The sequence below is a fragment of the Peribacillus simplex genome (genome assembly GCF_030123325.1).
Lineage (GTDB): Bacteria > Bacillota > Bacilli > Bacillales > DSM-1321 > Peribacillus > Peribacillus simplex_D.
In genome coordinates, this window is sequence record NZ_CP126106.1 from 3,485,577 (window position 1) to 3,543,247 (window position 57,671).

51 protein-coding genes and 6 pseudogenes (1 of these 57 only partly in view) are annotated in these 57,671 nt (G+C 38.4%); 18 read left to right on the forward strand and 39 right to left on the reverse strand.

Features of this window, described 5'->3' with window-relative positions:
• Window positions 1-476 precede the first annotated feature (476 nt).
• The 7 genes and pseudogenes from QNH43_RS16410 to QNH43_RS16440 form a co-directional block, all read right to left on the reverse strand.
• Window positions 477-1,679 (reverse strand): IS110 family RNA-guided transposase, encoded by a 1,203-nt coding sequence (locus QNH43_RS16410; RefSeq protein ID WP_283914941.1) that lies wholly within the window; start codon window positions 1,677-1,679, stop codon window positions 477-479.
• A 345-nt stretch (window positions 1,680-2,024) separates the two neighbouring features.
• Window positions 2,025-2,796, reverse strand: a pseudogene (locus QNH43_RS16415) (SDR family oxidoreductase).
• Between the two features lie 138 nt (window positions 2,797-2,934).
• On the reverse strand, window positions 2,935-3,324 hold the full coding sequence (locus tag QNH43_RS16420) for a GNAT family N-acetyltransferase (RefSeq protein WP_283914949.1): 390 nt from the start codon (window positions 3,322-3,324) through the stop codon (window positions 2,935-2,937).
• A gap of 151 nt (window positions 3,325-3,475) precedes the next feature.
• Window positions 3,476-4,824, reverse strand: a protein-coding gene (locus QNH43_RS16425; RefSeq protein WP_283914783.1) for an IS3 family transposase whose coding sequence is annotated in 2 segments (ribosomal slippage) — window positions 3,476-4,380 and window positions 4,380-4,824 — 1,350 coding nt in all. Because the reading frame shifts where the segments join, the coding sequence is not laid out codon by codon here.
• Between the two features lie 111 nt (window positions 4,825-4,935).
• On the reverse strand, window positions 4,936-5,553 hold the full coding sequence (locus QNH43_RS16430; RefSeq protein ID WP_283914950.1) for an NUDIX hydrolase: 618 nt from the start codon (window positions 5,551-5,553) through the stop codon (window positions 4,936-4,938).
• A 201-nt stretch (window positions 5,554-5,754) separates the two neighbouring features.
• Window positions 5,755-6,162 carry a GNAT family N-acetyltransferase gene (locus QNH43_RS16435; RefSeq protein WP_283914951.1) on the reverse strand — a complete coding sequence of 136 codons (408 nt, stop codon included), beginning with the start codon at window positions 6,160-6,162 and terminating at the stop codon, window positions 5,755-5,757.
• Between the two features lie 172 nt (window positions 6,163-6,334).
• Complete coding sequence (locus tag QNH43_RS16440) at window positions 6,335-7,123, reverse strand: class I SAM-dependent methyltransferase (RefSeq protein WP_283914952.1); 789 nt, start codon at window positions 7,121-7,123, stop codon at window positions 6,335-6,337.
• A gap of 330 nt (window positions 7,124-7,453) precedes the next feature.
• Here QNH43_RS16440 and QNH43_RS27830 point away from each other — a divergent pair.
• Window positions 7,454-7,989: pseudogene (locus QNH43_RS27830) on the forward strand (IS110 family transposase).
• Between the two features lie 32 nt (window positions 7,990-8,021).
• A complete protein-coding gene (locus tag QNH43_RS27835) occupies window positions 8,022-8,687 on the forward strand; it encodes an IS110 family RNA-guided transposase (RefSeq protein ID WP_434060124.1) in 666 nt (221 codons plus the stop codon).
• A 238-nt stretch (window positions 8,688-8,925) separates the two neighbouring features.
• Here the strand turns inward: QNH43_RS27835 and QNH43_RS16450 are convergent, their stop codons facing one another.
• Window positions 8,926-9,231 (reverse strand): NIPSNAP family protein, encoded by a 306-nt coding sequence (locus QNH43_RS16450; RefSeq protein ID WP_096341034.1) that lies wholly within the window; start codon window positions 9,229-9,231, stop codon window positions 8,926-8,928.
• A gap of 487 nt (window positions 9,232-9,718) precedes the next feature.
• On the reverse strand, window positions 9,719-10,570 hold the full coding sequence (locus QNH43_RS16455) for an SDR family NAD(P)-dependent oxidoreductase (RefSeq protein ID WP_283914953.1): 852 nt from the start codon (window positions 10,568-10,570) through the stop codon (window positions 9,719-9,721).
• Window positions 10,571-10,861: 291 nt separating this feature from the next.
• Between QNH43_RS16455 and QNH43_RS16460 the strand changes: the two genes are divergently transcribed.
• Together QNH43_RS16460 and QNH43_RS16465 are read left to right on the forward strand one after the other, a co-directional pair.
• Window positions 10,862-11,512, forward strand: a complete 651-nt coding sequence (locus QNH43_RS16460) for a TetR/AcrR family transcriptional regulator (RefSeq protein ID WP_283914954.1) — start codon at window positions 10,862-10,864, stop codon at window positions 11,510-11,512.
• Window positions 11,513-11,969: 457 nt separating this feature from the next.
• Window positions 11,970-13,172 (forward strand): alpha/beta hydrolase, encoded by a 1,203-nt coding sequence (locus QNH43_RS16465; RefSeq protein ID WP_283914955.1) that lies wholly within the window; start codon window positions 11,970-11,972, stop codon window positions 13,170-13,172.
• A 345-nt stretch (window positions 13,173-13,517) separates the two neighbouring features.
• Here the strand turns inward: QNH43_RS16465 and QNH43_RS16470 are convergent, their stop codons facing one another.
• A complete protein-coding gene (locus QNH43_RS16470; RefSeq protein WP_283914956.1) occupies window positions 13,518-14,009 on the reverse strand; it encodes a DinB family protein in 492 nt (163 codons plus the stop codon).
• Between the two features lie 293 nt (window positions 14,010-14,302).
• On the opposite strand from QNH43_RS16470, the gene QNH43_RS16475 reads away from it, so the two are divergent.
• On the forward strand, window positions 14,303-15,430 hold the full coding sequence (locus tag QNH43_RS16475) for an IS110 family RNA-guided transposase (protein ID WP_283914957.1): 1,128 nt from the start codon (window positions 14,303-14,305) through the stop codon (window positions 15,428-15,430).
• 569 nt (window positions 15,431-15,999) lie between these two features.
• Here QNH43_RS16475 and QNH43_RS16480 read toward each other — a convergent pair.
• On the reverse strand, window positions 16,000-16,197 hold the full coding sequence (locus tag QNH43_RS16480) for a hypothetical protein (RefSeq protein ID WP_283914958.1): 198 nt from the start codon (window positions 16,195-16,197) through the stop codon (window positions 16,000-16,002).
• 217 nt (window positions 16,198-16,414) lie between these two features.
• Window positions 16,415-17,254, reverse strand: a complete 840-nt coding sequence (locus QNH43_RS16485; RefSeq protein ID WP_283914959.1) for a tyrosine-type recombinase/integrase — start codon at window positions 17,252-17,254, stop codon at window positions 16,415-16,417.
• A gap of 1,056 nt (window positions 17,255-18,310) precedes the next feature.
• Between QNH43_RS16485 and QNH43_RS16490 the strand changes: the two genes are divergently transcribed.
• Window positions 18,311-18,928, forward strand: coding sequence for a cell wall hydrolase (locus QNH43_RS16490; RefSeq protein ID WP_283914960.1), 618 nt, complete (start codon window positions 18,311-18,313; stop codon window positions 18,926-18,928).
• A gap of 503 nt (window positions 18,929-19,431) precedes the next feature.
• On the opposite strand, the gene QNH43_RS16495 is transcribed toward QNH43_RS16490, so the two are convergent.
• Window positions 19,432-19,695, reverse strand: coding sequence for a polysaccharide deacetylase family protein (locus tag QNH43_RS16495; protein WP_283914961.1), 264 nt, complete (start codon window positions 19,693-19,695; stop codon window positions 19,432-19,434).
• Window positions 19,696-19,898: 203 nt separating this feature from the next.
• On the opposite strand from QNH43_RS16495, the gene QNH43_RS16500 reads away from it, so the two are divergent.
• A complete protein-coding gene (locus QNH43_RS16500; RefSeq protein ID WP_283914962.1) occupies window positions 19,899-21,284 on the forward strand; it encodes a cytochrome P450 in 1,386 nt (461 codons plus the stop codon).
• A gap of 95 nt (window positions 21,285-21,379) precedes the next feature.
• Window positions 21,380-21,610: pseudogene (locus QNH43_RS16505) on the forward strand (3-hydroxyisobutyrate dehydrogenase); the annotation flags it as partial.
• Between the two features lie 498 nt (window positions 21,611-22,108).
• Here the strand turns inward: QNH43_RS16505 and QNH43_RS16510 are convergent.
• Entirely contained in the window at window positions 22,109-22,954 is an 846-nt protein-coding gene (locus QNH43_RS16510; RefSeq protein ID WP_283914963.1) for a helix-turn-helix transcriptional regulator, read from the reverse strand.
• A 120-nt stretch (window positions 22,955-23,074) separates the two neighbouring features.
• Between QNH43_RS16510 and fabF the strand changes: the two genes are divergently transcribed.
• Window positions 23,075-24,310 carry a beta-ketoacyl-ACP synthase II gene (fabF, locus tag QNH43_RS16515; protein WP_283914964.1) on the forward strand — a complete coding sequence of 412 codons (1,236 nt, stop codon included), beginning with the start codon at window positions 23,075-23,077 and terminating at the stop codon, window positions 24,308-24,310.
• 134 nt (window positions 24,311-24,444) lie between these two features.
• On the opposite strand, the gene QNH43_RS27840 is transcribed toward fabF, so the two are convergent.
• The 7 genes from QNH43_RS27840 to QNH43_RS16545 form a co-directional block, all read right to left on the reverse strand.
• On the reverse strand, window positions 24,445-24,525 hold the full coding sequence (locus tag QNH43_RS27840) for a GNAT family protein (RefSeq protein ID WP_434060203.1): 81 nt from the start codon (window positions 24,523-24,525) through the stop codon (window positions 24,445-24,447).
• A 135-nt stretch (window positions 24,526-24,660) separates the two neighbouring features.
• Entirely contained in the window at window positions 24,661-24,888 is a 228-nt protein-coding gene (locus QNH43_RS16520; RefSeq protein WP_283914965.1) for a hypothetical protein, read from the reverse strand.
• Between the two features lie 600 nt (window positions 24,889-25,488).
• Window positions 25,489-26,427 carry a sporulation protein gene (locus tag QNH43_RS16525; RefSeq protein WP_283914966.1) on the reverse strand — a complete coding sequence of 313 codons (939 nt, stop codon included), beginning with the start codon at window positions 26,425-26,427 and terminating at the stop codon, window positions 25,489-25,491.
• 406 nt (window positions 26,428-26,833) lie between these two features.
• On the reverse strand, window positions 26,834-27,262 hold the full coding sequence (locus QNH43_RS16530) for a MarR family winged helix-turn-helix transcriptional regulator (protein WP_076365940.1): 429 nt from the start codon (window positions 27,260-27,262) through the stop codon (window positions 26,834-26,836).
• A 248-nt stretch (window positions 27,263-27,510) separates the two neighbouring features.
• The gene (locus tag QNH43_RS16535) at window positions 27,511-28,140 is read right to left on the reverse strand and encodes a fumarylacetoacetate hydrolase family protein (protein ID WP_283918384.1); all 630 of its coding nucleotides are present in this window, start codon (window positions 28,138-28,140) and stop codon (window positions 27,511-27,513) included.
• Between the two features lie 415 nt (window positions 28,141-28,555).
• On the reverse strand, window positions 28,556-29,785 hold the full coding sequence (locus QNH43_RS16540) for an NAD(P)/FAD-dependent oxidoreductase (protein WP_283914967.1): 1,230 nt from the start codon (window positions 29,783-29,785) through the stop codon (window positions 28,556-28,558).
• 577 nt (window positions 29,786-30,362) lie between these two features.
• Entirely contained in the window at window positions 30,363-30,998 is a 636-nt protein-coding gene (locus QNH43_RS16545; protein WP_283914968.1) for an FMN-dependent NADH-azoreductase, read from the reverse strand.
• Between the two features lie 674 nt (window positions 30,999-31,672).
• Between QNH43_RS16545 and QNH43_RS16550 the strand changes: the two genes are divergently transcribed.
• Window positions 31,673-32,287 (forward strand): DUF3267 domain-containing protein, encoded by a 615-nt coding sequence (locus QNH43_RS16550; protein ID WP_283914969.1) that lies wholly within the window; start codon window positions 31,673-31,675, stop codon window positions 32,285-32,287.
• Window positions 32,288-32,422: 135 nt separating this feature from the next.
• On the opposite strand, the gene QNH43_RS16555 is transcribed toward QNH43_RS16550, so the two are convergent.
• Complete coding sequence (locus QNH43_RS16555; protein ID WP_053346497.1) at window positions 32,423-33,271, reverse strand: pyridoxamine kinase; 849 nt, start codon at window positions 33,269-33,271, stop codon at window positions 32,423-32,425.
• A gap of 209 nt (window positions 33,272-33,480) precedes the next feature.
• On the opposite strand from QNH43_RS16555, the gene QNH43_RS16560 reads away from it, so the two are divergent.
• On the forward strand, window positions 33,481-34,020 hold the full coding sequence (locus tag QNH43_RS16560) for an ECF transporter S component (RefSeq protein WP_096340597.1): 540 nt from the start codon (window positions 33,481-33,483) through the stop codon (window positions 34,018-34,020).
• A 62-nt stretch (window positions 34,021-34,082) separates the two neighbouring features.
• Here the strand turns inward: QNH43_RS16560 and tnpC are convergent.
• Window positions 34,083-34,892, reverse strand: a pseudogene (gene tnpC, locus QNH43_RS16565) (IS66 family transposase); the annotation flags it as partial.
• 254 nt (window positions 34,893-35,146) lie between these two features.
• On the opposite strand from tnpC, the gene QNH43_RS16570 reads away from it, so the two are divergent.
• On the forward strand, window positions 35,147-35,965 hold the full coding sequence (locus tag QNH43_RS16570) for a histidinol-phosphatase (protein WP_283914970.1): 819 nt from the start codon (window positions 35,147-35,149) through the stop codon (window positions 35,963-35,965).
• Between the two features lie 381 nt (window positions 35,966-36,346).
• Here the strand turns inward: QNH43_RS16570 and QNH43_RS16575 are convergent.
• Both QNH43_RS16575 and QNH43_RS16580 read right to left on the reverse strand, forming a co-directional pair.
• Window positions 36,347-36,955: pseudogene (locus tag QNH43_RS16575) on the reverse strand (MBL fold metallo-hydrolase); the annotation flags it as partial.
• A 48-nt stretch (window positions 36,956-37,003) separates the two neighbouring features.
• Entirely contained in the window at window positions 37,004-37,336 is a 333-nt protein-coding gene (locus QNH43_RS16580; RefSeq protein ID WP_283914971.1) for an MBL fold metallo-hydrolase, read from the reverse strand.
• A gap of 258 nt (window positions 37,337-37,594) precedes the next feature.
• Between QNH43_RS16580 and QNH43_RS16585 the strand changes: the two genes are divergently transcribed.
• Together QNH43_RS16585 and QNH43_RS16590 are read left to right on the forward strand one after the other, a co-directional pair.
• Window positions 37,595-37,771: a hypothetical protein gene (locus QNH43_RS16585; protein WP_283914972.1), complete on the forward strand. Its 177-nt coding sequence runs from the start codon at window positions 37,595-37,597 to the stop codon at window positions 37,769-37,771.
• A gap of 246 nt (window positions 37,772-38,017) precedes the next feature.
• Window positions 38,018-38,638 carry an NAD(P)-dependent oxidoreductase gene (locus QNH43_RS16590; protein WP_283914973.1) on the forward strand — a complete coding sequence of 207 codons (621 nt, stop codon included), beginning with the start codon at window positions 38,018-38,020 and terminating at the stop codon, window positions 38,636-38,638.
• Between the two features lie 186 nt (window positions 38,639-38,824).
• Here the strand turns inward: QNH43_RS16590 and QNH43_RS16595 are convergent, their stop codons facing one another.
• Window positions 38,825-39,565: a YybI family spore inner coat protein gene (locus tag QNH43_RS16595; protein WP_283918385.1), complete on the reverse strand. Its 741-nt coding sequence runs from the start codon at window positions 39,563-39,565 to the stop codon at window positions 38,825-38,827.
• A gap of 424 nt (window positions 39,566-39,989) precedes the next feature.
• Here QNH43_RS16595 and QNH43_RS16600 point away from each other — a divergent pair, with 424 nt between their 5' ends.
• Window positions 39,990-40,571, forward strand: coding sequence for a TetR/AcrR family transcriptional regulator (locus tag QNH43_RS16600; RefSeq protein ID WP_283914974.1), 582 nt, complete (start codon window positions 39,990-39,992; stop codon window positions 40,569-40,571).
• Window positions 40,572-40,596: 25 nt separating this feature from the next.
• Window positions 40,597-41,802, forward strand: coding sequence for an MFS transporter (locus QNH43_RS16605; protein ID WP_283914975.1), 1,206 nt, complete (start codon window positions 40,597-40,599; stop codon window positions 41,800-41,802).
• A gap of 175 nt (window positions 41,803-41,977) precedes the next feature.
• Here the strand turns inward: QNH43_RS16605 and QNH43_RS27845 are convergent.
• The 11 genes and pseudogenes from QNH43_RS27845 to QNH43_RS16655 all read right to left on the reverse strand — a co-directional run.
• Window positions 41,978-42,136, reverse strand: a pseudogene (locus QNH43_RS27845) (UTRA domain-containing protein); the annotation flags it as partial.
• 154 nt (window positions 42,137-42,290) lie between these two features.
• Entirely contained in the window at window positions 42,291-43,730 is a 1,440-nt protein-coding gene (locus tag QNH43_RS16610; RefSeq protein ID WP_283914976.1) for an NAD-dependent succinate-semialdehyde dehydrogenase, read from the reverse strand.
• Entirely contained in the window at window positions 43,727-45,115 is a 1,389-nt protein-coding gene (locus QNH43_RS16615) for a solute carrier family 23 protein (protein ID WP_076365900.1), read from the reverse strand. The genes QNH43_RS16610 and QNH43_RS16615 overlap by 4 nt, the downstream gene beginning before the upstream one ends.
• Window positions 45,116-45,129: 14 nt before the next feature.
• Complete coding sequence (locus tag QNH43_RS16620) at window positions 45,130-46,281, reverse strand: iron-containing alcohol dehydrogenase (protein ID WP_283914977.1); 1,152 nt, start codon at window positions 46,279-46,281, stop codon at window positions 45,130-45,132.
• A gap of 131 nt (window positions 46,282-46,412) precedes the next feature.
• A complete protein-coding gene (locus QNH43_RS16625) occupies window positions 46,413-48,017 on the reverse strand; it encodes a sigma-54 interaction domain-containing protein (protein WP_283914978.1) in 1,605 nt (534 codons plus the stop codon).
• A 471-nt stretch (window positions 48,018-48,488) separates the two neighbouring features.
• On the reverse strand, window positions 48,489-49,982 hold the full coding sequence (locus tag QNH43_RS16630; protein WP_283914979.1) for an aldehyde dehydrogenase family protein: 1,494 nt from the start codon (window positions 49,980-49,982) through the stop codon (window positions 48,489-48,491).
• Between the two features lie 50 nt (window positions 49,983-50,032).
• The gene (locus QNH43_RS16635; RefSeq protein ID WP_283914980.1) at window positions 50,033-50,998 is read right to left on the reverse strand and encodes a PDR/VanB family oxidoreductase; all 966 of its coding nucleotides are present in this window, start codon (window positions 50,996-50,998) and stop codon (window positions 50,033-50,035) included.
• Between the two features lie 5 nt (window positions 50,999-51,003).
• On the reverse strand, window positions 51,004-51,522 hold the full coding sequence (locus tag QNH43_RS16640; protein ID WP_283914981.1) for a hypothetical protein: 519 nt from the start codon (window positions 51,520-51,522) through the stop codon (window positions 51,004-51,006).
• A gap of 12 nt (window positions 51,523-51,534) precedes the next feature.
• Window positions 51,535-52,524, reverse strand: a complete 990-nt coding sequence (locus QNH43_RS16645; RefSeq protein WP_283914982.1) for a heme-dependent oxidative N-demethylase family protein — start codon at window positions 52,522-52,524, stop codon at window positions 51,535-51,537.
• Between the two features lie 46 nt (window positions 52,525-52,570).
• Window positions 52,571-53,983 (reverse strand): purine-cytosine permease family protein, encoded by a 1,413-nt coding sequence (locus QNH43_RS16650; RefSeq protein WP_283914983.1) that lies wholly within the window; start codon window positions 53,981-53,983, stop codon window positions 52,571-52,573.
• A gap of 84 nt (window positions 53,984-54,067) precedes the next feature.
• Window positions 54,068-54,271, reverse strand: coding sequence for a hypothetical protein (locus QNH43_RS16655; RefSeq protein WP_283896938.1), 204 nt, complete (start codon window positions 54,269-54,271; stop codon window positions 54,068-54,070).
• Between the two features lie 195 nt (window positions 54,272-54,466).
• Between QNH43_RS16655 and QNH43_RS16660 the strand changes: the two genes are divergently transcribed.
• Both QNH43_RS16660 and QNH43_RS16665 read left to right on the forward strand, forming a co-directional pair.
• Window positions 54,467-56,299 (forward strand): sigma 54-interacting transcriptional regulator, encoded by a 1,833-nt coding sequence (locus tag QNH43_RS16660; protein WP_283914984.1) that lies wholly within the window; start codon window positions 54,467-54,469, stop codon window positions 56,297-56,299.
• A gap of 15 nt (window positions 56,300-56,314) precedes the next feature.
• Window positions 56,315-56,455 (forward strand): hypothetical protein, encoded by a 141-nt coding sequence (locus QNH43_RS16665; protein ID WP_283914985.1) that lies wholly within the window; start codon window positions 56,315-56,317, stop codon window positions 56,453-56,455.
• 123 nt (window positions 56,456-56,578) lie between these two features.
• Here QNH43_RS16665 and QNH43_RS16670 read toward each other — a convergent pair whose 3' ends face one another.
• Together QNH43_RS16670 and QNH43_RS16675 are read right to left on the reverse strand one after the other, a co-directional pair.
• Window positions 56,579-56,917 (reverse strand): VOC family protein, encoded by a 339-nt coding sequence (locus tag QNH43_RS16670; RefSeq protein ID WP_283914986.1) that lies wholly within the window; start codon window positions 56,915-56,917, stop codon window positions 56,579-56,581.
• A 204-nt stretch (window positions 56,918-57,121) separates the two neighbouring features.
• On the reverse strand, window positions 57,122-57,671 hold the end of the coding sequence (locus tag QNH43_RS16675; RefSeq protein WP_076365872.1) for an amino acid permease. The gene runs 866 nt beyond the window's last position; 550 of the gene's 1,416 nt are visible here — the last part of the coding sequence; the start codon falls outside the window, past its right edge; it ends in the stop codon at window positions 57,122-57,124.

The following is a 57,671-nucleotide window of genomic DNA, read 5'->3' on the forward strand; positions in this document are numbered from 1 at the left end:
GTAAATTTTACAATTAAATTTCAATTTTGATATTTTGTATTCAACTCTGAAATAATTTTAAGATGGGGGATAGGGATTTTATGCCAAATAACTTCCATCTGTTATTACTTTTTAATCATTAATGCATAATTTATTCATAACTTCATAGGAACGTGGAATTGTTGGGCAGAACCCTAGCTTTTTAGTAAGTAGTTCAGATAACGTGGAGAAAAAGCCAAATAACAAAGTAAATAACATACGAATTGGCAAGTTAAATAGCAGATTAAATAACAATATAATTAGCATAAAAAACACTTGAGTACCCAAGTGTTTTTGGTCTTTAATGTGTAATTCTTGTTCAACTAAACCAGCTAATAGGATGTCAATATCTTTCTCTAATATTTTCATTTCCCTTATGATATACTATTTTTGGCCATGCCAAATAGCCCTCCAAAACCCTTTTGGAAGGATTTTTCTCTGTTTCACAAAACCGTTAATTAGGCTAAATCTAGGAACGTTTCTTTTCTGCTTAATATAGCATAAATCCAATGAAGTAACTTATTTATACAGGCAACGATTGACACTTTGGCAGGTTTTCCTTCTGATTTTTTCTTATCATAGAAGGCTTTAAGCTTTTTGTTCCTTGAACTTCTTATGCCGCATAGTACGGCAAGATACAGAGAGTGACGTAGTCTGCTCGAACCCCTTTTGGTAATACGATTAATGGTTGCCGTAAACTTACCCGATGAGTGAACACTTGGATCCACTCCAGCGAAGGCAACCAGTTTTTTCGGATGATTAAACCGATCGATTTCACCAATTTCTGAGATAATCGTGGCTGCGATTTTTTCTCCGATACCGGGAATCGATTGGATGATCTTATATTCTTCCATTTCATTTGCCAGGGCCACTATACGATCTTCCAAATCAGAAAGGTGTCCCTGGTAATGAAAAAGCAACTCAATATACATACGAAGATTGATTACGTGACTTTCATACACGTTTTTTTGAAATGGATTTCGAGATGCGGAATTCATTATTTTTTTTGCTTTTTCCCACGCCCATTCACCCGATCTGCTAGGACAGAACTCTATTACACTCTCTGCTAGTCTACTTTCTCCGGCCGTTAATACCGCCTCTGAAGTAGGATATTCCTTTAACATCAATAAAGAAACCTTCGAATATAGATCCCCAAAAACCTTCCGGTATTCAGGAAACACTTGATCTAAAATGGTGTGAAACTGAAGTTTAGCCTCCACATACATATTCGTTACGATTTCCTGTTGTCTGGACAAATTACGAAGGTCTAAAAGCTGAATTCCTCTAATTTTATGAGGTTCAAAATCCTCCTTGTAATACAGCACACACAACTGGTACGCATCGATAGCGTCTGTTTTTACCTTCCGTAAACTGGACTTCTTTGCCTGATAAGAAATAATCGGATTTAGTAAGATATATAGAATCCCTTGTTCCTCCAAGTATTGAATAACGGGAGAATGGTAATGCCCTGTAGATTCTAAAATGACCATAGGCATCTGCCCTGCCACCTCTTCAACTTCTTTTAGAAAGTCTAAAAATTGATCCAATTCCTCCTTGGTATGCTTCATTGAAAAGCTCTTCCCATACGGTTTAGATTGGTCTAAAAATGCCTGTACTTGGCTCTCTCCTTTTGCCACATCCAGACCAACAACTGGATTCATTGTTTTTTCCTCCTCTACTTACTAACCAGTACCCCTAGTCCTCCATGCAGTGTCATAGCTTCGCTTGTTATACGAGATCTACGTCCCAACCAGCCTCAAACATGTTTCTACAAGTAGGGGGCCGGACAGTTTAGTTCACGGGATCAAGTCCCACGCACCCGTACGTCCTACCCTGGCTACTGATATAATAGATTCTATTTAAAAAAGGTCAACCAGTAAAAACTGGCTAACCTTATAATACGAACGCACCCGTTAGTTTAAGTACAATCCTTCACAAATTGATATCTATCCTTGGAATTTAATACAACAAAAAGGTTCTAGAACCAAAGTCTTTTTTAGTTTAATTTACCTTTTAAATCCACCTTCTGAATGATATCTGACCTGTAATCCAATCTGCTTCATCGCTTACTAGAAATTTAATAGTTTTTGCAACATCTCTCGGTTTTCCTATTCTACCGAAAGGAAACATCGGTTTTAATTCATTTTTTATTTCCTCTGTCATCCACCCTGTATCAGTTGGACCTGGATTTAATGCATTAACCGTTATTCCTAAAGGGGCTAGTTCAGCCGACAATGTAATGGTTAGAGCATCAACTGCTCCTTTTGTTGTTGCATATGCTAATTCGCCAGGCATTGGTCCTTGAAACTGACCTGAAGTAATATTGACTATTCTTCCACCTGATTTCTTATCAAACCTTTGAGCAAATTTACTACTTAATAGTGTCGTTGCACGAACATTTACCATGTAATGTTTATCTAATTCTTCAGCAGTTAAATTAGAAAAATCGTTGTTAGTTGAGTATGCTGCGTTATTAATCAAGATATCAGGATAACCAAGTTGTTCAGAAACATTATTTATAAGTTGTTCAGGTGCATCATATTGAGTTAAATCCAACTCCATACATGATACCTTAACACCTTTTTTTATTAATTCTTCTTTTAATTTCATGGGTTCATCTAATTCAATGCTCCAAGGCATTTTTTTATCATATTCCGTCCAATAAGTAAAAAATATATGATAACCCGTTTCAGCTAACTCCTTACAAATAGCAGCTCCAATCCCTTTCAGACGGCTTACACCCGTAATAATTGCAATTTTCCCTTTTAATTGGTCCATTATAATATTCCTCCATTACGAAAGTAAATTTAAGTCTTGATACTTCATTAACCAGCCCCTTTACTAAGAAAAAGAGCTGCTGATCAGCTCCTGACAATGATGTAAAGCACCCTTTAGTTCAATAAAAATCCTTTAATTTTATGAATGCCAAACTCCTCCTGAACCAGGTGTAAAGCCACATGTTTTATAAAAGTTTATATTTGCTTCCTCATATGTTACAGTTACAATTCCTAATCCAAAACGTTCAGATTCTTGTAATAATTCTTTTACCAATTTAACTCCAATTCCCTGTTTTTGATATTCAGGATGAACAATAATATCTTCCATATATCCATGTTCTAAGCCCATTCCACAAACATAACCAAATGCTATTAGTTTATTATTTTCGTCTCTAACCCCAGCCCAGAAATTGCAACGCTCAAACAATGTAGGGTAATCTTTATCGCGTCTTCCCCACCCAACAAGCTCTCTTAATTCAGGTACTTCATGATTAGATATTGGCATGTTTATTATGACTCTATAGTTCATTTAATTCCCCTTTTCCTCATCTACAATAGAATTCTGTATTAATTTCTATATGATAAAGTCTAATTCCTTGTTTAACTAATCAGCCCCGTTTGTTGTATAAGAAAAAGAGCTGATCGTGAAGTGAACCCAAAAAGTTAGACACTTTATTTAATTAGGCAGCCTTGAGGGCATGAACCCGGTAATCTACCGGGCTCATGCCTTTTAATTTTACCTTGATTCGCTGATGATTGTAGTAATGGATATATTCTTCTAGTTCTTGTTTGAAATGCTCCATGCTTTCAAATTCTTGAAGATAGAGTAATTCGGATTTTAATAAGCCAAAGAAGTTTTCAATGACCGCATTATCGAGACAATTTCCTTTGCGGGACATGCTTTGTGTAATGTTATGTCTTTTCAAATCATGCGAGTATTGTTTCATCTGATAATGCCAGCCCTGATCTGAATGGAGAATGGGTGAATCTTTCGATTCCAAGCGATCAAAGGCTTTATCCAGCATTTTGGAAACGAGCGGATAAACAGGCCGAGATTCGATATTATAGGCGATGATTTCACCATTAAACAAATCAAGAATGGCCGATAAGTATAGTTTCTCCCCAGCTAGATGGAATTCGGTGACGTCTGTCACCCATTTTTCATTGGACTTTGCCGCCTTGAAATCACGTGCTAGAATGTTGGGCGCAATCTTGCCGATGTTCCCTTTGTACGAACGATATTTCTTCATGCGAACCAATGACTTCAATCCTAGTTCATTCATCAATCGGAGAACTGTTTTATGATTGATGCGAGCACCTCGGTTACGTAATTCTAGGGTGATACGCCGATACCCATAACGCCCTTTATGCGTATGGAAAATCTCTTTGATAAGTGATTTAATTTCTGTGTATTTATCCTCACGCCCGAAGGCGTTTACCCAATAATAGTACGTACTCCGTGCCATTTTAGAAATGGATAGAAGCAGATTTAAATCAAATTGTTTCCTTAGTTCATGGACTACTTTCGCTTTTTCTTTCTTTGTAAGGCTTCCTTTTCTTGAACTAAGGCATTCAACTTTTTTAGATAGGCATTCTCTGCACGTAAGTATTCTAATTCGGCAAGAAGTGCTTCTTGAGAGCCATTAGCTGGCGATGTTTTCTTGGTTTCTTTTTTCATGGATAGACGCCCCTTTTTCTTTGGTTTAAGGGCGTCTATACCGCCTTCCTTAAACTGATTTGCCCAATTCAAAAGTGTAGAATCGGAAGGAAGGTTATAGTGTACAGCGGTCTCGTTGATCGATGCCCCATATTCGTTCATATATTTAAGTACCTCTAGTTTAAAGGGCAGAGTGTAATTTGTATAGGATGAAGCAAGTCCTTCCATCCCATGTTTTAGATAGCGAGCGACCCATCTTTTCAGAGGGGATAAACCTACATTTCTTTCTTGTGCAATGGATTTATAGGATTTTTTTCCTTCTAAGTACTCTAAAACTGCATGTAATTTTTCGTCTATCGTATATTTAGTCAAAAAAACTGCACCTCCAATTGTTAGATGTTGTCTAACAATTGGGGTGCAGTTCATCGCACAGCTCTTTGCACCTGTTAGTTGAACAACTGGGTGGAACTCTATTAAAAAAGATTAATCAAAATAGACGGGTTCTTCGGGATTATTTAAATTCTTAAATGCCATCTCAATTTGTGTTTTTGTATTCCGAGCTATTGATAATGCTGGTAGTTCATTTTCAGCAAAAAAATCAACTGCACTTGTTTCTTTGCCTTTCATTGGTTGTCCGCCAATTATTTCACATTGAATAAATATTTTATAAACGTGATAAAGAGAAGGAGGATGCGGGTGACACTTCTTATCAAGTACACCCAACAACTTGATTGCTTTTACGTCAAACCCTGATTCTTCTTTTACTTCTTTAACTGCGACTTCACTTGGAGTTAATCCGATATCAGCCCAACCACCTGGTAACGCCCAGTCACCATCAGTGTTTTCTTTGACCATTAATATTTTATTATTCCTAAAGACCACAGCCCTAATATCTACTTTAGGAGTTGCATAACCAGTTTCATTTGCAATTAAATCCTTTATTACGGTCATATCCATATCCGTTTGATGTGACAGTATTTCAACGCTTATATTTCTTATTAATTCAAATCTCTCCAAATCATAAACATCTTTTGAATAAGTTAATCCCGCCTGTGCAATGGATTGAAGTTGTTTCGCCCAATCAAGCCATTTTGGTTCCATTTATATCACCGCCAATTTAATAATACCTAATATTACCATACGGGCCTAAATGTTGATAACTTCTTCAATCCTGCCTCTATTAAAGTAAAGCCACCTATTCTTGTTACACTAACCTGCCCCGATAGTTCCATAAAAAAAAGGCTGCCGCAGCAACCTCCCTTATTGAAGTAAAGCACCCTTTAATTAGACAACAAATTAAACTTATCGATTTATATTCTTTGCCATACCAATGGTAAACTTCTCAAATCCAAAAGTGTCATAATATGATTCCAAACTTTCTACACACATAAGTTGAGGAATTACTCGATTTTGCTCACAATGTTCAATTATTCGATTCAACATCTCTTTGCCGATTCCTTTGGACTGGTAGCTCGGTAGTACACACACTCCACATACAACTCCAGTAATCACACCATCTGAAATAACACGTCCCATACCCACTAACTGTTGTTCATCAAAAGCATAAATTGCATACCAACTTTGAGTGCACATTTGTTTCAAATCATTAACTGTTAATTTAAGTGAATTCCATCCTAAAGATTCATATAAGGTTAGTAATTGCTTAAAATTTCCAGGGGGTTCTATTGTATAATGTATAGGTTTTTCCATATGAGCACCTCCCTGGATTTTTGTATCTTACAGCTTAATCTCAACACATAATTTGTATGATTTTCACATATTTCCTTCCGCAAACCTGCCCCTTTAGCTCCATAAGAAAAAGAAATGCTGAGGCAACTCTCTTATGGAAGTAAAGCACCTGACCTCCAAATTAAAGAGACATTTATAAATGATTCAATATAGTTATAAAGCATCCATGTTGGATATTATGTTGAATGTCTCCATATTCTTTTACTAAATGAGTAAAGATTTCATCAAGTATTTCATTTCGTTGATTTTCTGTAAATCCTGAAAGCCAAGATAGAGAACCAACTCTTCCACACCAGTCTTCATTTGTAAAAGATACTGTGTAATTGAACTTATATGTTTCTTTTAAGTTAAATTTATGTTCCTGCCATTCTTTAAACCACTCAACTGGAAATCCATTGATAAACTGTTTTGATTCAGCCTTAGCCCCAGCAGGTTTTAACTCTCCAGTTGGCATATGTGCTTTAATAATTTGAAGTGTATCATCTATAACTTTACTTTTTGATATAAACCCTGAATCCATTACAATCAATTTACCCTTTTTCGCCAGAATTCTTTTAATTTCATCTAGGGTTTTTTCCCGATTAAACCAGTGCCATGCTCTTAAAACAGTTACATAATCAAACAAATCATTGTCTAACGTTGTAGATTCAGCGTATGTATTTATATACTCAATAATATTACCTTCACTCTTATCAATTGCTTTCGCTTGTTCTATTAATTCTGCTGAAGGTTCTACTCCCACAACAGCTGCACCCTCATTATGTAAAACTCGACTTAATACTCCCGTCCCAGAACCTAAATCCACCACTTTTTTATTGTTAAAATCTATTCCTCTAAGTTTTAAACTTTCCAATAACTCAACAGGTAAGTCATTTCTATATTGAGCGTAATTTTTTGCCACGTTACCAAAATTCACTTCCATCCATATCCCTCCAAGGAATATTTACCAAACTATTAAAATTATAACATATTATGCATGCTCCCTTAACGAACTAACCTGCCCCTTCGTATTATAAGGTCAGCCAGTTATTTCTGGTTGAACATTTTTTATATCGATATATGATAACGGTAGCCGGGGTAGAACGTACCTGCCCGTGGGGCTTAAGATCCCGTCAACTAAACAGTTCGCCCCCTACTTGCTTAAACATGATTTGGCTGGTTGGGACCAAGATCTCGTATAACAAGCGAAGCTATGATACTGCAAGAAGGATTAGGGGTTACCGGCAATATTATGTTTTTGGAGGAGATAAAAATGAATCCAGTAGTTGGTCTGGATGTAGCTAAAGGTGAAAGTCAGGTTCAAGCATTCTTGGATAAGAAGAAGCCTTATAAAAGAAGTTTTAAAGTAGCACATACCGTTGAAGGGCTAGAGAGCTTACACCGATATCTTAGAGAGATAGAAAACTTAACAGGAATTCGACCTCCGGTCGTTTTAGAGTCTACTGGGCATTATCATACTCCAGTTGTTCAGTATTTCGAGGAAAGAGGTTATTTACTAATTATCATTAACCCACTTGTCTCCTATCGAGCAAAGAGCTCATCTCTACGAAAAGTAAGACAGATGTGATTGATGCTTACCATCTCTGCGAGCTGTATTATAAAGAAGATCTGGAACCAAATAAAAAACGAGGAATTCAACTCTTAAACCTTCGTAATCTTACAAGACAACACGAAAATGTAACGGGTATATATGTACAAGCGAAACTCCAATTTCAAGCAGTACTTGATCAGGTTTTCCCTGAGTATCATGGGGTTTTTGGGGATTTATATTCAGTTGTCTCTTACTAACCTTATTAGAATATCCTACATCTGGAGATGTTTTGGTAGTCGATGAAGAAGCTTTAGGTAATAAAATCGATGAATTTTGTACAAGTCGTTCAAGAAAGTGGGCAAATACAAAGGCAAAGAAACTTATAGCTGCAGCAGCTAAAAATCCCTTTCAGACAACACTGTATCAAAGTCATATAATGAGCTTAGAAATGTATATCAAAATGCTTATAGAATACCAAAAGCACCTATCAAAGTTGGAAGAAGAGATAGGTGCTTTGGCTAAAGAAATTGAAGAATATAAGATAATCCAATCAATCCCTGGTATCGGTGAAAAAATCGCGGCAACGATTATTTCTGAAATTGGTGAGATTGATCGGTTTAATCACCCTAAAAAACTCGTAGCATTTGCAGGAATTGATCCTAGTATCTTTGAATCTGGTAGATTCAAGGGATCCGTAAACAAAATAACCAAAAGAGGTTCGAGTAGATTACGGCATGCCTTATATATGGCTGTTCGATGTGCCATTCGTGATTGTCGCAAAAAGAAAACGACTGATGAAGTTATCCCTCGTAACAAGAGATTACGTGAGTTCTATGATAAGAAACGGAAAGAAGGAAAGCCCTATAAAGTAGTTGTTATAGCATGTGCTAATAAGCTTCTACAATGGATATATGCACTATTACAAAACAACTCGACTTTCCAAGACCTGGCCTAGTTTAAAAGTATAACTAAATATCACAAAACTTTCCAAAGGCAGTTCGTTGGAAGGTAATTTGGCATGCATATTTTTAGTATAGCATGAAATATTTTTAGTTTTTATTGATAAATGTTGACAAACTATTAGCTGGTTTAGTTCCGTAAAAAAAGGTTGCCGCAGCAACCTACCTTATTGAGTAAAGCACCTGTTAGCTTAACAAGGTATGTATAGATTATTTTTCAACTTTAATGTATGTTCATTCGAATATAGGACGCATAAAGCTTCTCTTATAACTTAAAATACATTTAGTCTCTTCTGCAAATTTATATGCTTCTTGACATTCTGCATCCAATGCCATTTTTACTCGGTACTCTTCATATGCTGCTAAACTTGGGAAAGTGAATAATGCATAAGCAATATTATTAGCACCCTCATGTGGAAGGAAATAGCCCTGATGTGTACCGCCTAATTTATTAACTAATCGAATCCACATCTTACCGTATTCCTCGAACTCATTTAATTTATATGGGTCAATAACATATTTCAAATAGCATGTAACCATTTTAACCCTCCCAAAAATATCTATTTTTTCCCATCATAACATAAATTCGACTAACCTGCCCCGTTAGTACAATTGGTTACTCCATGTACTTCCACCTCTTTATCCTACTAGTAATTCAATCAAACTCCACCCTCTTTCGAGGTGTAGCTTTTAAATAAAGTTTAATCAAAAATATCTCGCAAACCCACATTTTACGATAAATAAAAAGAATCTATTTTGAAAAAAGATTGATCAAAATAGATTCCAATCCAGAATATTTCAGTTTGATTTTTATAAAAAACTTTAATCAATTTCAGTGTATCTAAAGTTTATTCTGCCTTCTCGAATTGAATGTGCCAGCTTTCCATGACTTTCCCGGCCGGGCTGATCTCTGACAAGCCTGTGCTTCACCGGCGTGCTGGCCGTCCATATGATCGGTCAGTACCTGTTCGGTCCCGGATGGGTTGATGGACAGAAGCATTAGCTGAAATATTTGCCGAATTAGCCATCAGTGCGCCTCCTGGATCATCCATCCTGCAAGATCGGACGGACCGGCCGGCTTCTTATTGTTGGCGGAGCCATCGCGTGGACGAAGCATGCCGCCAACGAGACGAAGTCCCTGTTTCCTCGTCATGAATCGTCCGATCTGCGTACCTATATAATTCTGTGTACCCGGAACGACATACAGCTTCCCGTCTTTCAATGCCCGAAGCGCAACTTCCACTACTCGCTCCGGTGTGTCTTTCTTACCGACGGCGGCTTCTTCCGTGCCTACGACGTTGAAGAAGCCGGTGTCCGTCGCTCCGGGACAAAGCGTGAGAAATTGGACGCTACTGTTGCGGTTTTCCCACCACAAGGCTTGGGTAAACGACAAGACGAAGGCTTTCGTTGCTCCGTATACGGCCATATAGGGAAGGGGCTGAAATCCGGCGGTCGATGCGACATTGATAACGGCTCCGGAGTTTCTACACAACATATCCGGCAAGAACAAGTGCGTCATATCTACAACAGCGGCAACATTGAGCATGACTTCCTCATGCTGGCGCACGCCTGACACTTGTTCAAACAAACCGTGCGTGGCAAAGCCTGCGTTGTTGACCAGCAGTTCGATCTCTAAATTCAGAAGTTGACATTGCCGATATAACTCGCCTGGCGCGCCCTCTTTGCCAAGATCGGTAGGAATCACCTCGACCTTGACGCCATGCTTCTTTCTAAGCTCCGATGCCAGGTTCTCCAGCTTGTTTTTCGATCGGGCTACGAGTACAAGGTTGCCACCCTCTTTGGCCAATTGTCGGGCGAATTGCTCTCCGATGCCGGATGAAGCTCCCGTGACAAGCGCCCAATTTCCTTTTATGTTCATTGTGCAACTCTCCTATCTACTTTTTTATAATTAGGAAACAGTGTTACTTTGTCCTTAAAAATAATTCCTGACTCTCATAAGAGTCAAGAATTGTGTTGCGTTCTGGTAACACTGTTTCTAATTGAAATCATTGTAACTAAGCTTTTTAAGAAAGTCAACATCGTTTTTTGAATCGTTGGTTTTTGGCATCCCTCGCAACATTGACAACGGTCCGACAATTATATTAAAATTCCTGTTAAGAGCTGGAAACATTGTTTCTTATCAAAAATGTATTAATTGAGGGTGATAGCGATGACAGACCAAAATAATTCCTTCGATGCAAATACGCAAAAGTTGGAAACGTATCAGGAGGCTCGCTTGAAAAATATTGAAAATCTTCGAAAGCTCGTCGTCGATGCTGCGGCAACGATTTTGTACGATGATGGTCCTGAAGCTGTGACGGTGCGTAAAGTTGCGCAGAAGATGAATTGCTCTACCAAAATCATATACAACCTGTTTGTCAATAAAGATGGACTGGCTCAGCAGCTTTATCTCGACGGCTGCAAGCTTCTCTCCAAAGAATTCGAGGGAACGCCGGGCGCTGACGATCCGATGCAGCAGCTGTTTAATTTAGGCGAAACCTTCTGGCAATTCGGACAGCGTTACTCCGGTTATTACAAGCTGATGTTCGGAGGAGCCTTCGCGGATTTCAAACCAGACGAGGAAAGCATACACGGCACCGTAACAGCTATGCGGCAATTGTTGACGGTAATTGGTAATGCGCAAGAGCAGGGACTGATTACCGGTCAGTATGACACGGAAACCGTCGTCCGTATCTTCTGGGCGTCGCTCCACGGTGTTATCCATCTTTACATGTGCGGACATTTTGGAGATGTGCAGTCCGCACATGCCGTTTACAAGCAAACGTTGTCTTTGGTTGTCGGTTCGTTATTTTCGAGTTGAGGCTTCTGGAGAGGAAAAAAAGCACCTTATGGTGTCTTTTCTTTATTTTTTTAAAACGTCGCAACGACACGAGGGTATTTTTTTAATACAAGCAACCTTGATAAATGAATAAATAGAAAAGGCATGTTTTGAAAAAGATTAATCAAAACATGCCCTTATACTATTTAATTGGATTATTCGTTTATAAAAAAGTCGTACCGTTTTGAATAAAGTTGTGTCGTTTATAAAAAAATTGCACCGTTTTATCTCTATAAATCTCCATAAGTATCAATCTTGCCTGATGTACTCGAAACCATTCACCAGGTTTTTATCCAAAAATATATTTTCTCTCATAATCCAAAAATCAATATTTAATTGTGTATGAAAGATTGACACAAATCAAGTTGATATAACATAATAAATCAGTTGAAAAATACGTCATAACCAAAGTCTAGATAATATGGAGGTTCTTTTGAATGTGAAACAGACACAAAAAACATTATCTTGGCGCCCTAGAGGTTTTTTTCAATGGCTGCTGACAATCCTTGCTGTGATAGCCCTCCCTATTACCGTCATGATAGCATACTATCTCCTCAATCCAATCAATGTCAGTAATATAATGAGTGGGCTCGCATGGTCTGCGTCACTATTTCCGATGGTTCTATTAACCACAACATTGGTCATGATAGTTCTATTAGTACTAGCTTTCTGGAAAAAGGCCCTAATCGCTCGGACGATTTTGATTCCTATATTGTTACTACTAATCTTTCTAATTGTACAGCCAATCACTAGCATGTTGAGCTATGCTAAAAGCGAGAAAGTATCGGTTTCTCTTAGCTCTCACTTTTCCATAAAGAAAGATATATCATCAAAGCCTATACAGGATGTCGTATATGGAAAAACTACGGATGGTGTTGAGTTAAAGCTTGATGTGTGGCCTGCCAAGGAGGAATCAGCAGACACTCTGAAACCTGCCATTGTGAAAGTGCATGGGGGAGGATGGGTAGGGGGAGATAAAAGTGAGAATCCAGCTTTGAATCAATGGCTGAATGAACTCGGATATACAATTTTTGATGTACAATATCGTATGCCCCCTCATGCAGGCTGGAAAGATGAAGTTGGGGATGTAAAATCAGCACTAGGCTGGGTACTGGATAATGCGGATACCTACAAGATTGATCCCCAAAAAATAAACTTAATGGGGGAGTCAGCAGGAGGAAATCTTGCTATGCTTGCCGCCTACAGCATGGGAAATGCACAGTTACCGCCTTCAACCAATGTTCCTAATGTACCTATTAATTCGGTGATTAATCTATACGGGCCCGCAGATATGACAACGTTTTATAAAAGCAATCCTAGCCCTGACTATGTTCAAGATGTTACGAAGCAGTATATTGGAGGATCTCCTTCCCAATTCTCTGATCGTTATAAAATACTCTCACCTATCAACTATATTCAGGAAAGTACACCACCTACAATTACATTTTTAGGAACTAGCGATCGTATTGTCCCGGAAGAACAAGCTGAAATTTTGAACAAGGCGCTGGCTTTGAATGGTGTAGCTCATGAATTCTACCTTCTTCCAGAGGCTGATCATGGATTCGATACAAACCCTGGTAGTTTGAGTACTCAGTTTGCCCGAGAGCAAGTTAAGGCATTTCTTCAAAAATATAATAAATGAACATAGAAATGAGCAGGCATGTGAAACGCGAGACAAAGAATAGAAAGACCGGGAGCAATTAAAGATGTTTTATCCGGATAATTGTAAAAAGCAAGTCCTTTGTAAGTAAACTATACGATACATCTATGTTTTAAAGGATATTTTTGATCAAACTTTTTTCAAAACACGCTCTTTCTTTTTGTACGTTTATCAAGTTATTAGTATAAATTCTAACAAACTTTATTCTAAAGTAATAACTGTTGTTTTTCAGGTATAAAATACGGGAACGTCCGATTTGGACGTTCCCGTTCTTATTCCATTAAAGCCCCCCTATAATGGAATAACTGTAAAGCTCATGAAGCTTTTTTAAAAGCTGCGTTTCGCTGCCCAAGCACCTTGCATTTTACTAAGGAATACAATTTGCCCAATATGATATGCGTCGTGCATTGCTAAACTCTTCAGTTCAAGCACTAATGAATTATCTCCTGGAATCTGTCTATACAAATCTTCATGTTCTGATTTTGCTAGAATTTTTCCAAGTTCACGATGAACATAATAGTATTCTTGTTTTGTTTCCTTCCAATTTTCTAACGTCTCAGTTGGTAATCGAAATGTAGAGTCATTATTTTCTGCCTGTGGTTCATTCGCTGTTTCACCAAGAAATCGCATCAGATATCTCTTTTCATAGAAAAGTAAATGACAAACTAATTCCCAAATGGAATTCATTGCCCCATCAGCTGGTTTCCAAATTGCCTGTTCAAAAGTGATGTCCTCCAGCACTTTTTCAAGTGGTGGAAACCAGTCTTCTTCATCTAAGCAGCTTGCCCATTGCTGTGATAAAAGTGTTTTTACATCCATTTTCTATTCCCTCCAATTTAATCCTAGATTGAATTTTTTATTGCTTACCTTACAATAGATTCGCATCAGTTAAAGAGTATTCCTCTAAACAGAATTTCTTTTATTACTTGTTCCATTATTTCACCTTCTAAAAGATTAGGTTATCGTATTAATTATTGTTCAACTATTCTGCCCCGATAGTCATAATGAACGAAAACGACTCCCATCGCTTAACGTAGATTACACTTGGTCATAATGTTACTACCAAAAATAAAAAACCAAGTGTAGAGCTACACACGAAAAGGAGCCTTATTATGAAGGATGTTCAAAAATTTGTTGGTTTAGACGTATCTAAAGATTCAATTGCTGTTGCGATTGCTGATTCTGGTCGTGGTGAACCTAGATTTCATGGAACTATTCAAAATAAACCAGAGGATATTCGCAAATTGATGAAAAAGTTAGGGAAGCCTGAAAGCCTATTAGTATGTTATGAAGCAGGATCTTCTGGGTATGGAATTTATCGATTTCTTCTATCTATGGACATTGATTGTATGGTTGTCGCACCCTCACTTATTCCAAAGCGATCGGGCGATCGTGTGAAAACAGATAAAAGAGATTCTATTAGATTAGCTCAGCTACTTCGCGCTGGAGAGCTAACTTCTGTATGGGTTCCAGATGAAGATCATGAAGCATTGAGAGACTTAATTCGTGCTCGTCATGATGCTCGTGAGGATTTACAAAGTTCTCGCCAGAGGCTTGTTCACTTCTTACTTCGCCATGGAATACGTCCTCCGCAAGGAGTTAGAAATTGGTCCGTAAAACATCGTGAATGGTTAAAACGATTAACATTTGAAAGAGCTTCTCAACGTATTGTTTTTCAAGAATATCTTCATGCAATCAATGAAGTTGAAGATCGTATGAAACGAATCGAAGCTCAGATCCATGAAGAAGCCCTTCAAAGTGAACATGCACCCGTAATTCAAGCACTTCAAACTTTGAGAGGTGTCGCAGAAGTCACTGCAGTTACTCTAGTAGCTGAAATTGGACAGTTTTCTCGATTTTCTAACCCAAGACAATTGATGTCCTATGCTGGACTTGTTCTTAAAGAATACTCTAGTGGATCAACTCGTTGGCAAGGTTCAATTACGAAGACAGGAAATTCTCAAGTTCGTCGTTCCATTGTAGAAGTCTGTTGGTCTTATCGGCACCGTCCATCACTTAAAGGTGAATTACTTAAACGTCAAGAAGGTCAAGATCCAGAGGCAAAACGTATTGCTTGGAAGGCACAACACCGTCTTCATATGAAATATCATCGCATCTCTGCTAAAGGAAAAGGTGGAAAAGTGGCTGTGGTTGCTGTTGCTAGAGAGTTACTTGGATTTATTTGGGCTATCGGTTGTGCCATTGAGGATAAGCAAGTAAGTGTATCGAATGTTGCTTAAGTAGATCGAAAGTAAGATTATGTAATAAATGATTTTATCGAATCATAATTTTGTGATTTAGAATTGAAGATTTGGCTCGAAGGCAAACCCCCGGGAAGGAGAACCCTCATGTGCAACTATGCACTAGGTCTAGGGACTGAACGTGCGCCGTTAGTCCGAGGCAGCTCCGTGACGGATGGAGTGAAATGTGGTAACCAACCCACGCATATCAGTTTGTATACCACCGTCAACGTTTTTGCCTTCGTGCCAAGTTTTTAAGGTTATCCTTGTTCAACTTTTAGAATTGTATCCATTTCGATTTAGCTTATCAAGGGAAAGTACGCCCTTGACAAGCTAAATCCGAAAGGATATTTGGTTTATAAGTTGAACAAGGAATAACTCTATTCATAGCTGAATGAAACACCATTTAAAAACATTTGGGTGTGGTGGGTTGACAGTTTCGTTCATATCAGTTGCATAAAGAAAAAACTGCCTTAAAGACAGTCCCGGTTTTCAGCTAACGCACCCGTTAGTTGAAGATGGATTACTAATCATTCAACCCTAAAAAGATATTTGCCTCATTTTTTATTTTAGATTCTCAACTCCTTATATTCATTACAAGCATTAGTTGGTTCGTCACCAAGTACTTTGCCAATTGTGTTCGAAACTCCCTGTGCCTCTAAACACTTTTTATATTTTGCTTCATCAGATAATTCAACTTTATAGTATATACCTACTATACCTACTATAATTACGGATGTTACTACTGCTAATAATATTTTCTTCACATTGATATCTCCTTTATATATAGAAATTACTTCCAAAAAATCATAACAAAGATTTATTAAGCCGTAAATACAGTGATAGTCTTATAAAATATAAGACCTTAGTCGTAGCTCCTCGCTATTATTAGATATGCTCTATCTTCTAACTTCCACACTATACTATTAAACTAACCTGCCCCGATAGTTTATTAATAACAAAATAAAAAGGACCCTCGGGCCCTTAAAAATACTTTCTATACAAGTCTCTCCGCATTGCACCACTTAGATATGCATACATTTTTGTGGTTTCACTTTTTTCATGACCCATTAAATTTTGAATCACTTCCAGAGGCGCTCCATTATTCAATAAATTTGTGGCGTAACTATGTCTAAGCTGATGAGGATGAATGCTCTTTTTAATGTCCGTTCTCTTTGCTATCAGTTTTATAACGTTTCTCGCTTGAGAAATACTCATTCGATGGGGGGCGCGTGTTGTCACAAAGAGTGCTTCCTCATGATCTTTTCGCTCACTTAAATATCGTTTCAACCATATTTCACAACGAGTATTAAAATATACTTCTCGTTCTTTATTTCCTTTTCCTAATACGATTGCTGATTGATTAGAAAAATTAATTGATGTCCTATCTAGCGTTATTGCTTCACCAATTCTACATCCTGCTGAGTACATAAACTCAAATAAAGCATTTTTGAATGTTGTATGACAAGCTTCCCGCAAATGTTCAATTTCCACTTCAGACAAGTATTTTGGAACCCTTAATTCTACTTTTGGTTCCTTTATTTTTGATGCAGGATTTCCATTAATTAAATTTTCATCTTGTGCCCATCTAAATAAAGATTTAATAAATCGAATTCTATGCCCCAGACTGGATGGCTTAAGCTTTTCAGCTGCTTTTCCCAGATAAACTTTAAGAGAATTAGTTGAAAGTTCTTGAATGGATATATTTCCAAAACTCTTCACCGACAAGTTAAATTGAACGTAATATGACTTTAATGTTTGTGGAGAATAACCTTGGATTTGCTTATCTGCTTTATATAAACTCCATACTTCAGTTAAGTTCATACCTTTTTCTCTCCCATCTATACCATAATCTTATTAGACGGTATAGACGAATAAAGAACAATTATACTAGATTAGTAGATTTTTAAAGGCACCCTTGGTTGAAGGAAGTACGTTTGTTATTATTCATCTATATTTAGCCCTTAACCTTCTGGACCTATGGTTATATGTAGAATTTCATTCGATTCAAAGAACTTGCAAATATCATTGTTTTTCTTTTTTGTTTTATACCAATGTTTAGTAACATCTACGTTAGAAAAAACTAATAATTCATTTATGGTAGACCTTAAATAAAATTCATATAAATTGTTTTTGACTGTCTCTTACAAAACCCATATACCCTTTCGTTTCCTTGACTATAGGAAGTTAAAAGTCAATCATCAATATCATAATAATAACCTTATTTATCAATGCTTAAGTAGGTTACCTACATGTTTTTTTCTTTTCTAGACTCTAATTATCCACATATAATGATTAGCTTCATGTTCATCTTCACCTAATCCGTTAAAAAATATCTTCCCCTATCATTATACCTTAATTATCACAATCGGCTAGATATGACTTCGTTTTTACTGAACTGATAGTAGAAAGCATTAAATGATTGCTTTACTGCTGCGAAGATTGGGAATTTCAGGCTGATGATAAAAGCCGTCGAATAGGCAGTTTAATTTGCAAAAAAATAAGCTTCATTAATTGATGGCCAAAATAGTTTTAGGAGGAATTGAACTATATACAAAAACAACAAATACAATGTTAAATGTTCCTTTTCTTGCTTTCCGTTGGTTAGATGAAAGTGAGGAAATAAATTTTTTTGATTGCAACACAGTTAATTATGTATCTTAACAGCCCCTTTTATAATAAAGGAACGTTAATTGGCAAAAGACTAAAGAAAAACATATTACTTTACAAAATGTATATAACTTTCTTTTATTATTCCAAATTCGTCTGAAATCTCTTCAATTTTTGGTTTAAAATAGGGATAATGTAAGATAAATCTATTTTTCTTGTATGATAAAGTAGAATAGTAGAAAAATGAATCGAAGGATGTGGTATTATTTGATGTTAAATGTAAAAAAAATGTCGTTTGTTGTTTTTATTTGTTTCTTGTTTTTTATACCAAATTCAATCTTTGCTCAAGAAATTTTACACAATGGAAGTCAAGGACAAGCAGTTTATGACTTACAAGAAAATTTAAAGAAAATGGGTTACTTTAACAGTCAACCAACGGGGTATTATGGTTCAATTACTGATCATGCAGTTAAACAACTTCAACAAGATTCTGGAATATTACCAGATGGAGTCTTTGGATTCCAAACACAACAAAAATTAAATAGTATTGAAATGATGGCCAGGGTTGTTTATGGAGAAGCTCGAGGAGAAACTTATGAAGGAAAAGTAGCTGTCGCTGCAGTAATTTTGAACCGAATGTCAACGCCAGGTTTTCCTAAAAATACTTACGATGTTATTTTCCAGACAAATGCTTTTACAGCTGTACATGATGGGCAATATTATTTGACCCCAAATAGCCATTCTTATCGAGCTGTTATTGATGCCTTACAAGGTTGGGATCCTACTCATGGTTCTGTTTATTATTATAATCCGTTCTTGGCAACAGATGAATGGATTTTCACAAGGAAAACAGTCATTAGAATAGGCAACCACTTATTTGCAAAGTAAATCTAATCTACATACATATTGAGGAATGATATTTTTATAGTTTCGTATTATAAATATCCCATTAACTATGTCGTGTGGTATAAAAGGTCGGGCAGTATTTGCCCGACCTTTTTGGTGGCACCCCCATAAGAAAAAACTGCCTTAAAGACAGCTCCGATCTTCAGCTAACGCACCCGCTAGTAAAAGAGTGAATGTTAAATTGTACCTTTCATTCTAAATACTTTCACACCTAACTCAGATTTAAGTTCTAGCATTGCTTTTTTTAAAAAAAAGCTATTGCTTGCTTGTTACTTGGTGACACACGAAGGTTGTATTCATCAACTCCATTGTTTTTAAAGAACTTCAATCATAAATCACCCAATTAGTTCAATATCCATCTCCTTAAACTTTTGAATTATATATGATGTTTTCCTTATTTTCCGTACCCTTTTCCTTATTTTCCGTACCCATTTGCTTATAAACAATATTAAGTACTTTTCCCTTGGTTCCAAAAGAAAAAGCGATTACCTGGTATAGGAACCGCCTTCAACTATCTTTGCAAAGTCATCTAGAGTAGTTGAATACTTGATATAAATTCGTGGTAAAAGATAAAGTTCGTCTTTAATGCCCTTCTCAGAAAATAGTTCAGGAGTTGTCGTAAGTCCAAATAAATAATATTTCTTCGTTTCTTCTACGACTTTGTCTTTGAAATTTCTGTATGGATACGCAATAGCATTAACTGGTTTGCCTGTTATTTTTTGAATTTTAAGTAAGTTAGTTCCATACATACCTGCTTTCATTAGTAAAAGAAAGTGTCAACCAGGGATGGGTGCCTTTACAATTTCATAAACACTTTGAATTCAAATTGATTAACTATCTTTAAAAAATATTGTATTTGTTGGTCTTCTTATTAACAACTTGTCCAAACCAATCAATACTTTCCTCATAGAATGAATACAAGTATTTATACCGAAATGGAGGAAACAAACCAGTGAGTGACAGAGATTTTTCAAATGATTCTCCAGGCCCAAAAGGAAAATTAATTACTGGACATTCAAAGGAGTTTATTTCAGATACACTTGGCTTTCTTACCCGTTTAGCAAATGAATATGGAGAAGTTGCTAAAATTCGTTTTGGACCTTTCCATAATGTTTACCTTATTTCAAATTCAGATTTAATTAAGCAGGTACTTGTAACAAAACACAAATCCTTCTTGAAATCAAAGGACTTCTCTGCTTTAAAACCAGTACTCGGAGAAGGCCTAATTACAAGTGAAAAAGAATATCACATGCGCCAAAGAAGGCTTATTCAACCCTCATTCAAAAAGTCTCATATTAGCAATTATGGTCAGGATATGATTGATATAACAATGGACTATATTTCCACTTGGAAAAACAGAGAAGAAAGGATCATTACGGAGGATATGATGAGCCTTACACTGAGTATTATCAGCAAGACCATGTTCAGCATGAGACTCAAAGAAGGATATGGCATGCTCGGGGAACCTATAGAAGCCTTCATGAGAATTGCCGTTAAAAGAATGCGAACACTTCAAATGCCACTATGGGTTCCAACTAAAAACAACCGTGAATATAAAATTGCGAAACAGAGACTTGATAAGGTGATTTATAGCGTTATTGAAAAACGCAGAACAGAGGTAGAGAGACATGAGGATATGCTTGGGATTCTAATGGATGCTCGAGATGATGAGGATGGCTTAGCCATGACAGACAAGCAGTTACGTGATGAGTTAATGACCATTTTCCTTGCCGGTCACGAAACAACAGCAAACGCGCTTTCCTGGACCTTATACTTGCTTTCCCAACACCCTGATGTGGAAACTAAACTTTTCAATGAAATAGATAGTGTAATCGGCAACCGTAATCTAACACCTGGCGATTTTATGAAATTAACATACACACAAAATGTTATCTATGAATCAATGCGCATATACCCACCTGTCTATGTCATACAACGGGAAGTGGCGGAGGATGTGGTAATTGGAGGGTATCTTTTTAAAAAAGGCGATATGATCCTGTTAAGTCAGTATGTGATGCACCACAAGCCTGAGTATTTTGATAATCCAAATTCCTTTAAACCTGAGCGATTTGAAAACAACTTTATGAAAACCCTACCCCCGTTCGCTTACTTTCCATTTGGCGGAGGTCCGAGAGTTTGTATCGGTAATCATTTTGCAGTGATGGAAGCTGTTCTCGTCCTAGCATGCATAGCTCAACGATATCGGATAAGGCTGGCGCCTGACCATCATGAAGTAAAGCCACTTCCGTCTATTACACTCAGACCAAAGCGTGGATTGCGTATGGTAGTCGAAGAGAGAATTATAGGAGATATCCAACCAAAAGCTTCTGAAATTTAAAGGAATTAATGAACAAAATTGTCACTCTACCCCTAGGGAAGATCCCCCTTAGTTCCATAAAAAAGACTGCCGCATCAACCCTAGTTTTTGAAGTAAACCAGCTAGGCTTCGACACAGTAGATAGTGGTCCTTTAAGTGATTCGTGGAGACAACTGCCAGGAACTCCTGCATACTGCACATAACTAACAAAAGCATTGGAAAAAGCAAATAAAGAAAAAGCCCCATTCCTACGGGATAAGGTAATAGAGAAGTTATCAGCTTCTAACCTCAACCCCCTCTCAAGTAAAGATATTGTGAATATGAACAGAGAAATATATAATTCATAAAACAAAAAGGTGCACTCAGTTTAAAGTGTACCTTTTCGCATATCCATATATCCCCATGAAGTTGTGGGAAAATATGTTTGCCTCTTTCCTTTTTGCCGCCAAGCAATCCAGAATATTAATGGTAATTCTGAGAGATTACAAAAGCCCTTCCAGTCCGATCTCAATTTTTTTCAAAACAGAATCTAAGTATGATTGTGTTTTAAACCCCTCTTCTACTAACCTCCCTCTATAAACATTGATGTATCAACGAGGAAAATGAAGCGGAAGATTTAAACATAGTATTGAAATTCCAGTTTTTATTACCAAATTTGAATTATCCCGGAAAAACATGTAATGACTGCTTTACTTCGGCGAAGATTGGGGATTTCAGGCTGGATGATAAAACTTGTCCTAAAGATTAATAGGCAAAAAGGGCTTTACTAATTGTTGGTCAGTTTGGGCTGGGTGTGACCATGATAATCTATCTATAAAAGACAGTGAATATGCTATTTATGAACTTTAAATGGATACCTTCTTCATTAATCGTTTTAATTTATCTTCTGTAGCCGTTCCCTCTACTGGTGTATAGATACTGCACCTTAAGTCCATGTCCCCCTGGACTTGGAGAGACGTTAAATTGAACAGCATCTTTCCTGCTTTAGCATGTCTAAATTCAATCATCATTTCTGGAGCTTTGCTCACTTGACTTTCTTGCCATAAAGATTGAAATTCCGGGTGAGAATCACTCATTTCTTTAATAAATAGGTTATACCACTCATCACCTAAGTAGTGACCATAATAGGCACGAAAAATGGAAAGAAATCCTTTAACAAAATGCTCCCAATTCACAGCTAATGATTTTAATTCTTTTCTTGTAAATACTAGTTGGATCAAATTTCGTTGGTCATCCGGGAGTTGTTCAAAATCTAAAAATACATGAGAGGCAGCATCGTTCCAGCCTACAATATGACAATGTCGATCTGTAATGATAGTAGGGCAATACGTTAACTCAGCTAAAATTCTCTCCAAAGAAGGACTAAGTTTTGGCTGTTCCTTCTTTCGATGAATTATAGATGATTTCACTTCTAAAGCTAAATCATATAGATACTCCCGTTCATCATTATTTAATTGCAGAGCTGTAGATATGCAATCCAATACGCTTGTAGAGACCTTTATATCCCGACCTTGCTCTAGCCATGTATACCAAGTAGTACTAACTCCCGCCAAATGTGCAACTTCTTCTCTTCGTAAGCCAGGTGTTCTCCTCCGTGTACCAGCAGGTATACCTATAGATTCAGGCTTAATTTGGGATCGCTTCGTTTTCAAAAATGAAGACAAAGCTTCAAGTCTGGTTTTATCATTCATTTCTAAATCCTCCATCATAACATTTAACCGGGTAGTTATTATACCAGGATAAACACTCACTTGTAATAGGATAACTCCGAAGTATAATACAAGTATACTATTCATTTGGAGTGATGAAAAATGGAAAGAGTCGTTATTACAGGAATGGGAGTAGTCTCTCCTATTGGAAACAACGTAGAAAAATTTTGGAGGAATCTGACTGAAGGGAAGTCTGGCATTTCCTCTATTGATACATTTGACGTAATCAATCATAAAGCAAAAATTGCAGGAATTATTCGTGATTTTAATGCAGATGATATCTTAGGAAAAAATGAAGCGCGACGTCTAGATCGTTTTACTCAATTTGCTTTGGCTGCTGCTGAACAAGCCTGGACTGATTCTGGTTTAGATATTGATGATATCAACCTGGAAAGACTTGGCGTATATGTTGGTTCGGGAATAGGAGGAATTGAGACATTGATTGATAATGTGGATACTCTTCGAGAAAAAGGTCCAAGAAGAGTCAGTCCAACCCTGGTACCAGCCATGATTTCAAATGCTGCCGCGGCCCAAATTAGTATTAAGTGGAATGCAATGGGACCTACTATGTCACCTGTTTCTGCTTGTGCTATCGGTAATACAGCTATTGGTGAAGCATTCAGACTTATTCGCTTTGGAGAAGCTGATGCCGTTTTTGCAGGAGGTGCAGAGGCAGCTATAACAGATTTATCTTTAGCTAGTTTTGGTAATGCTACAGCATTATCAACGAGAAACGATAATCCAACTAAAGCTAGCCGTCCTTTTGATGTAAATCGAGATGGATTTGTCATGTCAGAAGGAGCAGGAATTTTAATCTTGGAATCTTTGTCCCACGCTTTGCGTAGAGACGCAAAAATTTATGCTGAAGTCATTGGGTATGGTGCAAGTTCTGATGCCTATCATATGGTAGCTACACACCCAGAAGGTAAAGGAGCCTATCTTGCAATGAAAATGGCTTTGAAAAACGCAAAAATTTCTCCTGAAGAGATTGATGTTATTAGCGCTCATGCAACAAGTACAGAAGTTGGAGATCGTTCTGAGACACTGGCAATTAAAAAACTATTTGAATCAAAAGCTTATCGAATCCCAATAACAGCTAATAAATCCATGCTTGGTCACATGTTAGGAGCAGCTGGAGGCGTGGAAGCAATTGCTTTGGCAAAAAGTTTACAGGAAGGAATTATTCCTCCGACCATCAACTTGGAAAAGCCTGACTCATTATGTGATTTAGATTATGTACCGGGAATTGCCCGGAAAGTGGAAATAAATACTGGTCTATCCAATTCATTTGGTTTTGGAGGTCATAATGCAGCAATCGTTTTAAAAAAATATGAGTGAATTAACTTTCGCTTCTTATTTCTAAAATTCAAGATCCTCAAGAGAAATTTTAGTTAGTTACCTTAATGGGTCACTTCGAAAAAGCCCTTTTTTCTTAAGGGCTTTTCTTATGTTCATAAAGCCCTATTTTTCAATTACCTATTAGCTACATCGACTAATTTAGTTAACAAAACAGTTAAGATTCCTTGCCCACGATAGTTTTCCGAAACAAACATATATATGCCTTGTCACTCTTATTGGTATTGAACCACAAGCAATAATTCTTCATTAATCTTTTATCATCATATTAACAAGGTCTAAATTTTTCTTCGATTAAGAACATGACCATAAAAAAGATCTAGTACAAATGACTAGATTCTCTTTTTAATATCTTCCCTTATTGATTCAATGAGAGTACCTGATAAATTTGTTGGAAGAGATGAACCATCCTTAAAAACCCATGTATTAATTATTTCAAGATCTTCTTTTTTAAAAGTGATGCTATAATCTTTATCTTTGTGAGTAAAATCAGCTGTAACCGATTCTTCACCATTAAACTCGTCATCAATAATCATATTTTTGATTTCATATGGCTTCACGATGTAATCTCCTTTTTATCATTCTTGTATATAGAATGGGCTTTATATGATTGTTTATTCATTTTTTTCACGCCAATTCAAAAATCGAAGGGTCATTTTAGGAGATGAAAGCATTATAACTAATCAGAAATCAAAAGGTGCAGGTATAGTTGAGCATTCATATTTTCTCTCCTTCGGTTCTTCATTATTCAGATAATAATAATTCCCCCAAAAGATTATGTATAACCCCCCCTAATGTTTTGATTGACTTTATATAGTAAACTCAATCATTTATTAAGGATGAATTAGGTTACCCACATGTTTTTTCTTTTCTAAACTCTTTTCCTGAATTGTTCCAGTAACGCATGACTATGAAGAATGGAGATTTCAGGCTGATGATAAAACTTGTCTTAAGGGGAAAATCGGAGCATATGCAAAAGGAAGCAAGTTGCACTGTTAAATGTCCTCTTCCTTGTTTTTTCTTATAAACCAAACAACAATAAAAAAAGCGTTACTTACTGAGCAAAGTAAGTAACGCTTGTCTTCCAATCCTTACCCAAGCAATGATTAGTGGGTACTTTTTCACTTCTACGTTAACACAGGAACTATCTAATGGTTTAATTAGGATTCCCCATCATCAAAAAATGAATCAAATCCCCCATCAAAATCCTCTAGTGCTTCTTCAAACACTTCCTCAATATCAAAACCTTCCATCATCTCTGTAAATAGCATCGTCCCTAAAACACCCACTGCTAATCCACCAACCATTCCAGGTATAGCGTTTCCCATTTGGGAAGCGCGACCATGATGCTGGTTTGCGGAATAAGAGAAAGGCTGTGTAAAAGCATAAGGCTGATCAATAGCTTCCGATATATATTTTCCTAGTAGTTTTTCAAGTCCGGCTTCATGCTCAAGAACATTTTGATTTAAATGAAACTCACGTTTTGCTTCAATTTCCTTGTATCCGTTTTTACAGTCAACTTCCATCCAGACCCGGATACCTGATTCTTCATTGGCAAATCGCATTTCAACTTCATTTACTTGTCCCATGAATTGTTGAGTGGGAAAAAAAGCAAATTCCTGTCCATATTGGTCGAGTTTACCCGAGTCGGCTGTCTCGCGAAAACCTAATTGGGCCATTGCATTAAAAATGGCTTGGATAGAATTCTGAGGTTGGATGACTAGCCGGTCTACATCTTTGCGGTCAACCCCACCCTCAATATCAAGATGTGTATCCAGATAGTATGAGACAGTTCCCCTAGAAATAGGTATATTCGTAGGCAGGACGTAATGAAAAGGAATGCCCTTACGTTCATTGGGGTGAATACAATCTCGATTAATTAATGGTATATGGGCAACTTCCTTAGAAACGCTTCCTTGTTTTAATACCACATTCATCATAAGCCGGACAGTCAATTGATTAATTTTCTGTTCCACCTCACCACCTTGAATGACAACCTCCCCTTGAATGCTTTCTCCCGCTTGATAATTACGATTACCACATTGTAAATCTACAGTTGCGGCTCCTTTTCCTAAACTTGCTAAAATCTTTTTGAACATGCTTCCTCTTCCCTTCGAAATTATCTCAAACCGTCTTAAGAATATGTAAATAAAAAGTCGCGTAATAAGAAATGACAAGAAATCTATTCGCATTTCATGAAATTTCTTAATTACTCTTGATAGTAATACGTCGAAAAATGAAAATAGTTTCAAATGAATTTACTGCAGTAGGTGATTTCATATAATAAAGGAGTAGGTCCCCCCTTAAATGCATGCGCTTACATTTATTTTTGCATTGACACTTCTCTTTTTGTCAACAGTTCAGTTCATAATAAAAACGAAAGGCAACACTAAGATTTAAATAATTTCACTTCATTTAAATCTTACTGGGCAAAGGAATATTCCTATCTAAGATATGTAGAAATAACCGACTTCACTTAGTACTTAAAGGAAGTAAGAAACCATATTATAATTTCTTGATTAAGGATTGCAACTCATCTTGAAGGTTTCCTTTTGAAAAAGCAGAGTGAAGAATTTCATGAACAGTATTTAAGGAAATTTGTAGTTTTTCTTCCCCTAATCTAGTTAAACGTGTGTAAATACCTCGTCGGTCATCTTCGCATATTTGCCTTTGTAATACGCCGCAGCTTTTTGCTTCCAGTCTGACTACCAGCCTAGATATAGCACTCTGACTTAATCCTACCATCTCTTGTAATTGTTGCAGCCTCAACTGTTTTTCACTTGTTTTGGATAAAAAGTAAAGAACGTAAAACTCTTTTAACGAAAGGTTATGATTTTTTTGCAAGGCACTTTCCAGCTCATTCGTAATGCTCATTTGAATATTAGTAAGAGATAGCCAATTATCTAAATACTTCTTTTCTTGGTTGTTTTTCATGCACATTCCACCCTGTTCTATCCTTTATAATTAAAATTGATTATCTTCATTCAATTAAATAGTTCTAATTCATTAAAAATTAATTTTCCAAAGCTGATATTTAATGATCTAACTTTTTGACAAAGTACGGGCCATATTGGCAGTCTCCATGTTGTTAAATTGTTCTCTTCATTTTAGACGAGTTTCTTCTTTTTGTCTAAGTTTGAATTATTCCATAAAAAAAACAGTCAAAATGACTGCTCCTTTTTTCATGAATTCAGTGTAACTGAACAGGATCCAATTTCATTTCCACCCCAGTTTAGTGAAAGCTTGTCTTGGTCTGAAAGAGGGCCTACACCACTTGGAGTACCTGTAAAAATAATATCTCCTTTCCCAAGACCAAAATGCTCTTCTGTAAATTCTATAATCGTTTGCAAATCAAAAAGTAAGTCTTTAATATTTCCGACTTGTACACGCTCTCCATTTTTCAACAGGGAAAAATCCATTTGTTCACATGCTTCGACACCTGGAAACGGAATGAAATCACTAACAACAGCTGAATTTTTGAATCCTTTAGCCAAAAGCCAAGGGTGCTGTTTTTGTTTTAACTGTGATTGAACATCTCTAAGCGTTAAATCCAACCCAATGGCCATGCTATCTACTATTTCATCTACTTTCATTCCTGATTCGAACTGTTTTGCGATATGTATGACAAGTTCAGTTTCAAAATGAACGGAACCCTGATTACTCGGCAACGTGATCGACTGACCATTTGCTTCCACAAGTGAATGAGTTGGTTTTGAAAATAAAAAAGGGGAAGTTGGTATTTCATTATTCAACTCTTTTGCATGCAAGGCATAGTTTCGACCTACACAATAGATATTTTTAATGTCTTTCATCATAAAGCTCACTCTTTTCTTTTAAGAAATAAAAATTAATATTAAGAAGTATTTGCAAATTTCCTTAGTCATGATAATTAATACGGAGCCAATCTATCATACTCCGATTTAAGTATATTTTATATTTTTCTGACTTTTTATACAACTGTTAAACCTATAATAATGAAAGGTTAGACTGGATTCGCTTATGCTAAAACGGATTCGAATAAAATAGAAATTTTTCACTTCGTTATGTGGAACATAAACCGGATGTGATGCCTGCTCTTCTTTTTCCTTTATAAAGTGTTTAAACAACTCTCAGAACCAGATTTTTCATTTACACAAATAACAACGCCCCATTCTCTATTACCCTTCAGTTTTGTCGCTTTTTTTTGTCATCGAAAAAAGACGCATAGAACGCTACCCCTTTACCACTTTAGATCGACTGCATAATTCGTGCGAGTTCTTGTTCTAAAACTGCGGGCTCGTTTGCGTAATTGTAAATACCTAAAAACTTCTCTATAGCCTCTGGATGGGAACTGATTAGCTTGTTGACTGCTTCCTGTTGTTCAGATATGCGTTCATTCTTCGAAATTTGGCATCCCATGTGAAACCGAACCATAAACTCATCTTCTATTGCCTTTTGATATTCTTCAGACATTTGATTTGTTTGATCGGATTGTCCCTTATATTTTAATAGAATATTGGATAATATACGTGCTCCACATATAGCATCATGGATCCCCTGCGCCATGCCAGGATCTTTAAAACAAACTGCATCCCCAACCAATGCCCATCCTTTTCCCATTCCTTTATACCAGTAATTATCATATCCCATAATGCCTTTGACAGGTTCTACGATTTCTGCATTTTTCAAGCGTGCTCCAATTGTTGTATTAGGAAAATTATCGGTCAAGAGATTGCGTAGACAGCTTTCCGGATTTAATTTCAACCGTTCTATCCATTCCTTATTTTCTAATGGAAAAATGCCAACAACAACATATAAATCATCATTCGTCGGAAAAAGAATGGCTGTGTTATCTTTTATCTTGTATACTTCAAATTTAGGGACATCATCGTGGCGAAATCCAGAAAAATACCCAAAATAGATGCCGACTGCTGCCGGAATACTTATTTTAAGTTCACTTTTTACCAGCTTGCGAATAATAGAGGATCGGCCGTCTGCCCCGACTACCAGGCGAGCTAAAAATTCTTGTTTCTCGTAGTTGCCGTCTAAACCTTTCACGCCTAATACTGTTTCATCATCACGGATGACATCCGTCACACGAAATCCTTCTAAAACGGTTACATTCATTTGAGATTTGGCTTGTTCAAGTAGGATATGATCGAGGTAAGTTCTTCTAATACAATAACAACTGTCCTCTCCGTAAACCACAGGGATGAGACCTTCTATCACGGTATCCTCAAATTGAAATTTAATATCCCGTACCGGTGGTGCTTTTGTTTCCAGCAATTTGTCCAGGACACCCAATTCTCTAAGAAGAGCGACTGTATTATTGAAAAAGGTATGGGTTGATAATGTGTCCCTTGGAAAAGTCGATCGGTCCACTAACAACACATGGAAACCTGCCTTAGCAAGATAAATTGCCAGTGCAGAACCGGCACATCCAGCACCGGTAATGATGACGTCATACATCTTATTCATCTTATCACTCCATTTTCAAGTACAATTATTAACTTGCTTATCCATTGGCAGAGTTTGATAAAAATTTACTACATATCATAAAAGTATGGAAGTTAAAACAAAAAAAGTACAGAGAATTCCAAGGTCGATCTCATCTATGTTAAGGATCAATTTTTACTTCTTCTTATAGAACTCCCTCAGTTAATTAAGGATTTCATCGGTTAGAGTAATTACAAAGGCACTTCCTCAACCCCACTAGCATATACAAAAAAAGCATTTGGTATATTGTTTGCATCTTTAAAGCACCAAGTTGAAAAAACAGTCCATATTTCCAAATCGGTTTCAAGTAAAGTGTAATAAGTAGTGCTATTCTAGGATTACATAGTATGAAATTACATTATCAGGGAAAATTTTAAAAAGCCAGAATATAAAACCAACAATAATGAATAACCGTACAAAATAAAAAACCATAATCCTTTGTTGGAGATGCCCTTGATTGGTAGGTATAAATTCATTTATTTTGGCAAAAAAACTGCACCTCCAATTGTTAGATGTTGTCTAACAATTGGGGTGCAGTTCAAGTTGTTGGCTCTTTGATTTAAAAAGTAGAAGCTAAATCTTTTGATCGTGCTATGGCATTTTCTTTAATTTCTTGTGCTTTATCAGGCATTGCTGCATGTCCTTCAACGAATATCCCTTCAAAGGAAGGCACTCCGAAGAATTGCATGATGATATTTAGATATCGGTGGCCCATTTCCAGTTCAGCTGCTGGTCCTTCTGAATAAACACCCCCACGAGCTTGAATATGCAAGGCTTTCTTATCAGTTAAAAGACCAACTGGGCCTTGTTCGGTGTATTTAAATGATTTTCCTGCAAAAGCTACGGAATCTATATATGCTTTCAATACTGGCGGGAAAGAAAAATTCCATAAAGGTGTTACAAATATATATTTATCGGCGGCTATAAATTGCTCACATAGCTCCGAGAGTCGACTAACTTTTGCTTTCTCTTCGGTCGAAAGTTCTTCAAAGCCCTTTCCAGATTGAAGTTTCCCCCAACCACTGAAAACATCTACATCAATTTGAGGGATATTTTCTTTATAAAGGTCAATATTCACAATTTCATGGCTAGGATTTACTTCTTTATAAGTGTCAATAAATGCTTTTCCAACGGCCATACTGTAAGATTGTTTATCATCATGAGGATGAGCTGTGATGTACAATACTTTTGTCATTCTGTATCTTTCCTTTCTTTTTACATATTTGAACATTCTAGTTTGTCTTGGAGATTCAACATTTATACAATCACTCGAATACCTTTAATTGATATGTATAAAATTAAATCCGATAAATAGAAATTTGTTTTAGAAAGGTATTACCAAACTTTTTTCATACTCCCCATTGCTAAGATAAATCCGTTACCGCCGAGAGCGTAAAGCACAAAGTATTTCATGTTCCTCGTTTTCAATAATGGCAGCTACTACGTTGATAACTTTTTTCATGGAATCCTCCTATAGTGGTAATTCATTGTTATCATATCATTTTTATTTAAAGGAAATGTAAAAAGGTGTTTACCCATTTCTATTTTTGTATTTGTATAATCAAGTTATACAGTAATCAGAGGTAGCTTGATAAAGAGGCTATATTACGGAGGTGAAATATGAGCAAGTATGATGCTTTCTATAACTATTTGAAAAGCACCTGGTGGGCAAATGGAGGGTATATTCGATGAGGCAGGATGGAAAGTTCAAAGTGTAGTGTTAGGTGAGTATGTTGAATTTATAAGATGAAAATTTACGTAACGCGAACTAAAAAAAATGTAGAAGTGAATGTGGAGGCTGTTAATTAAACTATTAGGGTAAGGTAGGTAAGCAATTTTCTTGAATTAAAGTATGAGTGGTGGATTTTAATGAAAATAGTAAACAAATCACCAAAAAGTAACCAACGTTTACATTTGGACCTAATTAAAAATGGATGGGTTCCGATGAAAGAACCTAAGAATTTAATAAGTGCTATTTTGTTATCTATCCCTTTAATGATTGTCGCTGCCATTATCTCTATTGGGATAATAAATATCTTTTCAAATATTTCTTTAAGCGACTTTGGACTGACATCAAGTTCAATATCAATAACAATTAACCTAGGTATTATTTTTTTGCTAGTCTTCCTTTTAATACTTCACGAATTACTTCATTTGATTTTCATTCCTAATTTTATTAAATCAGAAAAAACATATGTAGGACTTACTCTTTTCGGGGGTTTTGTGATAACGGAAGAAGAGATTTTAAAATCAAGGTATATCTCCATTACAATTGCTCCCTTCATGATTATTTCAATAATTTTCCCATTAATATTAGGTGTATTTGGACTATTAACACCGCCACTGAAATTTTTGATAATTCTAAACTCAATGGCATCATCAGTTGATATACTTAATCTCCTACTTATAATTAAACAGGTACCGAATAATGCAATTCTGAAAAGTAATGGACCATACACTTATTGGAAAAAATCACTTAAATAAGAAAACTGTAAATAGAAAGTTTCCTTATTTTACAATATTCAGCAAAATATAAGTACTATTTGTTTTATACAAAAAGCTCGGTTAGTCAAAAAGCCGAGCTTTTGTTACTCTATTTTTTTCCATTTTTTAAAGCATTCATAATAACATTCGTAAATATTTTTCGAAGTTAACTCCTTCTACTTTAGGAATTTGCTCCAAGGAGGAATCATTGATAGCCTCTGTCAGGAATGCCACTGCGAGCTGTACGGATTTTTCTAGGTTCTCTCCACGCATCATGCTTCCCATAATCACAGATGCAAATAAATCACCAGTACCTGAATAGCTTTCACCGTTATACTGCGTCGCACTATAAAAGGTTCTACTTCCGTCCAAATACATATTTCCGATAAACTGCTTCTCTGAATCTGCTGACGGTGGATTCATTCCAGTGATGATAACCTGAGCTCCCGTTTCTTGCTGCAACATATTCCCGGCTTCTTCTATCGCTTTAATATAGTCCTCTTCGTTTGAATAGCTATGCAGCTTTTCATAAGACAATCCGGTTAATAAACAGCACTCTGTAACATTTGGTGTAATGACATCTGCACGCTTCACCAGTTCTCTCATAAGTACCAGTAATTCATCGGTAAAAAGTTTATAGACTTCTCCTATATCCCCCATTACTGGATCAACAAGTAAAATGGTTTCTTTTGTATAAAATTTATCTAAAAAATGGAAAATATTATTAATTTGCTCTTCACCAGTAACGAAGCCGGTATAGATTCCATCAAAGGTTACATTAAGCTTGCTCCATTCTTCTATGAAGTATTTCATTTTGGATGTAAAATCTTCACAAAAAAAACTTGGATATCCGGTTTGCGCAGTCAATATGGCCGTTGGTAAAGGGCATGCCTGCACGCCCATGACCGAAAGAACCGGAATTGCAGCTGTTAATGAACATTTTCCAAAAGATGATAAATCCTGTAGTACAGCAACTTTTTTCATAATAACCTCCATATGGCCTATCCACTTTAAACTTTATTTATCTTATCATAAATCAGCTAAAAACAGTCATCTCCTCTCTCTTTTCAATACGTATAATATCTGTATTTTTTATCAACTGACCTCATAGTTTTTTAATAAATTGACACTTTTATAGACACCAGTCTTTTGCTAAAATCATAGGAAAATTCTAGTTAGGAAGGTTTACAGATATGCAAAATACACAAAGTTATTCAAGGTCAAGTCAAAAAACTATGGATTTAATTATTACCGCAATGTTGATTGCACTTGTGTTCCTATCTACTTTCTTTTTGAATATTAAACTGCCAATTGCCGCAAATGGAGGGTTAGTTCATCTAGGAACAGCTATGCTTTTTATTGCATCTATTTTATTTGGTCCTAAAAAAGCAGCTCTTGCTGGTGCGATAGGAATGGGGTTATTTGATATAGTTGGAGGGTGGACATTGTGGGCACCTATCACCATTGTGGCGCGTGGTTTGCAAGGATATATAGTTGGTAAAATCGCTTGGTCAAAGGGTCGCAACGGTACTAGCATTGCTTTCAATGTAATAGCAACAATCGTTTCCATTCCATTTATGATAGCTGTTTATTATATTGGTGAAGGGATTCTATACGGTAATTGGATTGCACCTTTAGCTTCGATACCTGGAGATCTCGTTCAAAATATATTAGGAATTATCGTTGCCGTTCCAGTTTGTGTGGCTTTGAAAAAGGTTCCTTATTTTAAGTAAATTCGCTACAAAGGTAAACGTCAAGTAGCCCCCAAATACTACATGGATGGTGTATTTCGGGACTATTTTTTGTTTGCTTCCCTTTTTATCGGTACTCTGCATGCAGAGGGTAAACTAGATGACCACGGCAAGACTTTATCTATTTCTTTTTTATTCGTAAGATCCATATTTGGTAGCATTTCAAACAAATAGCGAAGATAATGATAGGGACTCAAATCGTTCTCTTTTGCTGTTTCAACCACACTATACATGATGGCACTCCCTCTAGCACCTCGCGGTGTATTAGAAAACATCCAATTTTTTCTCCCAATCACAAACGGCTTAATGGAACGTTCACTTCTGTTGTTGTCGATTTCTAAATGTCCGTCCAATAAAAAAGCTTCAAGATGATTCCATTGATTCAAACAATAAGTGATGGCTTTTCCTAGCGCGCTTTTTGGTAGAACGAGATCTTTTTGTTCATAAATCCATGCTGAAAAAAGGTCCAGAATGGGCCTGCTTTTTTCCAGTCGCTGCTCATATCGTTCTGTAGAGTCGACATGTTTTAGCTTTCTTTCGATAGAATAGAGTTGATTACAGAAATACAACCCTTCGCTCGCCTTCACCTTTTTTCCCTGCTGTGAATCAGGTAAAGCCTTTAAGGCTTCATCAAACTTACGTCTGGCATGCGCCCAACATCCCACAAGGGTGACATCCGGTACTTGATTGTAACCACTATATCCATCCACTTGTAAATAACCTTGATAACCCGTTAAAAAACGTTTCGGGTGTTCGCCTGCTCTTGTTGGTTGATAGTCATAGAGAACAATGGGGATATCATCTCGCCCTGTGCGATATAACCACCAAGCAGCTTTGGATAATCCACTTTCTTTAAAATCTTGGATGTGGGCTTCCCATTCCTTCTTTATAAGTTGTTTTGTCATAAAAAAACCTCCACATATAGGATGTAAGGAGATTATCTCATGCCTTATTTACAAATTGTAGGTGGGGAATATTTGACGCTTACTTACCGCCCATAAAACGGCAGATTAAGGAAGGTTTAAATCTTCTTTAAATTTGTAAGAAAGAGTATGAATTTTGGTTATGATATAACAAGACAATCCGGTTATTTAGGAGGCTTAAGAAAATGACGAATTCAATTAAATTTGATCTGCACACTCACCATGAACGATGTGGACATGCTATCGGCACAATTGAGGATTATGTAAAACAAGCCATTGAATACGGCTTGCAATATATTGGGATTTCTGATCATTCTCCATATTTCTATAGTGAGGACGACCATCTCTACCCGACTATTGCAATGGCAAAAAGTGAACTTGTCCCTTATATCGAGGAAGTACTTCGTTTAAAAGAAAAATATGAAGGTAAAATTCACGTGTTATTAGGAATGGAAAGCGATTTCTTCCCTGATCACATTGAAATCTACCGTGATCAATATCTTTTACACCCTTTTGACTACATAATCGGATCTGTTCATTATGTTCAAGACATTAGCATTTTTAAAAGAGGGCGTTGGAATGGTTTAACTTCTAAAGAACAGTCAGGATTAAAGGACAAATATTATGAATTAATACAGAAATCTGCAAAAAGCGGAGTGTTCCAAATCTTAGGTCATATTGATGCAATGAAAGGGTTTTATCCAGCCTTTTCTTCCATTGAGACAGACAGTATTGAAAAAACGTTAAAAATCATTGGTCAAGAAGATATCGCCATTGAGATTAATACCTCGGGAAAAACAAAAGATTGTGGTGGGTGGTATCCAGCTGATGACATTTTAGAACGAGCTCTTTTCTATAATGTGAAGGTAACATTTGGATCGGATTCGCATACACCTGAACGTATCGGCGATGATTTTGAACTAGTTAAGAAAAGACTAAAGGAGATCGGCTTTTCTGAGTGGGCTTACTTTGTTAACAAGCAAAGGATTCTCACTCCACTTTAACCTTCAGTCAATAGGATTAGAATTGGTTCCATTCGTTCAAGGATATGCAGTTTTATGCTAAAAATAAGGCACTTTTCGTAAAGATTGTTGTTTTTAAAACGAAACTATTAAGGTTGATTGGAGCGCAAGTGCGAGACTCCTGCGGGAGCAGCGGGACAGGCGAGCCCCACAGGCGTTTACGCCGAGGAGGCTCACCGCCCGCCCCGCGGAAAGCGAGCATCTGGAGGGGAAATCAACCACACCGCTTTACTTGGTAAATAGTATGCGAAAACAGCCAAAATAAAAAAAGCCGACCAATAAAAGGTCGGCTTCTTCAATTAATCTGTCCTTTTGTTTTAGGAAGAGTTCTCTCTTTCATTAAATAGCTGAAGCTGGTCTGTTTTAATTCCCCGGGGTCGCCTCGTTTACTGGCTGCTGAACTTGTACCTTGTCCCCTATTTCAATGGACAGCAAATCCTCACCTACTATAACTGTTCCTTCATATGCTTTTTTTGTTCTTTCGAGCAAATCAGCTTTTTCTTCAGTTAATCCTCCCAATAATACAATATGTGAGTACACTGCAAGTTTTGGCTGTATTTGGCTAAAGACTTTACCTGCTTCCTCAGGTGTAGTGTGAAGATCAAGGATATTGGCTATTGATTCTGAATCATTATCAGGTCTTGCAGCTGCAACCTCATGAATGACTGCGTCTGCACCTTTAGCAAATTTAATTAAATTTTCATTATAGCGGGTGTCACCCGAGAAGACTACTGAATGTCCTTTGTAATTAACCCGATAACCGAAAGCAGGCTCAATTGATTTATGGTCAACCTTAAAGGCTATTACTTCAATTCCCTTTTTTTTATAGACAATCCCCTCCTTGATATCATTTGCGACGATACTTGCTCCTTCAATGTTTCCATTTCCAGAATCATCTCTTGCATCCAAATCGGCTTTGAATGCTTTATTCATATGTAACATCATTTTCTCGGTTCCCTTAGGTCCCCAAACCTTAAATGCTTGCTCTCGTTTCCCTCCTGTTGGTAAAGAACCTGTAAGCTATACGTCTGGTAGGCCGATTGTATGATCCGAATGCAAATGAGTAAGAAATAACTTGTCAACACTGCCTGGTAGCATATTCATTTTATATAATTGTAAAGCAGTTCCACGTCCAGCATCAAAGAGGAGTTTATCATCACCAACTTCTACAAGTATTGATGGACCGGAGCGGGTTGTACTTAAAAGAGGAGAACCTGTTCCTAAAAGAGTTACTTTAAAGTCCGTTTGCTGTTCAGCTGTTTGGCCAAAAGAAGGAAGAAATAATGATAATGATAGAATTTTTGAAACTCCTAACAAAAAACCAAAAGAAGTATTCCTTATTCTTTTCGTCATAACAAAAACCCCCTGTCAGATTATTCCCCTAAATACATGGAAGAATAAACCACTTGTTTTGTATATAAAATATAGTTTCAGATTTCACTCCCACAAATTGAATATTACAATATTTATAATATTCAGTCAATAATACCCGAAGTAAATCCTGTATACTAATTCACCCTCCATCAAAACAACTCAAGCTGAAATTATTGGATTTCATATAGGGTCAATTGTTCATACTAAAGAGAAAATATCTGTTAAGAAGGAGCTTATATGACAAACAAAAAAAATAATAACCATAATCCAGCGCAACATAAAAGTCAGGTTAGTCGATTAACTAAAGAAGTAATGGAAGTGGATACAGATGTCAATGAAGATCCCAATCGGGAAAAATTATTAGATGAATCCGTTGACTCTTTTCTAAAATCGAAAGAAGGACAAGGGTATTAGACGAGGAATTGTGGTCGAGATTGTCTTGTTTTCAGGAGCGTTTTTTTTATTTTCTTTCTAATTCAAATGGGCCGCTCATGAAGCTTTGAGAGGCCCATTTTGTTTCTTATCACGAACGCTTTTCTTCTTGGGGTACCGCAAGCAAGCGTTGAATTATGATGTCTTAATGCACTAAAGCTCCCATTTGTTGAAAATGACGATATAATGTTAGTGGAATGATTGTATTCGCAAAAGGAGGTCCGTTTCTTGAATATTTTAATTTTGGGTGCAACTGGACGAGTTGGGGGGCAATTAGTTACTTATAGTCTCCAAGACAGACATCATGTTACAGTTTTGGTTCGCACTCCTGGGAAGATTGGAATGAACAATGCCAATTTAACCATTATTCAAGGTAATGTTTTAAATAAAGATGATATCGTACGTGCCATGCATGGGATTGATGTAGTTTTTAGTGCACTGAATACTGATGGGACAACCACTTTATCAGAAAGTATGCCACTAATTATTGAAGCAATGGAAAACGAAGGTATCCAACGAATTATTACCATTGGAACAGCAGGTATCCTGCAAAGTAGAACAACCCCGAATATTCTGCGTTATCAGTCACGTGAATCTAAGCAGAGGTCTACCCGCGCAGCGAAAGAACATCATAAAGTTTACGAAATGCTTAAACAATCAACACTTCAATGGACTATTGTCTGTCCTACATATTTGCCGGATGGAGAAAGTGTAGGTACATATCGTGTGGAAGGTGACTTTTTACCGGAGAATGGGGTTGAAATATCCGTTCCGGATACAGCAGAATTTGCATTTAGCCAAATAAAAACTAGTGATTATTTAAATTCACGAGTAGGTATTGCCTACTAAACATTCCTATTTGCATTACTCACTTGGAATCGTAGATGAAGTGAAGAAACCAGTACGTCCGCTTAGCCGGTTCAATTATCTTCGTAAATGTTCACAATCGCTGAACAATTGCCAAGAATATTTACCGGTTTCTTTTGGGCGAAGATTTCGCCCGTACCTTGTTCATGAACATTCCATTCCAATGTGCTATATTTCCCCTCCAAAAATAGCCACATTCTGCCTGTCAGGAGCAAACGCTAGCCCGTTCCAATTCAATACAGTCTGTACAAATCCCAGTGAGTCGGCATTGTACCTCCCCGCGATCCTCTGATATGCTTCGAGCTCATATATGCCATCCCTATTGTAATCAACCGGATATAAACCAGATAAAGGATTGACCCATCCTTCTATCGGCGCCTTCAATTCACCATCCTTGTTATAAATTTCAGATAAATATTCCTTATCCTTATAAGTAAGGTCAAGAATGTACCTTTCTTTTAGATAATCACTGTTCACCTTTGCTTTGTATTGGTTTTCATAATTAACAGCGTATTTATAGGTTTCATCGAATGCGTCTGAATTAAAAATGGTCATGAGTTGACCGTTAAGATATGAAAAAACATACGCATAAATGGAACCACCGCTTCCTCCTGTATCAATGACCACTAAAATGTCATCCCCTTTGTTACCTGTAAAATCACCAAGAAAAAGGGTCGGATTATATCCTGCGTTATTTTTCATGGGAACTTGTTCATATTGATTAGTCCTCCCATTTTGGATAACCAAAGTTACATTCCTCCAAAAGGGGCTACCAGGGGTTTTGTTTGCGGTAAGAAAAACATTGTCCTTTATCCCGTCCCCATCAATATCACCTTGCTTTGAGGTCACTGTGACTGTTCTGTACAAGTTCATTTCCCTTGCAAGAGCAGATTGAAGGCCCAATTGCATGTCTAGCAGCTCCTGCTTTGAAGGATAAGGATTTGGAAACGCCAAGGCGTTATCAATCGTTTGCATCGCTTCACTTGTTAAACCGGCCCTACTTTGAGTCTCAGCCAAACAGTACCAATAATAGGGGGCATTCGTTTCTTGTATTTTTGAGTAATAGTAATGAATCACTTTTCTGATATCATACGTTTCCAACTACATCCCACCTGTCTCTTTATTATCCATATGAATTATATGCGGGAATTTATTGAATAGCATTGTGTGCATATCTATTGCTGGAAACAACTATATTGTCCTTTTCAAATATATCACTCTAATTATGAATGATTTCGGGCATAATACCTTTTATACAAATTTTCGCTTGCATATATTTATTTAATTTGCTATTATAACTGACGAACGTTCGTTAAATTATGAGGTGATATTATTGAAAAGTAATGAAATTAAGGAAGCCGCTCTAAAATTTTTCACGATTCATGGTTATGAAGGAGCGTCCCTTTCTCTAATAGCTGAAGAAGTTGGCATGAAAAAGCAATCCATTTACGCCCATTTTAAGGGCAAGGATGATCTTTTTCTGCAAGTTTTACGTGATGCGAAAGAGACGGAGCTATCTTCGAAACTCCAATATTTCAGTAAAGTCGATTCAAAAAATCCTGAAAAAGATTTATATGGATTCCTGCAATTGGTCATCGATCTTTTCCAAAAAAATGAGCATATAAAGTTTTGGCTGCGTATGTCCTTTTTTCCGCCAGCACATCTTGAAAAAGAAATCGGGCAGGAAGTCATAGATATAGAGGAAAAGGTACAGGCAATCCTGGAATGTAAATTCCAGGATTGGATCAATGCCAAATTAATCGTCGAAGATGCAGCCATAACGCCAACCTATGCTTTCTTGGGAGTAGTGGATTCCATTTTGCTTGAGCTTGTATACGGCAATGATGAGAAACGGCTGAAGGATAAATTGGCAGCCTCTTGGAAAGTGTTTTGGAGAGGTATTTCAAAAAAATGATTCACAAAGAAAGTGGTGTTAACACATGAATAAACCAATTAAAGAACAAAAGGCGGTATTAATTATTCTTCTAAGCAATATATTCATTGCTTTTCTGGGAATTGGACTCATCATCCCCGTCATGCCGTCATTTATGAATATCATGCATTTATCAGGAAGTACGATGGGCTATCTTGTTGCCGTATTTGCGGTATCACAGCTTGTTATGTCTCCATTCGCAGGTCGTTGGGTTGACCGTTACGGCAGAAAGAAAATCATCATCATCGGCTTATTCCTTTTTGGTGTTTCAGAACTGATCTTCGGTATCGGGACAAACGTATCGGTGTTTTATTTATCAAGGATCCTAGGCGGAATCAGTGCTGCCTTTATCATGCCAGGTGTTACTGCATATGTTGCGGATATTACATCCGTTCAGGAAAGGCCAAAAGCAATGGGCTATATTTCAGCCGCCATTAGCTTGGGCTTTATAATTGGACCAGGGATCGGTGGCTTTGTTGCAGAATATGGTATACGCTTGCCCTTCTTCCTTGCGGCGGCCATTGCTTTTTTAGCATGCCTTTCATCAATATTCATTTTAAAAGAGCCGATGACAAAGGAACAGCTTGCGAAAGTTTCTGCAAATATAAAGCAAACGAACTTTATAGGCGATTTAAAAAAATCACTAAACCCGATTTACTTTATTGCGTTCATCATCGTATTTGTCCTCGCTTTTGGTTTATCAGCCTATGAAACTGTTTTTAGCCTATTTTCTGATCATAAATTCGGCTTCACGCCGAAGGATATTGCAATCATCATTACAATAAGCTCCATTTTCGGAGTTGTTGTGCAAGTATTCATGTTTGGAAAACTGGTGGATATTCTCGGCGAAAAGAGGCTTATCCAATTATGTTTAATCGTCGGTGCCATTTTTGCGGTAGCGTCTACCATGATTTCTAGCTTTTTGGCAGTTCTAGTGGTAACTTGCTTCATCTTCCTTGCATTTGACCTGCTTCGTCCGGCATTGACAACATTTTTATCAAAAGCTGCCGGGAAAGAACAAGGATTCGTTGCTGGAATGAACTCCACCTATACGAGCTTAGGGAATATCGCCGGGCCATCCATGGGAGGATTGCTGTTTGACGTAAACATTCACTACCCTTATCTTTTTGCTGCTGTCATTATCGTCATTGGCCTGGGCATTACAGTCATTTGGAAAGAAAACCGATTGACAGAAAGCTTAGCGAAATATTAATGTCCCGGATTGTAATTCCTTACTTCCCCAAAGCACCTTTCCTATTCGTGCTGGAAAACTCTCAAACTTGAAAAATGATATTCTACTAAAAAACCCCTTGTCCAAATTGGGCAAGGGGTTTAAATTATCCAGATAAGTCATTTTTGCTATTATTATTTAAGAGTGTGATTCTGTTTTATATTACTGATGATATACGCTCCAAATTAATTCTGAATTTATATCGATCTTTACAGTAGACAGATCTGACAACCCCAAGGGGTCGAATGGTATCCAGGATAATTCTTCGTTCTATCAGCAATATAGGTGAACCTTCGGCTACCTCGAGCATTTCCGACTCTTTTTTTGAGCGATGGAGGCTTCAATTTCCTGTCTGCCCTGCTGGATTTGTAAGCCAATTGGAAAAGAGCAGAAGGCACATCGATATTTGATGTGCTTCTGCTCTTTTTTGAATACCTGAAAATCATGGCGAACTATTCTATTCTATTTATTTACTGGCCTAGCAGCATGGAGACATACTTCACTTCTAAATATTCATCCATGCCGTAGTGTCCCCCTTCCCTGCCTAAACCACTTTCCTTCATCCCTCCAAAGGGTGCTTGGGCAGTGGATGGGGCACTGTCATTAATACCGACAATCCCATATTCAAGACTATCCGAATAGGCAACTGCCTTATTTAATGACTCGGTATACACATAAGCTGCCAGGCCAAAATTCGTGTTATTGGCCCGATCGATCGCCTCTTGATCGGTTTTGAATGTACTGACTGGCGCAATTGGCCCAAACGTTTCTTCCTGCATGCACAGCATATCATCCGTTACATTGGAAAGTATCGCTGGTGCGATAAAATATCCTTGTTTTTCATCGACTTTTGCGGTTTTATGGATGATGGCCCCTTTACTTGCAGCATCCTCTAATTGAAGCTGGACTTTTTTAACAGCGGCTCCATCTATCAATGGACCAAGATCGGTTCCTTCCATTCCATTTCCAACCTTCAAAGTTAAAACGGCTTCTTCAAAAGCTTGTAAAAACGTCTGTTCAATTGTCTCATGGACGAATATTCGGTTCGCACAAATACATGTTTGTCCAGCGTTCCTGAATTTCGATTGAATCAAACCATTTACTGCTTCTTCGATATTAGCATCCTCGGCAATGATGAACGGAGCCAATCCACCGAGTTCAAGCGAGACTTTTTTTACTGTTTCTGCCGCCTTTTTCATTAGATGTTTCCCTACAGGGGTGGAGCCAGTAAATGTGATCTTTTTAACACGTGAATCATTCATCCACACGTCTGACACATCTCCCGGTTTTTGTGTTGTTACAATATTTATCACACCGGCCGGAATGCCTGCTTCCTGCGCACTTTCAACTAATAGCAAGGCGGTCAAAGGCGTTTGTTCCGCGGGTTTGATGACTACGGTACATCCTGCAGCAAGGGCTGGCGCCACTTTCCTCGTGATCATGGCAGCAGGAAAGTTCCATGGGGTAATGGCAGCAACGACACCGACTGCCTGCTTTTGCACTAAAATACGCTTTGAAGCAACAGAGGCTGGAATGATTTCCCCATAGTTACGCTTTGCCTCTTCAGCAAACCATTTCACGAAACTTGAAGCATATTTCATTTCACCTTTTGCTTCGGCCAATGGCTTTCCTTGTTCCAGTGTCATGATCGTTGCGATTTCATCCAGCCTGTTCTCAATGATCGTGTACCACTTCTCAAGTAATTCGGCCCTATGATATGCACTGGTTTTCGACCAAGTCAGAAAAGCAGCTTGAGCTGCATCCACAGCAGCCTTTGCCTCTTTTTCGTCAGCGTCCGGAACATAACCCACAGGCTCCAATGTTGCTGGATTTTCCACTACAAAATGACGTTCTGTATGAATAGGTTCGCCGTTAATATAAATTGGCCATTTTTCCACAACTTTTTTCATCCTGCTTTAATCTCCTCTTCTTCTGCATGATCTGTAAAAGTCTTATCATTCTCACCTTTGAAAAAGTCCTTGCCATATAGAAGGACACATAATAAAATTCCCGCTGCAAACGCCATTCCAGCACCTTTTATAACAAGGATGGCGGCAACGACCCCTGCAATTCCCAGGTCACGTTGGCTCTTCGCCTGCATCACACCGACGCGTACGCTAACATATCCTTGAACCAAAAGCGTTAAGGCCAAGGCCACACCGAGAATTGGTTCAACCAAGCTGACTACCGGCAATAAGAATAACCCTGTATTCGTACCCCAACGGAACGAGCCAGCACCGCCGAAGAAAGAATTCATGGCTTTCTTGCCATTCTTGAACCGTTCCACAACCACGACCTGCATGGCTGCCCACAACGGACCGCACATCGTTATATCAGGTCCGATAAAACTCATGATCACATTTCGGCCGCCAAAAATTAAATGGGCTCTGTTTGGATTGTAGTCCACTTTTTCATCTTCCCTGACCTCATCGGATTCAGAAAGCAACGCTTTTGTTTTCAGCACATCCCCGAATACAACTAAATAAGTGGCAAAAACAGCTGGAATCGCACTCAAAAAGAAGGTCAAGGCAGGGAAACCTAAACCGAACACAGTATAGTCCGACCAAAGCGTAGCAAAGTCCGGACTGCTGAATCCCCATTGAATATCAGGCCATTTTGCTTCACCAAAAATAGGGGCTACAATGACCGCAAGCAAGATTGCTGGCAATATCCCTAAATTGCCTATGAATACCCAAACTTTATTTCGCATTTTTAACTTTCCGAAATTTTTCGAAAAAAGCAAGTAAAAGGCAAATCCGATACAAATGCTTATTGTATAAGGAAATAAATCGAACTTTCCACCCACTTCGAAAATGGATACGACAGCACCAATTCCTGCCCCTAAAATGATGCCTGATTTAATTGCATTCGGCACTAATCGTACGACCTTACTGGCTAGTCCGGTCATTCCAAGCACTATCGATAAAATACCTAATGTTAATTGAAATGCAACGAGTGCATAGACCCGATCAGGCCCTTCCGGAAATTGCCCGACGAACAATACAAGCAATGGAACCGCAGGTGTAATCCAACCTGGTATAACTGGGTCCCCGAGTAAATGATGTGCTAAATACAATAATCCATTCAAGACAACGACGGCCAGAGCTACATCAAAAGGCATCCCCAGATGGTCTGCAAGCAGTGTAATCGCTCCAAGGTCAACTGCACACATCAATAACCCTTGAACATAGTCAGGCCACTCGAAACGATAATGGACAAATGGAAGTCTAATTTTAAAAGGTCCCGCAGGTATATACGATGTCTCATCTCCGTAGCGACGGTTTTTCCATTTCATATTGTTTCCTCCACTTAAAAGCCATAGGCTGAACGGTAAATTTTTTCGATATCCCGAACGTTTAATGCACGGGGATTATTGCGAAGTAAACGGACTTGTTTGATGGCCTCGGCAGCCATTTCACTTAAAGCCGATTCAGGAATGTCAAATGCACTGAGTGACTCAGGTATATCAACGTAACGGCAGATTCGGGTCATCGCTTCTATAGCTTTATCCGCTGCCTCATCATCATTTAAATGATTGACTTTCTCTCCAAGTGCTTCGGCAATGTCTCGGAACCTTTCCAAACATGCAATTTTATTCCACTTCATGACAAATGGCAGTAATAATGAATTGCTGACTCCATGTGATAAATGGAAGCGTCCTCCAAGCGGATAAGCTAATGCATGGACAGCTCCAACACCGGCATTTCCAAAAGCTAACCCTGCCATTAGGCTTCCCGTGATCATGGCTTCCCGCGCTTCCAGATTATCTGGTGCAGCATAAGCCTTTGATAAATTTTTTGCGATCAACTTCATGGCCCCAATTGCCAAAGCATCTGTAACGGGCGAAGCAAATTTGGAAATATAAGCCTCTACCGCATGGACAAGTGCATCCACTCCGCTCGCAGCCGTCACACTTGGCGGGCAAGTCAGCGTCATGACAGGCGATACAATCGCTACATCCGGTAAAAGATATGAACTAACAATTCCCTTCTTCACCTGTTCTGTTTTGTCCGATAAAATCGAAATATTCGTCACTTCAGACCCGGTTCCGGCCGTCGTCGGTATGGCTATTAAAGGCAAACCCGGAACTTCAATCAAATTCGTACCGAAATATGTCTCGATGCTACCTGAATTTGTAGCCATGACGGAAGAGGCTTTCGCAATATCCATAGCACTTCCCCCGCCTACCGCAATCAGTCCATCATGATTTCCCTCCCTGATAGCCCGTACACATAGATCAACGATTTCTATTTCCGGTTCAGGATTCACATCCGAGAAAATACCGTATGCTGATGAAAGTAGATCCTCAACCTTTTGCACTGCCCCGGCATCCAGTAAAATTTTATCTGTAACTATCAACGGATTTTTCATCCCTAATCGCGTAACCTCATCAGTCAGCTGCTGTAAAGAATCTGATCCTGTCACCAATTTGTTAGCCATTGAAAAAATTGAAATATTCATAGTCATCTCCCCTTTCATGTATTTATTAATGCAGGAATCATGCCAAAGTGAAAACGCTTAATTTATAAGGGGGATAACCTTTTTTTTGCCGATAACAATAGAAATAATGAGTAGAAATCAAATCAAAAAAACTAATTCGATTCGTTTTCTAATCGAATGTGAAATTTTTTCATTTTTTGCACCAAAGCGCTTTGACTGATATCCAAAGAGATGGCCGCAGCCCTTGTAGTCCCATATTTTTTCATCGCATTCAGGATCAGGGATCGCTCCAGCTCGGAAACGGCATCCTTCAATGAATGTTTTGTAGGTTTTTTTGATATGACCGGCTGGATGAAAGATGGTAAATTAGGCAAATCAATCGTATCATCATAAGTCGTGACGACCAGACGCTCTGCAAGACTTGCGAGCTCACGTATATTACCAGGCCACGAATAGTTCGTCAGCCATTCATAGCATTCCGGTGTCATCTTTTTCTTTTCATTATATTTTTCATTGAATTTTTTCAAATACATTTCTAAAAGTGGAATCGTTTCTTCCTTTCGCTGGCGTAAGGGCGGGACTTCAAATGATACGATATTAAGCCGGTAATATAGATCTTCCCGGAAAGACCCCTCTTGAACGAGGGAGGCAAGATCTCGATGAGTGGCTGTAATTAGCCTGACATCCACCTCTTTCATTTCGGTAGAACCTACTCTCATAAACTTGTTTTCTTCTACCACTTTCAAAAGTTTTACCTGTAACTCTAAAGGTAAATCCCCAATTTCGTCCAAAAATAACGTGCCACCATTCACTTTCTCGAAAATCCCCATTTTCCCATTCTTAAGGGACCCAGTAAATGCCCCTGGTTCATATCCAAAAAGTTCAGATTCCACCAAGTTCGCCGGGATGGCTCCGCAATTTAATTCAAGGAAGATTTTTTCCTTCCTGGTGCTTTTGGCATGTATGTACTTGGCGATTAAACTCTTCCCTACTCCCGTTTCCCCCTGTAACAAGATCTTCGCATCCGTTTTAGCTACTTTATCTGCCAGTTTAAATAAGGGAGTTGTAGAAGGTCCAATGATTATTTCTTGTAAATTGACCTGTTCCGAGCCAGGCAATAATTGAGAAATAGGTTGGAAAGATAGCTTTTGGCTGTCGATCGTGTACTTCATCCGGATTAATTCGGTAATATCCCTTACACTATTTATGACAAATATGACTTCATTCTGTGGCGATAGAATCGGTGTGGCCGATACGATAATCTTTCTTCCATTTCGAATTCTTTGTGTCAAGGTAACTTGATTCTTCGTCAGGATTGAGTCCAATGAAGCAGAAACCGATATCATACCCTGCTCAATTAAATAACTCATCGGTTTTCCGATAATTTCCTCTTCCCTTATTCCGGTAATACGCTGATAAGCTTGATTGATGAATAATGTCGTTCCAGCACCATCCGTGATATATACGCCATCATACAGGGCATTAAATACTACCCTGCATAAATCACTCTCAAAGAATGCTTGAAATTGTTCATATGGTATTGAATAATTGCGTAAATTTTGCAGCGGTGCATTCACAGTAATGAAATGGGATATAGGCTTCGTCAAATCACTCTGCTGCACTGCCGCAGATAACGCCTCTATTGTCAAAAACCCAATGAAATCTTCTGAATCATCCAAAACTTCCACTTCAGTGCTTCCTATGGGAAAACATGATATTGCTTCCTCCACTGTCATATCCGAATAAAACTTAGTCATCAATATCCACTCCTAACCTGATCCCTTTATGATACTATGTATAAATGCTTCACCGGTAAGACAAATCAATCCATATATGCTATTTCTGATTAAAGCGATAAATATGCATCGGAATGACACTTTCATCATACCAATGGTGTTTTTTATGCTCAAATCCATTTTCACTCACCAAAGGAAAACTCCCCCATTTGTTGTTTAGGATGAAAACTGCGCAAAAGCTAATTCCTTTGGACCACCATTATTTATAAGCTTAAGAACAATTTTTTGAGGGTTTTAAAAAGTTTCTCTGCCAAAAAACCTAATCCGTATTTGGATTAGGTTTTTTGACTTGCACAATTTGAACGTTGATTTCCGCTCCAGGCACTCGCTTTCCGCCGGCGGTTGGGGAGCCTCCTCGGCATGCGCCTAGGGGGTCTCCCCTAGACGCGCTTTTCCCGCAGGAGTCTTCGAACACCCGCTCCAATCATATGCTTAATTTGGGAACCAGCCTACCGGTTTTACATCGAGATTAATGTTGATCTGCTTAATTTCCTGATATTCATCCAAGCCGTATTTTCCCAAACTGCGTCCAATCCCGCTCTGTTTGTAACCGCCCCATGGCGCCTCGACATATGTTGGATGATAATCATTCACCCATGTAATCCCTGCACGAACTTTCTTGATCACACGCAATCCTTTTGCGCCATTGTTAGTGAAGACGCCGCCTGCAAGACCGTAGTCTGTATCATTTGCAAGTTTAATAGCTTCTTCTTCATCTTTAAACTTTTGAATGACAACGACTGGACCGAAGATTTCCTCTTGTACGATGCGCATGTCAGGTGTTACATCGGTGAAGACAGTCGGTGCAATGAAGTATCCTTTGTCAAGGCCGTCATCAACAAGACGGTAACCTCCTGCTGCAAGTGTCGCACCTTCCTGTTTGCCGATTTCAATATAATTTAAAATGCTATTCATCTGCGCTTCACTGACAATTGCCCCCATGTTGCTGTCTTCTGCAAGACCAGGTCCAACCTTGATTTTATTTGCGCGTTCCACATAGCGTTTTACATATTCATCATAAATGCTTTCTTCAACCAGGATGCGGCTACCTGATGAACATACTTGGCCTGCACCGAAGAAGATGCCAAATAATCCGTAATCTATGGCTGTCTCTAAATCTGCATCAGCAAAAACGATGTTAGGTGATTTACCGCCAAGCTCAAGGGAAATTTTCTTTAAGTTGCCCGCGGCTGCTTTCATGATAGTACGGCCAACATCCGTACTTCCCGTAAATGATACTATGTCAACGTCCTTGCTTTCTGCAATGGTTTGACCGACAACTGTGCCGCGGCCCATCACCATATTAGCCACACCTTTAGGGATGCCGACTTCCTCCAGGATTTCAAATAATTTCATTGCTGTTACAGGTGTCACTTCAGCCGGTTTATATACAATGGTGTTACCCGCCGCAAGGGCCGGTGCGATTTTCCAGACACTCATTAGAAGAGGGAAATTCCAAGGTACAATCAAACCGGCTACACCTACCGGCTCACGAACGACCATCGCTTGCACGGGAGCGGGAACTTGATAAGTTTCCCCTTCTGGATGAAGGATCAAACCAGCGTAATAACGGAAACACGCGGCTGCATCGGCAATATCGAAACCTGCCTCTGCTTTAAGTTTCCCGTTGTCCAATGTTTCAAGAATCGTTAACTCTTCCGCACGTTCATCAATTTTATCAGCGATTTTATATAGGTAGGAAGCTCGCTCCTGTGCCGTCAGTCCTGACCAGATTCCACTTTCAAAAGCTGCTTTCGCAACTGAGATTGCCCTTTCTGTATCTTCCTTGGTGGCACGCGGAGCCCTTGCAATGACTTCCTGTGTTGCAGGATTGATTACCGGGATTACTTCATTTGAAGATGTGGACTGCCACTTACCGTCGATGTAATTTTTAAGTTCTATAACTGCCGTTTCTAAAATTGTCATGTTTTTTGCCTCCGGTTTTCATTATTTTTTAGTAAGCCTGTTCGGAATCGTTAAAGTTTTAAAACAAGTCTGCCGTCCTTCGCACGTGAGCAGCATGTCAGGATTGACTTACGTGATTGGCGGTTTTGTTCGCTAAGGAAGAAATCCCGGTGATCCACTTCACCTTCTGCCACATCTACCTCACAACTACCGCACCCGCCCACTTTACAAGAATAAGGTGCATCAATTCCTTCCCTTAAAAGCGCATCAAGCAGTGTTTCGCCTTCATGAACGTGGATGGATCGATCGCTGTCTGTAAGATCGACAATGAAAGGATCTTTCGGCCCATCATTTTTTGTCGCAAATAATTCGAAGTGGATCGCATGTTCCGGATAACCATAGGAACTGGCGGCATTTCGATACTCTTGAACCATCTCGATTGGTCCGCAAAAATATACTTGCGTGCCAATGCGATGATCCTTCATCGTCTCAGGCGTCATTCTGCGTTTGTCTTCCGCCTGTGAAAAATAAAAGGTACATTGATCAGGGTATTTGGCTTTCAACAGATCATAAAAAGCACATAATTCCGGTGTTCGTGCTGCATAATGGAGTTCGAAGGTTTGGCCTTCGGCAGCCATGTCTTCCATCATTGCCAGAAAAGGGGTGATGCCGATTCCGGCTGCATAAAAAGCATGATGCTTTGCTCGAAAGCTAAGGGGGAAGTTGTTTTTAGGGAAACTGACTTCCAATCTGGAATCTATCTGTACATGATCATGCCAGAAAGCGGAACCGCCGCGTGACGCCTCATCACGCCGAATGGAAATTGCATATTTTTTACGGTCCCTTGGGTTGCTGATAAGGGAGTATTCTCTCTCGAAAATCGTATCCCCGGCCGGCATGAATGTGGTCAAATGCGAACCGCCTGTAAAAGCAGGCAATGGGTTTCCATCAACTGGTATCAATTCGAACTGTTTTACGAATGGAGTTTCTTGAATGATCTTGTTTACTTTCATTTGAATATTTCCTACTACCCGCATGATGATCAGCTCCCTACTTCTTCTTTTCCAATTGGGATGAATGGGTAACCAATATAACCTTCCCGTACTATGGAATAAAAAGGTCCTATTTCAAGACTTGCTCTGCAATGGCCACATTCTGCAATCTCTGCTTCTTCTGCGACTTCCGACACTTCAAAACATTTCATGCAATATACGTACCGCCGTTTAGCTCCGATAATCACCGTCTGGATCTCAGCTTCGGATAGACCAGCTTCCACCCCTAGAGAGAAAATCATTACGGCATTGTTCCATGCACCCGCAATATAAAATTGGGTGCCCATCTTTTGTGACAAGATGAATCTCTTAATCTCCTCTTTATCTTCCATTCCGTTTATGGAAAGACATTCATAAGGCATTGTACCTGCAAGCTCAGAAGTGAAACTTTTCGCCTTTTCATATCCAGCTTGATCAGAAATGACGACAAACTTTCTTCGTTCATTCCGAGGAGTAAATTGATTTACGATCGTAATTGATTTATCAAACAATACTGGACTATTGTACAAGGCCCTATCCTCCTACTCATTGTTTAGATTTGCTTTTTGTTTTTCATCAATACGCCTTAAATATTCAACTGATTGCGGAAGAAACGGGGCAATTCCTTTGTATGCAGCCATAGGTTCCGGAATATCCTGCAGTACGCTATATGTCAGATCAAACCAATCCTGACGCAATGTCAAATCCTCCAGTGGCAGGAACTGCGTATTCAATACGAATAGAATGGCGTTGCTTCGTGGCATGTTATAAAATTTTTGCTCTTCAACACGCAAACGGACAAGTTCACCTGCATTTTCCGGTGTTATTTCAGAACGCTGCGGTCCCCAGACATCCATCGTTTCATAATTGACATCCCAACGGTTTGCCATCAGGTTCCAGTTGATGCGTGTCCATGGCTTTCCTGGCTCAATGGATAATAAAAACCTTCGAACGCGATCTGCCAGTTCATCGCCTTTCCGCGATACAAATGGAACAGGTGCATGGATCTCATCAAAGGACATGCCTTTATTCCAGTTAGCTGAGAAGAGTGCGGCGTATGAAACCTGCCCCACTTCCAAATAGAAATTACTGTCGCGATGAACCATTAAAACAAAATCATTGTGGAAATGTCGGCCTATATAATCAAGCGGCTCATTTGGAAGCGTGCTGGCATCGCCATACACGAATGAATCGGATTCGCCGAAAATGTGGTTCTTGAAAGTCCAGTTGTCTCCATCTTTAATGACTTCGAAATGCTCTGGATAGCGATCAGTTGCCATATCGATAAGCATCTCCAACACTTCCCATTGCATTTCCATTGTGTGTGAAAAAGATTGAAACCTTATATGCGGCTGTTCTTGAAGGAGACGGCGCTTCGTTTCCACTTGGAGTCTGTATTCTGTTGTAACTTCAATACAGTTAATGTTTGAGAGTCTTTTCAAATCGTTTGAATAACGATAGTTACCTGAAGTGAATGGAAATGGGAATGTGTCTAAATCAGTTGTTTTGAAATCTAAACTTTGTGTAAACATTGAACAATCTCCTCTCGTTCCCTAGATTCTTTTAATTGCGTTTTTTCTACTTAGCTTCCTTTAATTCAACGGATGGACGCTCCATGTCAACTTCAAAACGGAAAATGTATTTAGATGATACATAGTAGGTGACTAAAGCGACAAAGTATGTTGGAATTCCGGCAGCTGTATGAAGGAAAAAGTCACTTGCTTCAAAAGTCAATGGATTATAGAGTGCCCAGTAAACGATCGTTCCAATGACCACCGTGAGAACTGCCGACGGGTTAAGGCCTTTCCAATAGGTATAAGAGCCTTGTGTGTCATACAAATCCCTTATTGAAATGCGTTGTCGCTTTACAAAAAAGTAATCTGCAACGACAATTCCGCCAAGAACAGCCATAATAAAGGAAATGACAGCAATGAATGAACCAAATGCATCGTAGAACGTCGAACTTAGAAGTAAGAAAATAGTCGGGACGGTTGTACCCATCGCAATCATCCATGACTTTTTCGGGAATACAGTTTTAAAGCTGACAGCTTGTGAGTACATAAGGAAAATGGCTGCACCGACATTCCCAACCGAAAGTAAAATCAAGCCAATGAAGCCGCCCCAACTTCCTGCGATGGAAAACATCCAGTCGGAAGGATTAAGTGAACCAGCGACTAGTGCAGCAATGGCCCCCACTAAAGCAGCAATACAGACGATGATTCCATAGCTGTAGAATCCTGCTTTAAATGCTCCTCCTTCTGTTTTAGATAAACGGCTGTATTGGCCAAGGTATGGAAGCCATGAGAAGCCGAGACCGATATTTAATTCCAGGGCTGTCGCGAATGAACGAGAAGTCGTTTCAAATGGCTCGGAAGGAAGTATATGTGCGACTTTAGTGAATCCCTGACCAAACAAGACTATTGCGAGAAGGCCAAACATGAGAACCATAAAAACAGGAACGGCTACTGCGGTATATTTTTGAATCGCTATCGGTCCCCTCACCGTTACAAGAAATGCACAGATGAAGAGTAAAATCGAGAAAAACGGCGCTCCAGTTGCTTGGCTTGAGAAAATGGCGGGCATCCCCATCCAATTAGCAGCCTCCGCTAACGCCTGGCCGGACATGAAAAGCGCAATGGAAATGTAGCCGAGAGTTAAAATAAGAAAAACAAAGAAAAAGATATTGGATCCTAGATACCCTAGTGAACTTCGAAACCCTACAAAGGTATCTATGCCATAACGCGCAAAATAAAGGGTAATAGGAACAATCAACAGCATAGGGAAGGCGTTACCGAATAAAATCGCTGCAAGTGACTGCTTCGCATCAAGCATTGTACCTGTGTATCCACCAGTTAACAGACCAAAAGATGAGAGGCCAATAACAACCTGTACTAAAATTAAATCCCGAAGGTTAAAAATCCGGTCACTTTTACTTGCCGGTAAAAAACCAAAGGCCACATCCTTTGAAATGGAGGCATTCTCTTTACTCACACGCTTCTCTCCCAACTATAAAATAATGATTGTATCGCTTGGAAATAAGACTGTCATTGTTTTGGGTGAGCTAAATAAACCACTTTAGACAAGTGTATAGACCAGGTAAAAGATGATTAATATCATGAGAAAAATAGAACCTGTCGCATCCTTCCATTTCATTTTGTCGATTTTCACGGCATCTTCCTGCTCATACGCATTGATCCGCTCATTCAAATCTGAATATAGATTTTTAATAAAGGGATCTTCAGAATTGATATTCTGTTGGAACTGATTCTCTTTATTCAAAATAGCTTCTCCCTCCTTTGCAATCATGCTTTCTAGTCCCTTCTCTTTACTTTAATGCAATAAACATGCCAATCAGGAAACACCATGCTTACTAGGTTTTCAATAGGAAGAATATTCATTTTTGAAACTATTGAACAATTGTGAAATTTCTGTAATATAAAACTAGGAAGTTAAATGAAAGGCAGGTAGACATAAATGGATCACTTCACCTCTGCACTCTTGTCTATTTACGATCAGCTTATTGTGACAGATAAAAATGGCACCATACTGAAATCGACCGGAACAGGGAACTCCTTATTCCAAACAGTCAAATCAGCTAATGTCGGTGGTTCCATCAAGGATGTTGAACAAGATTTATTTTCCACAAGCTTGGCAGAAGAGATAATGGGCAAAAATGAAAAAAGATCTTTCATGCAGTCCTCATGGCAGGGTCCAGAAATGCTGATGACGGCATACCCGATTGAATCTGGGGCATGGGTGTGGGCCTACAAAGAAATTAAAGACTCATATCCAGATACAACAAGGGGGCAATCGGGACCTTTGTTGGAATCGAAGAAGCCATCCTTTCCATTTGTGATCCGCAGTAAACCGATGCTTGATGTTCTGCATAAAATGCAAATGGTTTCTGATGTTAGCGCAACAGTCCTTTTATTGGGGGAATCCGGTGTAGGAAAGGAAATGGCCGCCAGGGCCATACATAATATGAGTAACAGAAGCGAAGGTCCATTTATACCTGTCAATTGCGGTGCAATCCCGGAAAACCTGATTGAAAGCGAACTTTTTGGCTACGTGGAAGGGGCTTTTACCAGCGCACGGAAAGACGGCGCCAAAGGGAAATTCACACTCGCCCATAAAGGTATCCTATTCTTGGATGAGGTTGGCGAGTTACCGCTTAACGTACAGGTAAAACTGCTTCGCGTCCTCCAGGAACGCGTCGTCACACCAATTGGAAGTACGACATCACACCCTGTTGATATTCAAGTGATTGCCGCAACAAATAAATCGCTCGAAAAAATGGTGAAAAAAGGTGAATTTCGAGAAGACTTATATTATCGCCTTCATGTCGTACCCATCCATCTTCCGCCGCTTAGGAATCGTGTAGATGAAATCCCCCATCTGGTTCAATTTTTTTTACAAAAGTACAATACACTATACAATCGAAATGTGGCTTTCACTCCTGATGCAATCGACTTGCTATGTATCCATCAATGGCCAGGTAATGTGCGCGAACTTGAAAATACAGTTGAAAGGCTTGTGATTACTAGCGGTATGCCGGAAGTGGATGTTGCATTGGTTAAAGAGGTCCTTCCTTTTAAAGGGCCCAAACCCACTTCAATACCTGTCATCGATTTTCTAATGCCTATGCAGGAAGCAGTCGACCTTGTGGAGGAACAGCTTATCAACATGGCGATGGAACAATACAAATCATTAAAACTAGCAGCGAAGGTATTGGAAGTCAGCCAGCCTACGATGAGCAGGAAATATAAAAAATTACGCAATAAAATTGAGGAAGCACGCTTTTCACCAGTGGATAAACGGGCCATTTTAGAAGAACAAATAAATCAACGTCTTCGTTCCATTGCCGTTGTAACCGCAGCTATCATTCCAGCTGAAGAGGTTATCAGTCTGCAAAAAAATATGAACCGGCAAACTTCCTATTCCCAGAAATTAAAACAAAAGCTTACCATGATTCAAGAAAAGGAAGGTGTAATAGAATGGGTGTTTATATTTATCATGACGGAGGATGGACGTCTGATCCATCTCGTTGCAGACAAAGGCTTTGTAATTGAACCGGGGGAAGAATATATTGGCCCCCCTGAAATGGTTAATGTCGCTTACCAGGCGTTTAATGGTAAAGCTGGTGTAACTCCGATATATGAAGACAGGTACGGTGAGTGGAAAACAAGCTTTGCGCCAATTATTGATGATGATGGCAATATCGTCGCTATTGTAGGATGTGATTATAGCAAAGCCTATTTCAATTCGGAAATGCAACGTCTCCGTAAGCAACTCAATATCCATGTTTGATTTCAGGGTGAAGTCATGCCGGATCAAACCGTTTGGGGACTAAAGCAAAATAAAGAAAAGCTGATGACAGAAGCCGTCTTGAATGGGCTTTTGCAGTCAGCTTTTTCGGTCTTCCATATACACATGAACGTTATGAAGGAATTAAATTGGCATTAACGCCAGCCATTTTTCATCCAACTGGTTTTTGCATATTGACCACACATATATAGGCAACATTATTTTTTGTTCTACCACTAACCTTTCTTATAGTAGTTTTACGTTCTTTCTCCAAGAAATTTGTTAACACAGTACTTCAACGTTAAATCCGCCAGGCGATTCGACGTAGAACGTATATCTGTGTAAGTGTTGTGGAGGTTTCACCATGAATCCATCCTCCTTCAACCGTTGATTGATCCTGTTAACTTGCTCTTCATTCTCTTGTATGAATCCAATATGAAAAGTCTTCGGGTATTGTACATCGCTTCCTTTCATTAGAGTCAATATGGATCCATCCTCATCTTTCATTGCAGCGAACCCATCTCCCCGGCTTCCTGCACATGACATTCCAAAGTATCTTTCTAAAAACTCCCTTGATGCTGTAACATCATTAACTGTTAAATTTATATGATTGATCTTCATTACTTCCCCCCATTTTAATATTATTGTTTTCTTTCCGTCTCTCGGTAAAAAAGTTAATTTTTCCTTCCTATTTTGTAAGGTATTCCTTCTTTTTCGTTAAAATGTCAGTATTTCCCTTCCGATTAAGTGAATTCCAAGTGAACGCATTTACAAGATTTAAAAAGGCCAACCAGTAAAAACTGGCTAGCCTTCGGTGCAACTCAATTACAATATTTTTTCATTTTCAAAGTTAGTGTTTGACTCCACTTTCTTAGCCAGTTTAAATTTATAGAATAATATACAAGCTACCAAAAATCCTATTCCATAAAACAGTCCGACTCGTTGAGTAGGATCAAAGGCAAGGAATACTAGAATCAGCAAACAAAAGCCTAAACAAAACAACGGGACAAATGGGTAAAAGGGTACCGTGTATTGTAAATCTTCCGTTTTACCACCCGCTTTTATAAATTTCCTTCTAAACATATATTGCGATAAAGCAATTCCCATCCATGAGATCGTGACGGAAATACCCGCTATGGACATAAGAATCACGAACACAGTATCAGCCGCAATGAAGCTAGTCAATAACGATAGAAGCGAAAAACAGATTGTAAAAAGAAGGGCATTCAATGGCACTTTCCTCTTGGATAATAGACCAAACACCTTGGGTGCCATTCCGTCATGAGCCATCGACCAAAGCAGCCTTGTAGATGCATAAAGACATGAATTCCCCACAGAGAGAATGGCTGTCAAAATAATGAAATTCATGATACCT

Excerpts from the sequence above, each read along its gene's own strand:
- QNH43_RS16550 (WP_283914969.1), top strand. The coding sequence starts at position 31,673 with ATGAAAATAGTAAACAAATCACCAAAAAGTAACCAACGTTTACATTTG.
- QNH43_RS16635 (WP_283914980.1), bottom strand. The coding sequence starts at position 50,998 with ATGCGGGTAGTAGGAAATATTCAAATGAAAGTAAACAAGATCATTCAA.
- QNH43_RS16670 (WP_283914986.1), bottom strand. The coding sequence starts at position 56,917 with ATGAAGATCAATCATATAAATTTAACAGTTAATGATGTTACAGCATCA.
- QNH43_RS16530 (WP_076365940.1), bottom strand. The coding sequence starts at position 27,262 with ATGAAAAACAACCAAGAAAAGAAGTATTTAGATAATTGGCTATCTCTT.
- fabF (WP_283914964.1), top strand. The coding sequence starts at position 23,075 with ATGGAAAGAGTCGTTATTACAGGAATGGGAGTAGTCTCTCCTATTGGA.
- QNH43_RS16455 (WP_283914953.1), bottom strand. The coding sequence starts at position 10,570 with ATGAACATAAAAGGAAATTGGGCGCTTGTCACGGGAGCTTCATCCGGC.
- QNH43_RS16430 (WP_283914950.1), bottom strand. The coding sequence starts at position 5,553 with ATGGAACCAAAATGGCTTGATTGGGCGAAACAACTTCAATCCATTGCA.
- QNH43_RS16625 (WP_283914978.1), bottom strand. The coding sequence starts at position 48,017 with ATGACTAAGTTTTATTCGGATATGACAGTGGAGGAAGCAATATCATGT.
- QNH43_RS16495 (WP_283914961.1), bottom strand. The coding sequence starts at position 19,695 with ATGTATGGAACTAACTTACTTAAAATTCAAAAAATAACAGGCAAACCA.
- QNH43_RS16610 (WP_283914976.1), bottom strand. The coding sequence starts at position 43,730 with ATGAAAAAAGTTGTGGAAAAATGGCCAATTTATATTAACGGCGAACCT.
- QNH43_RS16645 (WP_283914982.1), bottom strand. The coding sequence starts at position 52,524 with ATGTTTACACAAAGTTTAGATTTCAAAACAACTGATTTAGACACATTC.
- QNH43_RS16420 (WP_283914949.1), bottom strand. The coding sequence starts at position 3,324 with ATGAACTATAGAGTCATAATAAACATGCCAATATCTAATCATGAAGTA.
- QNH43_RS16525 (WP_283914966.1), bottom strand. The coding sequence starts at position 26,427 with ATGTTCAAAAAGATTTTAGCAAGTTTAGGAAAAGGAGCCGCAACTGTA.
- QNH43_RS27840 (WP_434060203.1), bottom strand. The coding sequence starts at position 24,525 with ATGTTTGTTTCGGAAAACTATCGTGGGCAAGGAATCTTAACTGTTTTG.
- QNH43_RS16540 (WP_283914967.1), bottom strand. The coding sequence starts at position 29,785 with ATGAATAAGATGTATGACGTCATCATTACCGGTGCTGGATGTGCCGGT.
- QNH43_RS16660 (WP_283914984.1), top strand. The coding sequence starts at position 54,467 with ATGGATCACTTCACCTCTGCACTCTTGTCTATTTACGATCAGCTTATT.
- QNH43_RS16450 (WP_096341034.1), bottom strand. The coding sequence starts at position 9,231 with ATGGTTACATGCTATTTGAAATATGTTATTGACCCATATAAATTAAAT.
- QNH43_RS16490 (WP_283914960.1), top strand. The coding sequence starts at position 18,311 with ATGTTAAATGTAAAAAAAATGTCGTTTGTTGTTTTTATTTGTTTCTTG.
- QNH43_RS16535 (WP_283918384.1), bottom strand. The coding sequence starts at position 28,140 with ATGAAAGACATTAAAAATATCTATTGTGTAGGTCGAAACTATGCCTTG.
- QNH43_RS16410 (WP_283914941.1), bottom strand. The coding sequence starts at position 1,679 with ATGAATCCAGTTGTTGGTCTGGATGTGGCAAAAGGAGAGAGCCAAGTA.
- QNH43_RS16570 (WP_283914970.1), top strand. The coding sequence starts at position 35,147 with ATGACGAATTCAATTAAATTTGATCTGCACACTCACCATGAACGATGT.
- QNH43_RS16615 (WP_076365900.1), bottom strand. The coding sequence starts at position 45,115 with ATGAAATGGAAAAACCGTCGCTACGGAGATGAGACATCGTATATACCT.
- QNH43_RS16440 (WP_283914952.1), bottom strand. The coding sequence starts at position 7,123 with ATGGAAGTGAATTTTGGTAACGTGGCAAAAAATTACGCTCAATATAGA.
- QNH43_RS16545 (WP_283914968.1), bottom strand. The coding sequence starts at position 30,998 with ATGACAAAAGTATTGTACATCACAGCTCATCCTCATGATGATAAACAA.
- QNH43_RS16510 (WP_283914963.1), bottom strand. The coding sequence starts at position 22,954 with ATGAATGATAAAACCAGACTTGAAGCTTTGTCTTCATTTTTGAAAACG.
- QNH43_RS16605 (WP_283914975.1), top strand. The coding sequence starts at position 40,597 with ATGAATAAACCAATTAAAGAACAAAAGGCGGTATTAATTATTCTTCTA.
- QNH43_RS16620 (WP_283914977.1), bottom strand. The coding sequence starts at position 46,281 with ATGAATATTTCAATTTTTTCAATGGCTAACAAATTGGTGACAGGATCA.
- QNH43_RS16485 (WP_283914959.1), bottom strand. The coding sequence starts at position 17,254 with ATGAACTTAACTGAAGTATGGAGTTTATATAAAGCAGATAAGCAAATC.
- QNH43_RS16665 (WP_283914985.1), top strand. The coding sequence starts at position 56,315 with ATGCCGGATCAAACCGTTTGGGGACTAAAGCAAAATAAAGAAAAGCTG.
- QNH43_RS16595 (WP_283918385.1), bottom strand. The coding sequence starts at position 39,565 with ATGCAATTGGGCCTTCAATCTGCTCTTGCAAGGGAAATGAACTTGTAC.
- QNH43_RS16555 (WP_053346497.1), bottom strand. The coding sequence starts at position 33,271 with ATGAAAAAAGTTGCTGTACTACAGGATTTATCATCTTTTGGAAAATGT.
- QNH43_RS16585 (WP_283914972.1), top strand. The coding sequence starts at position 37,595 with ATGACAAACAAAAAAAATAATAACCATAATCCAGCGCAACATAAAAGT.
- QNH43_RS16435 (WP_283914951.1), bottom strand. The coding sequence starts at position 6,162 with ATGGAAAAACCTATACATTATACAATAGAACCCCCTGGAAATTTTAAG.
- QNH43_RS16470 (WP_283914956.1), bottom strand. The coding sequence starts at position 14,009 with ATGGATGTAAAAACACTTTTATCACAGCAATGGGCAAGCTGCTTAGAT.
- QNH43_RS16460 (WP_283914954.1), top strand. The coding sequence starts at position 10,862 with ATGACAGACCAAAATAATTCCTTCGATGCAAATACGCAAAAGTTGGAA.
- QNH43_RS16475 (WP_283914957.1), top strand. The coding sequence starts at position 14,303 with ATGAAGGATGTTCAAAAATTTGTTGGTTTAGACGTATCTAAAGATTCA.
- QNH43_RS16630 (WP_283914979.1), bottom strand. The coding sequence starts at position 49,982 with ATGACAATTTTAGAAACGGCAGTTATAGAACTTAAAAATTACATCGAC.
- QNH43_RS16560 (WP_096340597.1), top strand. The coding sequence starts at position 33,481 with ATGCAAAATACACAAAGTTATTCAAGGTCAAGTCAAAAAACTATGGAT.
- QNH43_RS16580 (WP_283914971.1), bottom strand. The coding sequence starts at position 37,336 with ATGACGAAAAGAATAAGGAATACTTCTTTTGGTTTTTTGTTAGGAGTT.